Source organism: Salipiger pallidus (genome assembly GCF_014643635.1).
Lineage (GTDB): Bacteria > Pseudomonadota > Alphaproteobacteria > Rhodobacterales > Rhodobacteraceae > Salipiger > Salipiger pallidus.
Genome location: NZ_BMJV01000001.1, coordinates 838,502 through 895,257, shown reverse-complemented (window position 1 = coordinate 895,257; position 56,756 = coordinate 838,502). Strand labels below are relative to the sequence as shown.

53 protein-coding genes (2 of these 53 running past the window's edge) are annotated in these 56,756 nt (G+C 65.4%); 41 read left to right on the top strand and 12 right to left on the bottom strand.

What is annotated here, in order from left to right:
• Together IEX41_RS04375 and IEX41_RS04370 are read left to right on the top strand one after the other, a co-directional pair.
• Positions 1–158: the 3' end of a low molecular weight protein-tyrosine-phosphatase gene (locus IEX41_RS04375; RefSeq protein WP_188789250.1), read on the top strand. 307 nt of this gene lie to the left of the window's left edge; only the last 158 of its 465 coding nucleotides appear in the window; its start codon lies off the left edge, out of view; its stop codon occupies positions 156–158.
• Between the two features lie 633 nt (positions 159–791).
• The gene (locus tag IEX41_RS04370; protein WP_188788976.1) at positions 792–938 is read left to right on the top strand and encodes a hypothetical protein; all 147 of its coding nucleotides are present in this window, start codon (positions 792–794) and stop codon (positions 936–938) included.
• Positions 939–1,218: 280 nt separating this feature from the next.
• On the opposite strand, the gene pyrG is transcribed toward IEX41_RS04370, so the two are convergent.
• A complete protein-coding gene (gene pyrG, locus IEX41_RS04365) occupies positions 1,219–2,862 on the bottom strand; it encodes a CTP synthase (RefSeq protein WP_188788975.1) in 1,644 nt (547 codons plus the stop codon).
• A 187-nt stretch (positions 2,863–3,049) separates the two neighbouring features.
• Positions 3,050–3,439 carry a preprotein translocase subunit SecG gene (gene secG, locus IEX41_RS04360; RefSeq protein ID WP_188788974.1) on the bottom strand — a complete coding sequence of 130 codons (390 nt, stop codon included), beginning with the start codon at positions 3,437–3,439 and terminating at the stop codon, positions 3,050–3,052.
• A gap of 127 nt (positions 3,440–3,566) precedes the next feature.
• Here secG and IEX41_RS04355 point away from each other — a divergent pair, with 127 nt between their 5' ends.
• Positions 3,567–4,493: a DMT family transporter gene (locus IEX41_RS04355; RefSeq protein ID WP_188788973.1), complete on the top strand. Its 927-nt coding sequence runs from the start codon at positions 3,567–3,569 to the stop codon at positions 4,491–4,493.
• Here the strand turns inward: IEX41_RS04355 and IEX41_RS04350 are convergent.
• Complete coding sequence (locus tag IEX41_RS04350) at positions 4,411–5,100, bottom strand: thiamine diphosphokinase (RefSeq protein WP_188788972.1); 690 nt, start codon at positions 5,098–5,100, stop codon at positions 4,411–4,413. The two genes, IEX41_RS04355 and IEX41_RS04350, sit on opposite strands and share 83 nt — an antisense overlap.
• A gap of 139 nt (positions 5,101–5,239) precedes the next feature.
• Here IEX41_RS04350 and IEX41_RS04345 point away from each other — a divergent pair, with 139 nt between their 5' ends.
• Entirely contained in the window at positions 5,240–7,783 is a 2,544-nt protein-coding gene (locus tag IEX41_RS04345; protein WP_188788971.1) for a hypothetical protein, read from the top strand.
• Positions 7,784–8,239: 456 nt separating this feature from the next.
• Here the strand turns inward: IEX41_RS04345 and IEX41_RS04340 are convergent, their stop codons facing one another.
• Positions 8,240–8,698: an Lrp/AsnC family transcriptional regulator gene (locus IEX41_RS04340; RefSeq protein ID WP_188788970.1), complete on the bottom strand. Its 459-nt coding sequence runs from the start codon at positions 8,696–8,698 to the stop codon at positions 8,240–8,242.
• A gap of 85 nt (positions 8,699–8,783) precedes the next feature.
• On the opposite strand from IEX41_RS04340, the gene IEX41_RS04335 reads away from it, so the two are divergent.
• Positions 8,784–9,923 carry a type III PLP-dependent enzyme gene (locus IEX41_RS04335; RefSeq protein WP_373285603.1) on the top strand — a complete coding sequence of 380 codons (1,140 nt, stop codon included), beginning with the start codon at positions 8,784–8,786 and terminating at the stop codon, positions 9,921–9,923.
• 221 nt (positions 9,924–10,144) lie between these two features.
• Positions 10,145–10,612, top strand: coding sequence for a CoA-binding protein (locus tag IEX41_RS04330; RefSeq protein ID WP_188788969.1), 468 nt, complete (start codon positions 10,145–10,147; stop codon positions 10,610–10,612).
• 107 nt (positions 10,613–10,719) lie between these two features.
• Here the strand turns inward: IEX41_RS04330 and dapA are convergent, their stop codons facing one another.
• A complete protein-coding gene (gene dapA / locus IEX41_RS04325; RefSeq protein ID WP_188788968.1) occupies positions 10,720–11,595 on the bottom strand; it encodes a 4-hydroxy-tetrahydrodipicolinate synthase in 876 nt (291 codons plus the stop codon).
• A gap of 136 nt (positions 11,596–11,731) precedes the next feature.
• Here dapA and IEX41_RS04320 point away from each other — a divergent pair, with 136 nt between their 5' ends.
• Complete coding sequence (locus tag IEX41_RS04320) at positions 11,732–13,693, top strand: transglycosylase SLT domain-containing protein (RefSeq protein WP_188788967.1); 1,962 nt, start codon at positions 11,732–11,734, stop codon at positions 13,691–13,693.
• 93 nt (positions 13,694–13,786) lie between these two features.
• Here the strand turns inward: IEX41_RS04320 and IEX41_RS04315 are convergent, their stop codons facing one another.
• Positions 13,787–14,362: an LOG family protein gene (locus IEX41_RS04315; protein ID WP_188788966.1), complete on the bottom strand. Its 576-nt coding sequence runs from the start codon at positions 14,360–14,362 to the stop codon at positions 13,787–13,789.
• A 99-nt stretch (positions 14,363–14,461) separates the two neighbouring features.
• Here IEX41_RS04315 and IEX41_RS21415 point away from each other — a divergent pair, with 99 nt between their 5' ends.
• From IEX41_RS21415 to IEX41_RS04290, 5 genes are all read left to right on the top strand, one after another.
• Positions 14,462–16,114: a LysM peptidoglycan-binding domain-containing protein gene (locus IEX41_RS21415; protein ID WP_229672916.1), complete on the top strand. Its 1,653-nt coding sequence runs from the start codon at positions 14,462–14,464 to the stop codon at positions 16,112–16,114.
• A gap of 104 nt (positions 16,115–16,218) precedes the next feature.
• Complete coding sequence (locus IEX41_RS04305; RefSeq protein WP_188788965.1) at positions 16,219–18,045, top strand: ABCB family ABC transporter ATP-binding protein/permease; 1,827 nt, start codon at positions 16,219–16,221, stop codon at positions 18,043–18,045.
• A 130-nt stretch (positions 18,046–18,175) separates the two neighbouring features.
• Positions 18,176–20,320, top strand: a complete 2,145-nt coding sequence (locus IEX41_RS04300; protein WP_188788964.1) for a malate synthase G — start codon at positions 18,176–18,178, stop codon at positions 20,318–20,320.
• A 74-nt stretch (positions 20,321–20,394) separates the two neighbouring features.
• Complete coding sequence (locus IEX41_RS04295) at positions 20,395–20,823, top strand: GlcG/HbpS family heme-binding protein (protein ID WP_188788963.1); 429 nt, start codon at positions 20,395–20,397, stop codon at positions 20,821–20,823.
• Between the two features lie 64 nt (positions 20,824–20,887).
• A complete protein-coding gene (locus IEX41_RS04290; RefSeq protein ID WP_188788962.1) occupies positions 20,888–21,664 on the top strand; it encodes a gamma-glutamyl-gamma-aminobutyrate hydrolase family protein in 777 nt (258 codons plus the stop codon).
• A 28-nt stretch (positions 21,665–21,692) separates the two neighbouring features.
• Here the strand turns inward: IEX41_RS04290 and kynU are convergent, their stop codons facing one another.
• Complete coding sequence (kynU, locus tag IEX41_RS04285) at positions 21,693–22,886, bottom strand: kynureninase (RefSeq protein WP_188788961.1); 1,194 nt, start codon at positions 22,884–22,886, stop codon at positions 21,693–21,695.
• A gap of 239 nt (positions 22,887–23,125) precedes the next feature.
• On the opposite strand from kynU, the gene IEX41_RS04280 reads away from it, so the two are divergent.
• The 5 genes from IEX41_RS04280 (at position 23,126) to IEX41_RS04260 (ending at position 28,746) form a co-directional block, all read left to right on the top strand.
• Positions 23,126–23,578 (top strand): methyltransferase family protein, encoded by a 453-nt coding sequence (locus IEX41_RS04280; protein ID WP_188788960.1) that lies wholly within the window; start codon positions 23,126–23,128, stop codon positions 23,576–23,578.
• 152 nt (positions 23,579–23,730) lie between these two features.
• Positions 23,731–25,305 (top strand): Re/Si-specific NAD(P)(+) transhydrogenase subunit alpha, encoded by a 1,575-nt coding sequence (locus IEX41_RS04275; RefSeq protein WP_188788959.1) that lies wholly within the window; start codon positions 23,731–23,733, stop codon positions 25,303–25,305.
• Positions 25,306–25,318: 13 nt separating this feature from the next.
• On the top strand, positions 25,319–26,740 hold the full coding sequence (locus tag IEX41_RS04270) for an NAD(P)(+) transhydrogenase (Re/Si-specific) subunit beta (RefSeq protein WP_188788958.1): 1,422 nt from the start codon (positions 25,319–25,321) through the stop codon (positions 26,738–26,740).
• A gap of 382 nt (positions 26,741–27,122) precedes the next feature.
• The gene (locus tag IEX41_RS04265) at positions 27,123–27,464 is read left to right on the top strand and encodes a hypothetical protein (protein WP_188788957.1); all 342 of its coding nucleotides are present in this window, start codon (positions 27,123–27,125) and stop codon (positions 27,462–27,464) included.
• A complete protein-coding gene (locus IEX41_RS04260) occupies positions 27,400–28,746 on the top strand; it encodes a DNA-packaging protein (RefSeq protein ID WP_188788956.1) in 1,347 nt (448 codons plus the stop codon). The genes IEX41_RS04265 and IEX41_RS04260 overlap by 65 nt, the downstream gene beginning before the upstream one ends.
• 3 nt (positions 28,747–28,749) lie before the next feature.
• Here the strand turns inward: IEX41_RS04260 and IEX41_RS04255 are convergent, their stop codons facing one another.
• Positions 28,750–29,232 carry a GNAT family N-acetyltransferase gene (locus IEX41_RS04255; RefSeq protein ID WP_188788955.1) on the bottom strand — a complete coding sequence of 161 codons (483 nt, stop codon included), beginning with the start codon at positions 29,230–29,232 and terminating at the stop codon, positions 28,750–28,752.
• A gap of 248 nt (positions 29,233–29,480) precedes the next feature.
• Between IEX41_RS04255 and IEX41_RS04250 the strand changes: the two genes are divergently transcribed.
• From IEX41_RS04250 to cysE, 17 genes are all read left to right on the top strand, one after another.
• Entirely contained in the window at positions 29,481–30,671 is a 1,191-nt protein-coding gene (locus IEX41_RS04250; RefSeq protein ID WP_188788954.1) for a phage portal protein, read from the top strand.
• Complete coding sequence (locus tag IEX41_RS04245; protein ID WP_188788953.1) at positions 30,658–30,891, top strand: GTA head formation protein, RCAP_rcc01685 family; 234 nt, start codon at positions 30,658–30,660, stop codon at positions 30,889–30,891. The genes IEX41_RS04250 and IEX41_RS04245 overlap by 14 nt, the downstream gene beginning before the upstream one ends.
• Positions 30,892–30,923: 32 nt before the next feature.
• Entirely contained in the window at positions 30,924–31,466 is a 543-nt protein-coding gene (locus IEX41_RS04240) for an HK97 family phage prohead protease (protein ID WP_188788952.1), read from the top strand.
• Between the two features lie 27 nt (positions 31,467–31,493).
• On the top strand, positions 31,494–32,678 hold the full coding sequence (locus tag IEX41_RS04235) for a phage major capsid protein (protein ID WP_188788951.1): 1,185 nt from the start codon (positions 31,494–31,496) through the stop codon (positions 32,676–32,678).
• A 132-nt stretch (positions 32,679–32,810) separates the two neighbouring features.
• Positions 32,811–33,404, top strand: a complete 594-nt coding sequence (locus tag IEX41_RS04230) for a head-tail connector protein (protein WP_188788950.1) — start codon at positions 32,811–32,813, stop codon at positions 33,402–33,404.
• Positions 33,401–33,739 carry a head-tail adaptor protein gene (locus IEX41_RS04225; protein WP_188788949.1) on the top strand — a complete coding sequence of 113 codons (339 nt, stop codon included), beginning with the start codon at positions 33,401–33,403 and terminating at the stop codon, positions 33,737–33,739. Before IEX41_RS04230 ends, IEX41_RS04225 begins: the two co-directional genes overlap by 4 nt.
• Positions 33,736–34,143 (top strand): DUF3168 domain-containing protein, encoded by a 408-nt coding sequence (locus tag IEX41_RS04220; RefSeq protein ID WP_188788948.1) that lies wholly within the window; start codon positions 33,736–33,738, stop codon positions 34,141–34,143. Before IEX41_RS04225 ends, IEX41_RS04220 begins: the two co-directional genes overlap by 4 nt.
• A gap of 25 nt (positions 34,144–34,168) precedes the next feature.
• Positions 34,169–34,591, top strand: coding sequence for a phage major tail protein, TP901-1 family (locus IEX41_RS04215; RefSeq protein ID WP_188788947.1), 423 nt, complete (start codon positions 34,169–34,171; stop codon positions 34,589–34,591).
• 1 nt (position 34,592) lies between these two features.
• Positions 34,593–34,913 (top strand): gene transfer agent family protein, encoded by a 321-nt coding sequence (locus tag IEX41_RS04210; RefSeq protein ID WP_188788946.1) that lies wholly within the window; start codon positions 34,593–34,595, stop codon positions 34,911–34,913.
• The gene (locus IEX41_RS04205) at positions 34,913–35,113 is read left to right on the top strand and encodes a rcc01693 family protein (RefSeq protein WP_188788945.1); all 201 of its coding nucleotides are present in this window, start codon (positions 34,913–34,915) and stop codon (positions 35,111–35,113) included. Before IEX41_RS04210 ends, IEX41_RS04205 begins: the two co-directional genes overlap by 1 nt.
• The gene (locus IEX41_RS04200; RefSeq protein ID WP_188788944.1) at positions 35,110–35,775 is read left to right on the top strand and encodes an RcGTA-type gene transfer agent tail tape measure protein; all 666 of its coding nucleotides are present in this window, start codon (positions 35,110–35,112) and stop codon (positions 35,773–35,775) included. The genes IEX41_RS04205 and IEX41_RS04200 overlap by 4 nt, the downstream gene beginning before the upstream one ends.
• Positions 35,776–35,785: 10 nt before the next feature.
• The gene (locus IEX41_RS04195) at positions 35,786–36,418 is read left to right on the top strand and encodes a DUF2460 domain-containing protein (protein ID WP_188788943.1); all 633 of its coding nucleotides are present in this window, start codon (positions 35,786–35,788) and stop codon (positions 36,416–36,418) included.
• Positions 36,418–37,299 carry a phage/gene transfer agent baseplate hub protein gene (locus IEX41_RS04190; RefSeq protein ID WP_188788942.1) on the top strand — a complete coding sequence of 294 codons (882 nt, stop codon included), beginning with the start codon at positions 36,418–36,420 and terminating at the stop codon, positions 37,297–37,299. The genes IEX41_RS04195 and IEX41_RS04190 overlap by 1 nt, the downstream gene beginning before the upstream one ends.
• Positions 37,296–37,736 carry an NlpC/P60 family protein gene (locus IEX41_RS04185; RefSeq protein WP_188788941.1) on the top strand — a complete coding sequence of 147 codons (441 nt, stop codon included), beginning with the start codon at positions 37,296–37,298 and terminating at the stop codon, positions 37,734–37,736. The genes IEX41_RS04190 and IEX41_RS04185 overlap by 4 nt, the downstream gene beginning before the upstream one ends.
• Positions 37,736–41,638: a baseplate multidomain protein megatron gene (locus IEX41_RS04180; RefSeq protein WP_188788940.1), complete on the top strand. Its 3,903-nt coding sequence runs from the start codon at positions 37,736–37,738 to the stop codon at positions 41,636–41,638. Before IEX41_RS04185 ends, IEX41_RS04180 begins: the two co-directional genes overlap by 1 nt.
• On the top strand, positions 41,635–41,970 hold the full coding sequence (locus tag IEX41_RS04175; protein ID WP_188788939.1) for a DUF7742 family protein: 336 nt from the start codon (positions 41,635–41,637) through the stop codon (positions 41,968–41,970). The genes IEX41_RS04180 and IEX41_RS04175 overlap by 4 nt, the downstream gene beginning before the upstream one ends.
• Positions 41,971–42,133: 163 nt before the next feature.
• A complete protein-coding gene (gene cysE / locus IEX41_RS04170) occupies positions 42,134–42,952 on the top strand; it encodes a serine O-acetyltransferase (protein ID WP_188788938.1) in 819 nt (272 codons plus the stop codon).
• An 88-nt stretch (positions 42,953–43,040) separates the two neighbouring features.
• Here the strand turns inward: cysE and IEX41_RS04165 are convergent, their stop codons facing one another.
• The 4 genes from IEX41_RS04165 to pdhA form a co-directional block, all read right to left on the bottom strand.
• A complete protein-coding gene (locus IEX41_RS04165) occupies positions 43,041–44,231 on the bottom strand; it encodes an MFS transporter (protein ID WP_188788937.1) in 1,191 nt (396 codons plus the stop codon).
• A gap of 365 nt (positions 44,232–44,596) precedes the next feature.
• Positions 44,597–45,934 (bottom strand): pyruvate dehydrogenase complex dihydrolipoamide acetyltransferase, encoded by a 1,338-nt coding sequence (locus tag IEX41_RS04160; RefSeq protein WP_188788936.1) that lies wholly within the window; start codon positions 45,932–45,934, stop codon positions 44,597–44,599.
• A gap of 13 nt (positions 45,935–45,947) precedes the next feature.
• On the bottom strand, positions 45,948–47,333 hold the full coding sequence (locus IEX41_RS04155) for a pyruvate dehydrogenase complex E1 component subunit beta (RefSeq protein ID WP_188788935.1): 1,386 nt from the start codon (positions 47,331–47,333) through the stop codon (positions 45,948–45,950).
• An 18-nt stretch (positions 47,334–47,351) separates the two neighbouring features.
• A complete protein-coding gene (gene pdhA / locus IEX41_RS04150; RefSeq protein WP_188788934.1) occupies positions 47,352–48,374 on the bottom strand; it encodes a pyruvate dehydrogenase (acetyl-transferring) E1 component subunit alpha in 1,023 nt (340 codons plus the stop codon).
• 422 nt (positions 48,375–48,796) lie between these two features.
• On the opposite strand from pdhA, the gene IEX41_RS04145 reads away from it, so the two are divergent.
• From IEX41_RS04145 to IEX41_RS04115, 7 genes are all read left to right on the top strand, one after another.
• Positions 48,797–49,351, top strand: a complete 555-nt coding sequence (locus tag IEX41_RS04145; protein WP_188788933.1) for a helix-turn-helix domain-containing protein — start codon at positions 48,797–48,799, stop codon at positions 49,349–49,351.
• A 203-nt stretch (positions 49,352–49,554) separates the two neighbouring features.
• On the top strand, positions 49,555–50,082 hold the full coding sequence (locus tag IEX41_RS04140) for a GNAT family N-acetyltransferase (protein WP_188788932.1): 528 nt from the start codon (positions 49,555–49,557) through the stop codon (positions 50,080–50,082).
• 203 nt (positions 50,083–50,285) lie between these two features.
• The gene (gene rpiA / locus IEX41_RS04135; RefSeq protein WP_188788931.1) at positions 50,286–51,068 is read left to right on the top strand and encodes a ribose-5-phosphate isomerase RpiA; all 783 of its coding nucleotides are present in this window, start codon (positions 50,286–50,288) and stop codon (positions 51,066–51,068) included.
• A gap of 303 nt (positions 51,069–51,371) precedes the next feature.
• On the top strand, positions 51,372–52,829 hold the full coding sequence (locus IEX41_RS04130; RefSeq protein WP_188788930.1) for an FAD-dependent oxidoreductase: 1,458 nt from the start codon (positions 51,372–51,374) through the stop codon (positions 52,827–52,829).
• A gap of 74 nt (positions 52,830–52,903) precedes the next feature.
• Positions 52,904–54,049, top strand: a complete 1,146-nt coding sequence (hflK, locus tag IEX41_RS04125) for an FtsH protease activity modulator HflK (RefSeq protein WP_188788929.1) — start codon at positions 52,904–52,906, stop codon at positions 54,047–54,049.
• A 3-nt stretch (positions 54,050–54,052) separates the two neighbouring features.
• Positions 54,053–55,141, top strand: a complete 1,089-nt coding sequence (locus IEX41_RS04120; RefSeq protein WP_188788928.1) for an SPFH domain-containing protein — start codon at positions 54,053–54,055, stop codon at positions 55,139–55,141.
• A 565-nt stretch (positions 55,142–55,706) separates the two neighbouring features.
• On the top strand, positions 55,707–56,756 hold the 5' portion of the coding sequence (locus tag IEX41_RS04115) for a DegQ family serine endoprotease (protein WP_188788927.1). 429 nt of this gene lie beyond the right edge of the window; the window shows 1,050 of its 1,479 coding nt (coding positions 1–1,050); the start codon lies at positions 55,707–55,709; its stop codon lies beyond the right edge, outside the window.

Below are 56,756 nucleotides of genomic sequence, written 5' to 3'. Positions count from 1 at the left end.
CGCGGGCCGAGCTGGCGCTGTTCACCGGATATGCCCCGGAAACCGGCGCGTCTGAGATTCCGGACCCCTATTACAACCGCGATTTCGATGGGGCGCTGGACCTTGTCGAGGCCTCTGCACGGGGGCTTCTGGCCAAGCTTGAGGCTGAAAAGGCGTAAGGGAGACACTGCCTCCGTCCAAGCTGAGACGGAGCGCTGCGTTGCGAATGAAAGGCATCCCAAGGCTCCCCAAGGATTTCATCATGTGATGATAGCTTCTGCCAGTCGCCCTTGTTTCGGGCCTGCCGGCCTGTGCGCCGGTGGTGAGGTCCGTGGTCGGAGGCACCATCTGTGCCCCCGTCGGGACGCCTGCAATTACCGGAACACACCCCTGCGACTGCGCGGTGATGTGCGGTGACGATCCCAAGGCGGCCCTACACCTTCTGTCTCATCGTCCGCGCCATGATCTTTACCGACGCATGCCCGCACATAGGAAGTGCCGCAGGGCGGGCTGACCGACGGAGCCCCGATCCCCGAGATATTCGTGTCGCTCGTAGGGCATCCGACATCGCCGGAATAAGTCAACGCGGTCGCGGTGCATGACGCCTATTGCGGCATCGGCAACGAGGTTGGGCGATGTCCCATAAAGCGGCGTGGGAGGAGGTACACCGCATATTCTACGAGGCGCTTGTGGCCTCGGACACGCCGGCCACCAGCGCCACGATGCTGTTCGCGGCGGCGTGACAGGGTGAGCCGCGCTTAGACCTTGGGGTGGTGCCACCGTCGGCCATGCCGCAGCCTTTGAACCGGACCGTGGATTGTATCGACGACCGTGATCCGACGCTGGAGGCACTGCAGCGCTACCTGCTGCAGCAGGAGAGCCATGTCCTCCGTCGCTATCTCCCGGGCATGAACCCCGACGATTACACCGGGGGCGTCATGGCGTCCCCCCGCAGCTGATGATCATAGCGGGCGCTGTAGCGGGTGGGACAGGATCTATCCCGAAGACGTCTATCCGGCCGAAGCCCTGACGGTAGAGCCCAGTGCGGAGATCGGATCCGCTAGTGCCGGTGGTTTGGGCGGCGTCGCGGACTTGTGACGCATCACAGACGCGCCCCTTTAGCCAAGAGGGGGGGCGTCGCTGACATGTGTCAGATGCGCGCCGGTAGAGGACAAAAGAAAAGGCCCTGCGCTTATGGCAGGGCCTTTTCATTGAAGATCTCTTGCAGGGCACAAAGGCTCAGACGAGGCGCGACACATCCTTGGCGGCGCGCACGAAGTCCTTGAACAGGGGGTGCGGATCGAAGGGCTTGGATTTCAGCTCGGGGTGGAACTGCACACCGATGAACCACGGATGATCCGGCCATTCGACGATCTCGGGCAGGCGACCATCAGGGGACATCCCCGAGAAGCACAGGCCGGCGTCTTCCAGCGCCTTGCGGTATTTCACATCCACCTCGTAGCGGTGGCGGTGACGTTCGTCGATGGCCGTGGTGCCGTAGACCTCGGCCACCTTCGACCCTTCGGTCAGTACGGCGTGATAGGCGCCAAGGCGCATGGTGCCGCCCTTGTCATCGGCGACCGTGCGGTTCACCCGCTCGTTGCCCTGCACCCATTCCTTGAGGTGATAGACCACCGGCTCGAAGCGCTTTTCGCCCTTCTCGTGGTCGAATTCCTCGGAGCCGGCCTTGCTGACGCCGGCGACATTGCGGGCCGCCTCGATCACCGCCATCTGCATGCCGAGGCAGATGCCGAGGTAGGGTACCTTGTGTTCGCGGGCGAACTTGGCCGCCTTGATCTTGCCCTCGGTGCCGCGCTCACCAAAGCCGCCGGGCACGAGGATGGCGTCATAGTTCTCGAGGTAGGGGGCCGCGTCCTCGCGGTCGAACAGCTCAGCGTCGACCCAGTTCACGTTTACCTTCACCCGGTTGGCGATGCCGCCGTGGGTGAGCGCTTCGGCGATGGATTTGTACGCGTCCTCGAGCTGAGTGTACTTGCCGACGATGGCCACGTTGACCTCGCCCTCGGGGTTGTGGATGCGCTCGGAGACGTCTTCCCACTTGTCGAGGTTGGGGCGCGGGGCAGGGGTGATCTGGAACGCGTCCAGCACCGCCTGGTCCATGCCTTCTCGGTGGTAGGCCAGCGGGGCGTCGTAGATTGACGACAGGTCCTGCGCGGCGATCACCGCATCGGGACGCACGTTGCAGAACAGCGCCAGCTTCTCGCGCTCCTTCTGGGGAATCGGCCCTTCAGAGCGGCAGACGAGGATGTCGGGTGCAAGGCCGATCGACCGCAGTTCCTTGACGGAGTGCTGGGTCGGCTTGGTCTTGAGCTCGCCGGATGCCTTGATCCACGGCAGCAGGGTGAGGTGCATGAACACGCACTGGCCGCGGGGCTTTTCCTGCGCGAACTGGCGGATCGCCTCGAAAAAGGGCAGGCCCTCGATGTCGCCGACGGTGCCGCCGATCTCGCAGAGCATGAAATCGACCTCGTCGCTGCCGACGTCGATGAAATCCTTGATCTCGTTGGTGACGTGGGGAATCACCTGGATCGTCTTGCCGAGGTAGTCGCCGCGGCGCTCCTTCTCGAGCACGTTGGTGTAGATCCGGCCCGACGAGATGGAATCGGTCTTGCGCGCTGACACGCCGGTGAAGCGCTCGTAATGGCCGAGGTCGAGATCGGTTTCCGCTCCGTCATCGGTGACGAAGACTTCACCATGCTCGAAGGGCGACATCGTGCCCGGATCGACGTTCAGGTAGGGGTCGAGCTTGCGCAGACGGACCGAAAAGCCGCGTGCCTGAAGCAATGCCCCCAGCGCCGCCGAGGCAAGCCCCTTGCCGAGCGAAGAGACCACACCGCCGGTGATGAAGATGTATCGTGCCATGGATACGCAAGACCCCGTGAATTGAAACGTGTTCTGGACCACCGCAGGCCCGTCGGGGGCCGCAGCATCACGGGAGTCCATGGTATAGAGATTCGCGCACAAATGTCCAGACGACCGCAAGATGCTGTTGCGGTTCGGGGCGCGGCCCTCAATCTGTTGTAGAATCCTTTACAGGATGTGATCCGCCTCAGTCGGCGCGCGGCACCAGCGGCGCGTCGGAGGCGCCATCGTCGCCGGATGCGGAGGGCGGCGGCAGCAGGCCGTCGGCGTTGAATTCCCCATCAGGCGCGCTTTGGCCTTCCACAGCCGGGGCGTCGCCGCCGAACCGGTCCATGATCGATCCGCCGGCCGAATCCTGTGCTGCGAGAATCGTCAGCGTCAGGGAGGTGGCGATGAAGCCGGCCGCGAGGATCCAGGTGACCTTGCCCATGGCCGTTGCCGCGGCGCGTGCGCTCATGGCACCGCCACCACCGCCGCCACCCATGCCAAGCCCGCCCCCTTCGGAACGTTGCAGCAGCACCACGCCGATCAGCGACAGCGCGAGGATGAGGTGCACGATGAGGATGACGTTCTGCATGGAGTGTCCCGAAGCCTGCGGTTCTCGGCGCTATCTAGAGAAAGCGGGGCAGCGACGCAACCCGCCGAATGCGTGCAATGTCCCTGTTGTGCTTGATCGGCGGGGCACTGCCGCCTAGCGTGCGCGAATGTCCCATGATCGGCCCCTCCTGGGCATCACCCTCATGCTTGGTTTTTGCGTGCTCGCGCCGCTCTCGGACGCGGTGGCGAAGATGCTGACCGGGCAGGTCCCGGTCCCCGAAATCGTGCTGCTGCGCTTTGCGGTGCAGGTGGTGCTGCTGCTGCCGCTTGCTCTGCGCGAGGGTACAGGCCTGCGGATGAGTGCCCGCGTGTTGCGCATGACGCTTGTGCGCACGGTGCTGCATATCATCGGCATCGCGCTGATGTTCACCGCGCTTTATTACCTGCCTCTGGCGGATGCGGTGGCCATCGCCTTTGTCATGCCGCTCATCCTGTTGCTGCTTGGCCACCTGCTTTTGGGCGAAGAGGTGGGAATCCGCCGCCTTCTGGCTTGTGCGGTGGGCTTCGTGGGCACGCTCATGGTGGTGCAGCCTGCCTTCCGCGACGTGGGCTGGCCGGCGCTCCTGCCGTTGGGGGTGGCGCTGAACTTTGCGCTCTTCATGCTTTGCACCCGCACAATATCGCGAGAGGTGGGGGCGGTGCGGCTTCAGGCGGTGTCGGGGCTCATGGCGATTCCGCTGATCCTGCCTTTCGTGTGGCTGATGCCCGGAGGTGTTCCTCCATTGGCCGAAACACTGATCTGGGTGCAGCTGCTGGCAATCGGGGTGCTGGGCACGCTGGGGCACCTGCTGATGACATGGTCGCTGCGCTTTGCTCCCGGTGCCACGCTTGCGCCCATGCAGTATATCGAGATCCCGGTGGCCACGGTGATGGGCTACATCTTCTTTGCGGATCTGCCCGACGGACTGGCCGCGGTGGGGATCGGCGTCACCATTGCTTGTGGCCTCTATATTATCCTGCGCGAGCGGGCCATTCTGCGGGAGCGGACGCTAGCGCTTGCCGAAGTGCCCAAAGCGCCTCCAGCGGCAGAATAAGAAGCATCCTTGGCCCGTCCATCTCGAGCGTGACCGTCCCGGTCGCCTCGTTCGAGGTGCCCGTGATGTCGTCGGGGGCAAAGTGTAGCCCGTCGATGGGCCAGCGCAGCCCGGTAGACCGCCCGGTCACCGGACCCAGCGGCCAGAGCGACACGCGGCAGCCCTTGGGCAGGGCGAGCGACAGCCGGGGGGGGGCCAACATCACCGCGTCCTCGGCACCGATCAGGATGCAGCGCCGGTCCGGGTGGCGGGCCAGCACCGTCAGCGCACCCAAGCCATGGTCGATGCGCGGATCGAGAAACCCGGTCCCGAGCACCAGCGGCGCGTCGATGCTGCGCAGGCACTTGTCGAAATCGGTGCTGTCCTGTTCGGTAACATGGTGAATCCGATCGGCGGGGATTTGTGCGCGCGCCTCCTCCTCGAGCGAATCCAGGTCGCCGATCACCGCGTCGGGCAGGATGCCTTCCGCCAGAAGCCGCGCCGCCCCGCCATCGGCGGCAACACGCGTGTCGCAAGATTGTGTCAGATCCGTCAGCAATTCAGGGTTGCTGAAGCCGCCACCGACCAGAAGGATGGCAGTTTCCGAGCGTATCACGGTTTGATTCATGGCGAATTAATGGCTTTCCCGGAAACAGATCACAATGCGGACACGAAATGATACGCTGAATACCTAAGATTCGATCAGCTTTGGTCTCGGATGGGGTGGTAAACACATCCTTGCAGTCCGAATTGAGAGTGAGCAGAAAATGGTGAGTTCGAGCAAGATTCTGACGGTCTCCTACGGCACCTTCTCCTGCACGGCAGAAGGGTTCGAGGATCCGCTCGCCGTGGTCAAGGAGTCCACGCATTTCTTCCGCGGGGTGATCCGTGAAGACCGCTTCTTTGGTGCCGAACCGCCGCAGTTCGATCCCGAGCTGGCAGCCGAACTGCTGAAGAACCAGCTGGCCGCCGAGGCGGGGCAGGGCACTTTGACCCTGCGCAGCCCGTTCGGCACAGGCACCGCCTCGACGGGACCGTCTGCCGGGGCCATGGGGGCTGCACTGGCTTCGGCCCGTCCGGCGCCCGGCGCCAGCGATGCATCCGTGTCCAGCGAACCGGAGCAGGCCCGGACCGAACCGGAACCCGAACGCGAAGCGCCGACCGCCGAAGAACTCGAAGAGATCGCCCGCCTCGAGGCGTCCATGGCGGACACCATCGCGGCCGCAGTGGCGGATCACCAGGTTTCTGCAGAGCCGCTTGTCGATGGTCCCGTCGAAACTGACGATGAAGGCTCCCCCGACATGGCGGCCGAAGACAGCGTCGCCAGCCTGCTTGCAGCCCAACCGGTGCAGGATACGGCAACGAAGGCAGCTCCGGAGAGGCAGGTCGTCGCCGACGACGCCTTCATCTACGACATGGCCTCCGAAGATGTTGCGGCAGAACAGGGCGATGACAGCATCGAGGCCGAGGCCGAGTTCTTCGAACACGAGATGATTGCAGCTGACGCCCCGGCCTTCTCTGCCAGTGACAGCGACAACGTGGCCGCCAAGCTGCGCCGCATCCGTGCGGTCGTGGCCCGTGGCGATGTGACGGTCGCCCAAGAGGACACCGATGAAGATCCCGAGCTTGCCGCCGTCGAGCCGATGATCGCGCGGGACAATCTCTTTGCCGACACACCGGCAAGCAGTGACTTCGATGAGACCTTCGAAGACGAAGAGCCGCTGTTCTCCGTCCCGGCCTCGCAAGCCATGCCGGCGGCCGTGCCCGAAACAGCCCCCGCCGAGCCGCGTCGCGTGCGCGCTCGCGTCGTGACGGTCAAGCGTGCGGCGTTCGACGCGGCGGTCGCCCGAGGCACCCTCGAGGAAGTCGAAGAAGCTCCCTCGGGCGATGACACGGTGAGCAGCCTGTCGGATGAGGACGAGGACGACCTCTCTCGCGAGCTGGCAGCCGTGAAGGCCGAGCTTGAAGCTGATTTCAATCGCGCCTTCGCCGATGATGACGAAAGCGATGACGACTGGTCCGAGGCCCTGTCAGTGGAAGAGGACGCACAGCCGGTCATGGCCATGCAGCCGGCAGTCCAAGATCAGGGCGAAGACGACACCACACCCGTTACTGCCGCCGAACAGCCCGCCTTTGCCGACACCGAAGAGGCCGCGTTCGGCGAATCGGAGGGTTCGGATGACCTCGACGATGAGGAAGACGGGGACTGGTATGCGCCCTCCTTGGGCGCAGCCACCGCACACACGTCGTCGTTCGATGATGAGGATGACTGGAATTTCGGTGACGACGATGAGTGGTCCGAGCCGGAGGTTGCGGACACCCGCGAAGAGCCGCTTCGCCCGCGCCGCGAGCCTGAAGTCGCTGCCGAAGACGAGGCCCCCGAAGATGAACTCGATGCCGCGTCGTTCTCGTCCGAGCTGGAGGACGAGTTCGATCGGGCCTTCGATGATGACGAAGACTATGACGACCTCGACGAGGACAGCCTTTCGCTTGCCAGTTGCGCAGACGACAATGAGCAATCCGAAGAGGCCGCCGAGTTCGAGCGGATCTCGGCCCTTGCCCTGGAGGCTGATCGCCTTGCCGGCGAGCAGGTCCGCAAGGCCGTCAAGATGTCGAGCCCGGCTCGCGCCATGCTAACCGAGAACAGTGTCGGTGACACCGACGCCTCGCGCATCCTCGACGAAACCAACTCGCAGCTGAGCGAGCCGGAAGGCAACCGCCGCCGCAGTGCCATCGCGCATCTGCGCGCCGCCGTGGCCGCGACCCGTGCCGACAAGCTTTTGGGTCGTCGCCAGGACAGTGAAGAGGTCATCGAACCCTACCGCGAAGATCTGGCCAACGCGGTGCGCCCGCGTCGCCCGGAAGGTGCCCGCGCCCTCACCGAGCGTCCCAACGAGGCTGCACGCCCTGCACCGCTGAAGCTGGTCGCCGAGCAACGCGTCGACAGCGAAGAGCCCGCGCCGCGGCCCCGCCGGGTCAAGCTGGCCGATCTCGAGGACGATTTCGTGTCGGGCGGCGAAGGAGACGGTGATTTCGCCGCATATGCCGAAAGCGTCGGCGCGCGTGATCTTCCCGAGCTGCTCGAGGCGGCAGCGGCCTACATGTCCTTCGTGGAGCACCGCGAGCAGTTCTCGCGCCCGCAGCTGATGACCAAGGTGCGACAGGCCGAGGTCAGCGAGTCCAGCCGCGAAGACCGGCTGCGGACCTTCGGTCAGCTGCTGCGCGAGGGCAAGATCGAGAAAACCCGTGGCGGTCGGTTCACCGCATCGGACCGCATCAGCTTCAAGCCGGACGCCCGCGCAGCAGGCTGAGGTCTGGCCTACACGAACCGAAACGGCGGGTGCTGTTGCGCCCGCCGTTTTCGTTTTTCCGGTGGCGATGCTCGGGGGCGAGCCATCACGCACTGTCAGGGTCCATGACCAATATATCGCTCGGCTGGCAGATTGCGCCGATCTGCCGGATTGTACCCCGCTGTCCGGGGGATGCGATGGGATTGGCGCCGGCGGGCCGTGAAGCCGTCCAGCACATGATTTGAAACTGCCCGGGCTGGCTGGCGGCTGTATCCGCAATTTTCAAGGTAATTGTGGGGCTCACCACGGTGGCTCTGGCCGCGTGGGCCGGGTGCAGAACATCAGAATGGGGGATGTCCCGCCAGTGTCGTGGCGTTGCCGCCAGTTCGTGGTCGCCTGTTGTCCGGTCACCTACATTGCATAACCTCCCGAGGGCGAGGGCGAGGGCGAGGGCGAGGGTGAGGGCGAGGGTGAGGTCTAGCCTCTCCGGTCGATCTTGGTGGTCAGGTGGATAAGGCTTTCCGAGCTTCTGACCCCGCGCGCCTCCGCAATGCGGTCGAGTGCGGCGTCCAGCGCCTCGGTTGATGCGGCGCAGACGATCACCATCAGGTCCACCCGCCCCGAAGTCGTGTGCACGGTCTCGACCGCGGGCATCTGGCGCAGGCGGGTCAGGACCTCGGCCTGGGTGCGCGGCTCAATGCTGACAAGGACAGTGGCGCGGATCGCTTCCCGAAGGGCCGGGCCGCGCCGGATGGTGAAGCCTGCGATGGCACCGCGCGCCACCAGCCGTTCGATCCGGGCCTGCACCGTGGTGCGCGCCAGCCCCAGCCGTCGCGCGATGTCCGACACTGGCATGCGCGCATCCGACGACAGCAACGCCACAAGCGCGCGGTCAGTTTCGTCTATCTGTAGTGCAGGTTCGTCGATTTGTTTCATGTGTCACTCAGTTTGACAAAGCTGACGGGCGAAATCGAGCATTTACGGTGCCACACTTGTTGGAAAACCAACAGGAGAGACCGTCATGGGCAAAGAGATGGGCAAAGAGCAGGCCCTTCTGCCATCCCCCGAAACCTACCTCGCGCGGGAGCGACCCGACGATCCGGTGTTCTTCTTCTGCCCGATGCGGCTGGGGCAGGTCGCGGCGCGATTCCTTGACGGCTTCCCGGGGCTTGTCACCTATGCGGTGAAGGCCAACCCGTCGCCCGAGATGATCGAGGGGCTGGTGGCGCTGGGGCTGCGCAGCTTCGACGTGGCCTCTCCGGCCGAGATGGCGCTGGTACGTGCGCACTGCCCCGATGCCGTGCTACACTACCATAACCCGGTGCGCTCTGGCGCGGAGGTCGCCGAGGGGCTGACGCAGGGGTGTACCTCTTGGTCGGTGGACCGTTTGAGCGAGCTGGAAAAGCTGTCGGGCCTGCCCGAAGGGACCGAGATCGCCGTTCGACTGAAGCTGCCGGTGCCGGGCGCGGCCTATGATTTCGGTGCCAAGTTCGGGGCTGAGCCTGCCGGGGCGGTGGCGCTGCTCAAAAGGGTGGTGGAGATGGGCCTCACCCCTTCGCTGACCTTCCATCCCGGCACGCAATGCCGCAGCGGCGCGGCGTGGGAGCGATATATCGAAGCGTCGGCCGAGGTTGCGCGGCAGGCGGGCGTGCGGCTGCATCGGCTGAACGTCGGCGGCGGGTTTCCGTCGGATCGGGGGGAGGGGCGTGCCGACCTCGAGGCGATCTTCGCCGCCATCGCCCATGCCGTGGAAGCGCATTTCGACGAGGCGCCGCAGCTGGTCTGTGAGCCGGGCCGGGCGCTGAGCGCGGAGGCCTTCATGCTGGCCCTGAGGGTCAAGGCGGTCGAGCGGGACGCTGTCTTTCTCAATGACGGCATCTACGGCGGCATGGCAGAATGGCGTGACATGGGCTCGATGCAGCGGCTGCGGGTGGTGACCACTGTCGGGTTGCCCCGGGGTGGGGAGATGGCGCCGCGCATCGTGTTCGGGCCGACCTGTGACAGCATCGATCGGCTGCCCGATCCGTTGCCGCTGCCCGTAACGCTGGCCGAGGGCGACTATCTCGTATTCGAGGGCATGGGTGCCTATTCGCGGTCTCTTGTCACCGGGTTCAATGGTTACGGCGCCAAGCGGGTGGTGCAAATGACCGCCGCAGGTTAGGCTTCAATTCAGGAAAAGAGTGGTCGGTCAAGTTTTTTGTTCACGGTTTCTTGAGAGACCTTACAAATGTTGCCGATCTGCCTATCTCTCTATCAGCAACGCGGAGCTGGAACCCCGCGATGCCTTCACTGTCCCTCGTTCCGCACTTGCGCCCAAGGCTTGTCCTTGGGCGCTTTTTCTTTGGGCTGTCGCTTTTTTTCGACCTGCGCTAGCGTCGGCGCATGAGCTATTCCGACGCCTATCTCAAGGACATCCTGAACCGCACCAAGGTGATCGCCGTCATTGGCGTGTCGCTGAACCCGGTGAGGCCAAGCTATTACGTGGCGCGCTACCTGTCGCTGCGGGGCTATCGCGTGATCGGGGTCAATCCCGGCCATTCCGGTGCAATGCTGTTTGGTGAGGAGGTGCGTTCCTCGATCACGGAGCTGCCCGGGGATGTGGACATGGTGGACATCTTCCGCCGCTCCGACGCAGTGCCGGGCATCGTCGAGGAGGCGCTGGCCCATCTTCCGGGGCTGCGCACGGTCTGGATGCAGATCGGGGTGGAAAGCCCCGAGGCGGCGGCGATGGCCGAGGCGCAGGGCGTGGACGTGGTGATGAACCGCTGTCCCAAGATCGAATATCAGCGCCTCAATGGCGAGCTGCGCATGGGCGGCTTCAACACCGGCGTAATCTCGTCGAAGTTGTAAGGGCTGGATGCTAAAAGTGAGGCCGTGACACCGTCCGGCGCTCGTTGCCGCAGGCAACGTCGCCCTGCCCGCCGTCCCCGAAGGAGCGCCGGGCAGGGCGATTTCGCTCAGTTCAGCAGGCCTGCGTGGCGCAGGGCCGCATCGATGCGGTCGCGCACCGGCTGGGTGACGGGCACCAGTGGCAGGCGCATTTCCTCGGAGCAGAGTCCCTGGCGGGCCATGGCGTATTTCACGCCGCACAGGCCCGGCTCGAGGAAGATGGCCTGGTGCAGCGGCATCAGGCGGTCCTGAAGTTCCAGCGCGGTGGCGTAATCGCCGGCCGCGCAGGCATCCTGCATGTCGGCGCAAAGCCGCGGCGCCGCGTTCGCGGTAACCGAGATGCAGCCCACGCCGCCTTGCGCGTTGAAGCCGTGCGCAGTCGCGTCCTCGCCCGAAAGCTGGATGAAGTCTGGCCCGCAGGTGATGCGCTGGGCACAGACCCGCGCGAGGTCGCCGGTGGCGTCCTTGACGCCGACGATGCGCGGCAGCTTGGCAAGCTCGCCCATGGTGGCCGGGGTCATGTCGACCGCCGAACGGCCGGGGATGTTGTAGATGATGATCGGAAGGTCCGACCCGTCATGCAGCGCGGTGAAGTGCGCAATCATCCCGGCCTGGGTGGGCTTGTTATAGTAGGGCGTCACCACGAGGGCGGCATCGGCCCCGGCGCGCTGAGCAAACTGCACGAGGTGGAGCGCCTCTGCGGTGCTGTTGGACCCGGCACCAGCAATCACCGGCACACGGCCCGCGGCGGCTTCGACCACGCAGGCGATGACCTGTTCATGTTCCTCGTGGCTGACCGTGGGGCTTTCACCGGTGGTGCCCACCGGGACAAGCCCGTCAGAGCCTTCGGCAATGTGCCATTCGACCAGACGTTTGAGCGTGTCGAAGTCCACTGCGCCGTCCTTGAACGGCGTGACCAGGGCAGGCATAGAACCTTTCAACATCACACGCTCCTTTATCCTTTTCGCGTTTTCCCGTGGAAATCGTCTCGCCTGAAGGGAATGTGAGTTTGAAAGCTTCCCGCGAGGCGATACCCTCGGCGACGCGTCTATTCCCTGTCACAACCGAAAATGCAAGCTCATGTCGCGCCTCTGGGCCCTCATCCTGATTATCCTACTCCCTCAAGGCGCTGCCGCCCAGGCCGATCGCCCCCTTGCGTCCGCAATGCAGGACATGCGGGGCGGCAACTGGGCCGCGGCGCTGATCGATTCGCGTGGTGACGGCCAGGCGGCGCTTGATGTCATCCTCTGGCATTACCTTCGGTCAAGCTACGGCGATGCATCGCAGATCATGGATTTCATCACCCGCAACCCGAACTGGCCGGGCATGCCATACCTGCGGGAAAAGAGTGAAATCGCCATCTCCGAATCCGGTGACAACGAGATTACCCGCGCCTTCTTTGACGGCTACCGTCCGCAGACCGGCGCCGGGGCGCTGGCGCTGGCCCGTGCCTATGCGGCGAGCGGTGAACGCGGCCAGGCCGAGGCCGAGGTTGTGTTGGCCTGGCGCACCCTCGCGCTGTCGGGGGACGAGCGCCGTGCCTTCGTCGACCAGTGGGGAGATGTGCTGGGGCCGCATCACGAGGCACGGCTCGACATGGCACTGTGGCAGGGCTGGGAAAGCAACGCCCGCGCCATGCTGCCGCTGGTGTCGGACGGCTGGCGCGCGCTGGCCGAGGCGCGTATCGGCCTGCGCGAGATGGTCGCCGGCGTGGATAGCCTGATCGAGGCGGTCCCCGAGGATCTGCGCGATCACCCGGGCCTTGCCTACGAGCGCTATCTGTGGCGCCTGCGCAAGGGACGCGAGAGTGACGCAATCGAACTGCTGAGCGAGTATTCCACCAGCGCCGAGGCCCTGGGCGAGCCCTGGGCGTGGGCCGAGCGGCGTCACGACCTTGCGCACCAGCTGATGCGTGGCGGAGATTACCGCGATGCCTACACGGTGGCCTCGACCCATTACCTGTCGGACGGTGCCGATTACGCGGAGCTTGAATGGCTGTCGGGGTATATCGCGCTGCGCTTCCTTGATGACGCGGAAACTGCGCTTGAACATTTCCGGGGCCATGGCGGAGCGGTGGACTCTCCGATTTCGCTCGGGCGGGCCGGGTATTGGCGGGGCCGAGCGCTCGAAGCACTCGGAGACGAAGAGGGCGCGCAGACCGCCTACCGCGAGGGCGGCCGTTGGCAGACCTCGTTCTACGGCCTGCTTGCCGCCGAAAAGGCCGGCATGGAGGCAGACCCCACTCTTGCCGGGACCGAAGATTTCCCCCCCTGGCGCGAGGCGCCTTTCACCGAAACCAGCGTCTACAAGGCCGCGGTGCTGCTTCTGGCCTCTGGCGAAACTGCCCTTGGCGAGCGGTTCCTGACCCACCTCGCCGAGGGGCTCGAGCGGCAGGAGATCGGTCAGCTGGGGGCCATGCTGGACGAGATGCAGCGCCCGCATGTGCAGGTCATGGTGGGCAAGCGCGCGGCGCGCTACGGCATCCAGGTGCCGGGGCCCTATTACGCGCTGCACCCAGACATCGTGCGCACCGATTTCCCGGTGCCCAAGGAGATGGTGCTGGCAATCGCCCGCCGCGAATCCGAGTTCGACCCGGTGGTGGTGTCGGGCGCGGGGGCGCGGGGCCTCATGCAGCTGATGCCGGGCACCGCGCGCGAAGTGGCGGGCTGGCTCGACATTGCCTACAGCCATGACGATCTGACCGGTGATCCGGCCTACAACGCACGGCTCGGGTCTGAGTATCTCGCGAGCCTGGCGCGGCGGTTCAACGGCAACGTGGTGATGATGTCGGCAGGCTACAATGCAGGCCCCAGCCGCCCCATCCGCTGGATGGAAGAGCGCGGCGATCCCCGCAGTGGCCCCGGTGGTGGCGAGATCGACGTGGTGGACTGGATCGAGATGATTCCGTTCAACGAGACCCGCAACTACGTCATGCGCGTGTCGGAAAGCCTTCCGGTCTATCGCGCACGGCTGGGCCTCGACCCGCTGCCTGTGCCCTTCAGCGAAGAGCTGACCGGCTCGACCCTGGCAGAGGTCAACTGATCGACCAGGCCCGCGCCGCCGTCCGGCGCGGGCCTGGTGCCGGGCTCATGGGCGTGGGGACGCCGCAGAGCAGCCCACTGCGTGGGCGACGCCTCAGGTCAGGGCGCGGCGGAGCGTTTCCATCACGCCTTCGGGGGACGGGGCGGCCTGCACGAAATCAAGCAGGCTGGCATCAGCAAAACCTTCGTCCACCACGTGTTTCATGAGCGCCTGCAGGGGTTTCCAGAATCCGTTCGAATCCAGAAGCACGATGGGTTTGTCATGCAGGCCCAGCTGGCGCCACGTCAGCGCTTCAAAGAACTCGTCGAGGCTGCCAGCGCCGCCGGGCATCAGGACGATGGCGTCGGCGTTCATAACCATGACCTTCTTGCGCTCATGCATCGTCTCAGTGACGATGAAGCGGGTGAGGTCGGTCTTGCCCACCTCGAGGTCGAGCAGGTGGGTGGGGATCACCCCGAAGGTATCGCCCCCCGCCGCCTGCGCCGCCCGTGCCACGGTGCCCATGAGGCCCACGTCGCCTGCGCCGTAGACCAGCCGCCAGTTTTCACCGGCGATGAGCTGTCCGAGCGTTTCTGCTGCCTCCACGTGGGCCGGATCATGGCCGGTACGCGAGCCGCAATAGACGCAGATTGACCGCGCAGGCGGCGTGGGGTTGCATTTTGGTGTCATGGAGGGGCTCCAGCGTATTTGCCGTTTTGACCCGAGATAACGGGATTGTTATACGTTCTCAACCGCGTCGGGGATGGGCGCGGGTTGGGACACTGTCGCATGAATACGTCGAAGCTGCTCGGCTGGGGGATCTTGGGTGTCGTCGCGTTGGTGGCGGGGCTTTACATGGGCGACGTGATCGGCCCGGGGGCGGATGCCTTTGCGGACGACGAAACCGTCGCGTCGCCAGAAACGAGCGAAAGCTCTGGTGGACGCGACACGGGTGAAAGCTCCATGGCGTCCGACCTGGGCGGAAGGTCTGGGGAACCGGGGCCGGGCGGAAGCGTCGAAGGAGCCGGGGCGGACGGAAGCACGGACGCGACCGCAACGGACGAAAACGCCGCCGCGCTTGCGACAGGTGGCAGCCGCGAAACACCCCGGACAGACCGAACCGCAGGCACCCCCGATGCTGGCGAGCCCTCCGCAACCTCCGACGCCGGGGGTGCACCCGAGGCATCCGCCTCCTTGGATGCGGCCTCTGACAGAGCGGGCAACGCAGGGGGCGCAGCTTTGACTGAAGAGAGCAGTCCGGACGTAAATGCCGCTCAAGGCGATGATGTGGCTGACATACGGTTGCCGGAGGACGGCTCCGATGGTGAGGATGACGCGGCGCAGGCTGCCGTCGGCATAACCTCCACCGACAGCATGTCCGCCGGAAGCCCTGCCGCGAATGCGGACACGATCACGCCTTCGCCTGAGGCTGCGGCCGGCAACCCCGTTGAGGAAGGCTCGGCCTCTGCCTCTGAACGCGCCATTGCCGCCGCCCGCGAGCCGCAGGTTGCCGAGGCCACGCCGCAGGCCGAGGCCCCGGCACAGGAACCCCGGTTCGACATCGTGCGTGCCGAGCCAGATGGACAGACCCTTGTGGCAGGGCAGGCTCCGGCAGGGGCAGAGGTCGAGATCCTGGTCGATGGTGAGGCGCAGCCTGCCATGGCCGTCGATGCATCGGGGCGCTTCGTGCAGTTCCTCGACCTGCCCGCCACCGGCAGCCCGCGCCGCCTGTCGCTGCGCATGCAGCTGGATGGCCGCGACGTCAGCGGCACCGACGAGCTGCTGCTTGCACCTCCGCCTCCGCAAGCTGCTGCGCCCGAGGCGCCCTTCGATGTCGCGGATGAAGATCCGACCGTGCCCGAGACCATCGCAAGCGCCCCCGAGCTCCCCGCCACTCCCGAGATCGCCACCGCCCCGGCGGTGATCCTGTCCACCCGTAACGGGGTCGAGATCATGCAGGCGCCCGAGCCGGTGGTCACCGGGCAGGTGGCCATTGACGCGATCACCTACGATGACGAGGGCAATGTCACCCTGTCGGGGCGGGGCAGTGCCGAGGCGGGGCTGCGCATCTACCTCGACAACCGTTCGGTCGCTGCCGCCGAAATCCCTGGCACAGGGCGCTGGCAAAGCCGCCTGCCGCAGGTCGAGCCGGGCACCTACACCCTGCGCGTTGATCAGGTCGAGGAGGGGGCCGTCAGCTCGCGCGCCGAAAGCCCGTTCCTGCGCGAAGACCCCGAAAAACTCGCCGCTGCAGCCGAGAAGGCTGGCGGAGAGGAGCCGCTCAGGGCGGTTACCGTCCAGCCCGGCCACACGCTCTGGGCGCTGGCCCGCGACCGCTATGGCGACGGCTTGGCCTACGTGAAGATCTTCTCGGCCAATTCCACGCAGATCCGCGACCCGGACCTTATCTACCCCGGGCAGGTCTTCGACATGCCCGAATAAGGCGCATCGGGCGCCGGCGCCTCGCGACGTGGCAGGGTGCCCCTCTGGCAACCGGGCGTCCTTGAGGGTATTCGGGGCTGGACCGCATGAGCCCAGGACCGCCAATGCCCCCCCATCTTGCCGCAAACCCGGACACCCAGAACGAGATCGCCCGCGAAGAACGCAGATCGGCGCTGCGTACGATCCGCCGGGTGGGGCCGTATCTGTGGCCCGAGGAGCAGGCATGGGTAAAGCGGCGGGTGGTCATCGCCATGGCCTTCCTGCTCATCGCCAAGCTGATCGCTGTGTCGACGCCGCTGTTCTACAAGCGGGCGGTGGACACGCTGTCCGGCGATCTGCCGGAGCTGGCCATCGGGGCGATCGGACTTACCCTCGCCTATGGCCTTGCGCGGCTGATGAACGTGGGCTTCCAGCAACTGCGGGACGCGACCTTTGCCCGGGTGGGGCAGCGGGCCCTGCGGCAGCTGGCGCTCGAGACCTTTACCCACATGCACCAGCTGAGCCTGCGCTACCACATCACTCGCAAGACCGGCGGGCTGTCCCGGATCATCGAGCGCGGGGTGAAGGGGGTCGAGTTCCTGCTGCGCTTCCTGTTGTTCAGCATCGGGCCGCTGTTCCTCGAGCTGCTGCTGGTGGGTATCGTGCTCGCCGTGCTTTTTGACATCTGGTATCTCGTGGTGGTGGCGGTGACCATCGGCCTTTACATCTGGTTCACCTTCAAGGTCACCGAATGGCGCGTCCGGTTGCGCCGCAAGATGAACGAACAGGACACGGATGCGAACCAGAAGGCCATCGACAGCCTTCTGAACTTTGAAACAGTCAAGTATTTCAACGCTGAAGGCCGTGAGGCGGCACGCTACGACAGCGCCATGAAGGGCTACGAAGCGGCGGCGGTGAAGACTGCCACATCGCTGGCAACGCTGAACTTTGGTCAGTCTCTGATCATCACCTCGGGGTTGGTGATCGTTATGGTGATGGCTGCCATGGGGGTGCAGAGCGGGGCGCTGACCGTGGGCGATTTCGTCATGGTCAATGCCTACATGATCCAGATCACCATGCCTCTGAATTTCCTCGGCACGGTGTATCGCGAGATCCGGCAGAGCCTTGTGGACATGGGGCAGATGTTCGACCTGCTCGACCAGCCCGCCGAAGTCACCGACAAGCCCAACGCCCCGGCCATCGACGTGCGCGGCGGCGTGGTCGAACTGGACGACGTGCGCTTTTCCTACGATCCCACCCGGCCAATCCTGAAGGGCGTGTCCCTCAAGGTGGGGGCAGGGGAAAGCGTGGCGCTTGTGGGACCGTCGGGGTCTGGCAAGTCCACCATCGGACGGCTGCTGTTCCGTTTTTATGACGTGGCTGACGGAGCGATCCGCATCGACGGGCAGGATCTGCGGGACGTCACGCAGGACAGCCTGCACCGGTCCATCGGGGTGGTGCCGCAGGACACGGTGCTGTTCAACGACACCGTCCGCTACAACATCGCCTACGGCCGCGACAACGCTACGGATGACGAGATCGTCGCGGCGGCGAAGGCGGCGCGGATCCACGGCTTCATCGAGGCGTTGCCCGAAGGCTACGACACACAGGTGGGCGAGCGCGGGCTGAAGCTGTCGGGCGGCGAGAAGCAGAGGGTGGGCATCGCACGGACGCTGCTCAAGGACCCGCCGATCCTGCTGCTGGACGAGGCGACCTCGGCCCTCGATACGGAAACCGAGGCGCAGATCCAGGGGGCCTTGAAACGGGCCGGTGAGGGGCGCACCGTGATCACCATCGCGCACCGGCTGTCGACCATCTCGGACGCGGATCGCATCGTAGTGCTGGAAGCCGGCGAGGTGATCGAGGAGGGCACGCATGAGGCGCTCTTGGGGCGGGGTGGGCGCTATGCGCAGCTTTGGGCGCGGCAGCAGGCGGACCCGGACGCAGGCTGAGCCGGGGGCAAATTCCTTGGCAAGAAATTTGCGGTGCAGGCGCGGAATTGGTCAAATCAGGTGACCGGTCTTGTTTCCGATAGGAAACACCCCTACACCTTCGGCACCGACTCCATGAAAGAGGCCCCACATGAGCGACCGCATCCAACGCGCCGGACTTCAGATCGACCCGCTGCTGTTCGACTTCCTCGAAACCCGTGCCCTGCCGGGCAGTGGTGTGGCGGCGGATGCGTTCTGGGAGAGCCTGTCGCAGCTGGCCCACGAGTTCGGACCGCGCAACGCGGCGCTGCTGAAACGTCGCGAGGACCTTCAGGCGCGCATCGACGCTTGGCATCTCGAGCACAAGGGCAGCGCCTTCGATCCCGAGGCCTACCGCGCCTTCCTCGAGGAAATCGGCTATCTCGTGATCGAGGGGGCCGATTTCGAGATCGAGACCACGAACACCGACCCCGAGTTCGCCTCGGTCCCCGGCCCGCAGCTGGTGGTGCCGATCACCAACGCCCGCTACGCGCTGAACGCTGCGAATGCGCGCTGGGGTTCGCTCTATGATGCGTTCTACGGCACCGATGCTCTGGGATCGGTCCCGCCCAAGGGCGACTTCGACGAGGCACGTGGCGCGCAGGTGGTGGCGCGGGCTAAGGCCTTCCTCGACGAAAGCTTCCCTGTCGCAGGCGGCAGCCACGTGGGTGCCGAGAGCTATACCGTCGAAGGCGGCGCGCTTGTGGTGGGGGGCAAGCCTCTTGCGTCGCCCGCTCAGTTCGCGGGCTACCGCGGTGCGCCCGAGGCCCCGGAGGCGGTGCTTCTGGTCAACAATGGCCTGCACGTGGAGCTGGTCTTTGACCGAGACCATTTCATTGGCAGGACCGACAGCGCGGGGCTGGCGGATGTGCTGATGGAATCTGCCGTGTCGGCCATCATGGATTGTGAGGACTCCGTCGCCTGTGTCGATGGCGAGGACAAGACGCTGGCCTACACCAACTGGCTGGGCCTGATGAAGGGCGATCTGGCGGACAGTTTCGAGAAGGGCGGCAAGACCGTCACCCGCGTGCTGGCCGGAGACAAGGTGTTCACCGCGCCGAATGGCTCGGAGGCCACGGTGAAGGGGCGGGCGCTCATGCTGGTGCGCAATGTCGGCCACCTGATGACCAACCCCGCGATCCTGCTCAAGGACGGCTCGGAGATCTACGAGGGGCTCATGGACGCCATGATCACCACGCTGATTGCCAAACATGACCTTGCCAAGACCGATGGTCCTCGCAATTCGGTCGAAGGATCGGTCTATGTGGTGAAGCCCAAGATGCACGGCCCCGAGGAAGTGGCCTTCGCTGACGAGATCTTTGGCTTTGTCGAAGAGGCGCTGGGGCTGCCGCAATACACCGTCAAGCTTGGCATCATGGACGAAGAGCGTCGGACCTCCGCCAACCTCAAGGAGTGCATCCGCGCCGCCAAGCACCGGGTGGCCTTCATCAACACCGGCTTCCTCGACCGCACCGGAGACGAGATGCACACCTCGATGGAGGCGGGTGCCATGGTGCGCAAGGGGGCCATGAAGGGCCTGCCGTGGATCACGTCTTACGAGGATCGCAACGTCGACATCGGTCTTGCCTGCGGGCTGCGCGGCAAGGCGCAGATCGGCAAGGGGATGTGGGCGATGCCGGACCTCATGGCCGACATGCTCGAAGCCAAGATCGGCCACCCCAAAGCGGGTGCCAACTGCGCCTGGGTGCCGTCGCCCACCGCTGCCACGCTGCACGCGCTACACTACCACGCGGTGGACGTTCTGGCGGTGCAGGCAAAGATCGCTGCAGGCGGTCCGCGCGGCACGCTGGAGGATCTGCTGACGATCCCTGTGGCGGATGGCGCCAACTGGTCCGAAGCGGAAATCGCCGAGGAGATCGAGAATAATGCGCAGGGCATCCTTGGTTACGTGGTGCGTTGGGTCGATCAGGGCGTGGGCTGTTCCAAGGTGCCGGACATCCATGACGTGGGCCTGATGGAGGATCGGGCGACCTGCCGGATTTCCTCGCAGCATATGGCGAACTGGCTGCATCATGGCGTGATCTCGGATGCTGAGGCCATGGCCGCCATGAAGAAGATGGCCGAGGTCGTGGACCGTCAGAACGCGGGGGATGCGTCCTACACGCCCATGGCGCCGGGCTTTGACGGGGTGGCCTTCAAGGCGGCCTGCGATCTGGTGTTCAAGGGCCGCATGCAGCCGTCGGGCTACACCGAGCCGGTGCTGCACCGTCGCCGCCTCGAGCTGAAGGCCAGCTGAGGCGGAGAGGGGANCCCCCCCCCCCCCCCCCCCCAGCGTATTTTCATAGAGAAGAAGACAGGAGGCTTCGAGACATGGCAGGCATTTCGCTCAGCCGGGCGCGGACGATGATCCGCAAGACGTTCGACACCGGCAAGGAGATGGGGCTGAACCCGCTTTCGGTCGTGGTTCTGGACGATGGCGGCAACATCATCGCCTTCGAGCGGCAGGACGGCGCAAGCCCCGGCCGGTTCCAGATTGCCCATGGCAAGGCTTATGGTGCGGTGATGCTTGGCATGCCGGGCAGTGCACAGATGAAGCGCGCTGAAGCACAGGCCTATTTCATCGCGGCGGCGAATGGCGCGTTCGGCGGATCGCTCATCCCCGTGCCGGGCGGCATTTTGGTCAAGGATTCCAAGGGCCGGGTGCTGGGCGCCTTGGGCGTTACCGGGGATTCGTCGGACAATGACGCGACTGCCGGAAAAGCAGGCGTCGAGGCTGCCGGGCTGGCTGCCGACATCTGAGAGCCTTTCTTACAGCGCTGCCCTGCACTATGTTTCAGGGCAGCAGCAGAGAGAAGAGGTTCACATGGCCCGCCCTGTCGTCGGCATCATCGGCAATCAGCATCTGATCAACGACACCTACGTGGTTCACGCAGGCGGCGAAATGAACACCGAGGCGGTATCCTGCGTTGCGGGGTGCCTGCCGATGCTGGTTGCTGCCGATCCGCGTTTCGTCTCCGTCGAGGAGTTGATGGAGACCTGCGACGGCTTTCTTCTGACCGGCGGTCGGCCCAACGTCCATCCCGAGGAGTACGGCGAAGAGGCCACCGAGGCGCATGGCGCTTTCGACCGCGCGCGCGATGCCATCGTGTTGCCGCTGGTGCGGGCCTGCGTGGAGCGGGGGCAGCCCTTCCTGGGGATCTGCCGGGGCTTCCAGGAGGTCAATGTCGCTATGGGCGGCACGCTTTATCCCGAGATTCGGGACTTGCCGGGGCGGATGAACCATCGCATGCCGCCGGACGGTACGCTGGAGGAGAAATTCGCACTGCGCCACAAGGTGACTCTGGCCGAGGGCGGGCGGTTCCACAGGATTCTGGGCGCCTCTGAGGTGATGACCAACACGCTGCACGGGCAGGGCATCAAGACCCCTGGAAGCCGCATCGAGATCGAGGGGCACGCCCCCGATGGCACGCCGGAGGCCCTGTATGTCAAGGGTGCGCCGGGGTTCACGATGTCGGTGCAATGGCATCCCGAATGGGATGCCGGCAACGATCCGGTGTCGCGCCCTCTGTTCGAGGCTTTCGGCGAGGCAGTGCGCAGCTATGCCGCGCACCGGCGGGCGCCGCAGCGCATTTCTGCCTGAGAGCGCGCGCCCTTGCCTGTGCTTTGGGTCAGGTGACCGCCTTGCGTAGCTGGTACTTCGGATGATCCCAGAGAGCGCCGCGCAGGATGCGGGCCAGTACCTCGACCGCCTCGCGGATCTCGGTCTCGCCGATATAGAGCGGGGTGATGCCGAAGCGCAGGATGTCGGGCGCGCGAAAGTCCCCGACCACGCCGAGGTCGATCAGCGCCTGCATGATCGGGTAGGCGTTGGGGCTGCGGAAGCTGACCTGGCTGCCGCGCGCGTCGTTGTCGCGGGGGGTGGCCAGCTTGAGCCCGGGGCAATGGGTTTCGACCTCTTCGATCATCAGGCCCGTTAGCTCGAGAGAGCGTTTGCGCAGCTTGCGCATGTCGACCTTGTCCCAGACATCGAGCGCTGCATCGAGCGCGGCCATCTGCATCACCGGGGGCGTGCCGACACGCATGCGTTCGACCCCTTCGGCGGGGCGGTAGCCGTGTTCGAAGGCGAAGGGTCTGGCGTGCCCCAGCCAGCCTGCCAGTGCCGGTTCGCAATGGTCCGCGTGTTCGGGGGACACATAGATGAAGGCGGGCGCGCCGGGGCCTGCGTTGAGATATTTGTAGGTGCAGCCCACGGCGAAATCCGCGCCGCCTGCGGCCACGTCCACCGGCACCGCCCCGGCGGAATGGGCGAGATCCCAGACCACCATGGCCCCCATGTCATGGGCCTTGCGGGTCAGCGCCTTGAGATCGTGGCGGCGGCCGGTGCGGTAATCCACCTCGGTGACCAACAGGACGGCGACCTCTTCGGTGATCGCGTCCTCGAGTTCGTGCGGGTTCACCAGCCGCAGCTCGTGGCCGCGGTCCAGCAGGTCCGCCAGCCCCTGCGCCATGTAGAGATCGGATGGGAAATTGCCACGGTCCGACAGGATGACTCGCCGTTCCGGATTGACCTGAAGCGCGGCGGACACGGCCTGGAAAACCTTGATCGACAGGGTGTCGCCGATGACCACGTGGCCGTCCTCGGCCCCGATGAGCCGTCCGATCCGATTGCCGAGCCGCATGGGCATGTTCATCCATCCGCAGGCGTTCCAGCCGCCGATGAGATGTTCGCTCCATTCCTCGGTGAGCATGCGCTCGATCCGGGCGGGGGTGGCCTTGGGCATGGGGCCAAGTGAGTTGCCGTCGAGGTAGATCAGCCCGAGGGGGATGTGAAACTGCTCTCGGGTCCAGGCGAAGTCGGTCAAGGGGCGCTCCGGCGTTGTGCTTTTTGTGAAGGGCACCGTGGCCCGGATCCGCGGCGCAGGCAAGTCGCCGGTGTGTCGGACGGTGCGTCGCCCTGTCCACTGTCTGGCGTGCCTTCTGTCACGTCCGGGCAACGGCTCAAAGGCATGTAAGAACTGTTAGCGCCAAGCCTTCGATTCCGCTGTTGCAGAGCCGGGGGAGGCGCGAAAAGGTTGGCCGAGCCGCAGAAGGCGGGGAGACCATGAGACAACTGATCGACATACCGCCGGTGTGGCTGGCGGGTTTTCTGTGCGCCGCGTGGTGGCAAGCCTCTTACCACCCCATGGGCCTGAGCTTCGGCCCGATCTGGGCGGACCTGCTGGGTGGGCTGCTGGTCGGAGGCGGGCTGTTAATGGTGCTTTTGTCGATGGTGCAGATGCGGCGCAGGCGTACGACCTTCATGCCGCACCAGGACGCCGACCACCTGGTAACGGACGGAATTTTCGGGATTTCGCGAAATCCGATCTATCTGGGGGATGGCATGATCCTTGCGGGATTCATCCTCTACTGGGATGCGGTGCCGTCGCTGGTGCTGGTTCCGATCTTTGTATGGGTTGTGGAGAAGCGGTTCATCGAGAAAGAAGAAGCTGCACTGCGGCGAAAGTTTCTTGCGCAGTTCGATCGCTACTCGCAACAAACGCGTAGGTGGCTTTGATATCAGGGCCGTTTACCTGTATGCACTGCGGTAATGGCCTTTATGCGATGCGGCAACGTTGTGACCCGCGTCGCGGCCCTGTACACGGGTTCGTGTATGGCGGCCAAGCCGCAAGGAATTGAAACGCCTCGGAAACAAGGGGGACGAGAGACGTGAAGATAGGGACGCCAATGGAGTTGGCGGCAGGCGAGAACCGGGTCGCGATGACACCGGATTCTGCCAAGCAGCTTCAGAAACTGGGCTATGAGTGCCTGGTCGAAACGGGAGCCGGCAAGAAGGCTGGCTTCGCGGACGCCGCCTATGAAGAAGCCGGGGTGACCGTGGTTGCGGATGCAGCCGCGCTTTGGGCGCAGTCGGACATCATCGCCAAGGTGCGCATTCCGACCGACGCCGAGCTGGGGCACATGACCCCGGAAAAGACGCTCATCACCTTCTTCAACCCCGGCGGCAACGCCGAAGGGCTCGAACTGGCGAAGGAAAAGGGCGGCAACGTCATCGCCATGGAAATGGTGCCGCGGATTTCCCGCGCCCAGAAGATGGACGCGCTGTCGTCGATGGCCAACATCGCCGGCTACCGCGCGGTGATCGAGGCGGGCAACAACTTCGGCCGCTTCTTCACCGGTCAGGTGACGGCGGCCGGTAAAGTGCCGCCTGCCAAGGTGCTTGTCGTGGGCGCAGGTGTTGCGGGCCTCGCGGCCATCGGCACGTCCACCTCGCTGGGCGCGATCACCTATGCCTTCGACGTGCGGCCCGAAGTGGCCGAGCAGGTCGAGAGCATGGGCGCCGAGTTCGTCTACCTCGACTTCGAGGAAGAGCAGGCGGACGGTTCTGGGTCGGGTGGTTACGCTTCGGTGTCCTCGCCGGAATTCCGCGAGGCGCAGCTGGCCAAGTTCCGTGAGTTGGCCCCGGAAATGGACATCGTCATCACCACGGCGCTGATCCCCAACCGCGAGGCGCCCGAGCTGTGGACCGAGGACATGGTTGCCTCGATGAAGCGCGGGTCGGTGATCATCGACCTTGCCGCCGAAAAGGGCGGCAACTGCAAGCTGACCGTGGCGGACGAGAAGATCGTGACGGAAAACGGCGTGACCATAGTGGGTTACACCGATTTCCCGAGCCGCATGGCCACGCAGTCCTCGACGCTGTACGCCACCAACATCCGTCACATGATGGCCGACCTGACGCCCGAGAAGGACGGCAAGGTCGTGCACAACATGGACGACGACGTGATCCGTGGGGCCACCGTCGCCTACCAGGGCGAGATCACCTTCCCGCCGCCGCCGCCCAAGACCAAGGCGATCGCCGCGCAGAAACCGAAGGAGAAGGCCCCCGAGCTGACGCCCGAGGAAAAGCGCGCAAACGAGGTTGCCGCGTTCAAGGCGCAGACCAAGCAGCAGGTCACGCTGCTGGGCATCGGTGCCGTGCTGCTGCTGGGCGTGGGCCTTATCGCGCCCGCAAGCTTCATGCAGCACTTCATCGTCTTCGTGCTGTCGGTCTTCGTGGGCTTCCAGGTGATCTGGAACGTCAGCCACAGCCTGCACACGCCGCTGATGGCGGTCACCAACGCGATCTCGTCGATCATCATCCTGGGTGCGCTCATGCAGATCGGCTCGGGTTCGTGGATCGTGATCTTGCTGGCGGCACTGTCGGTGTTCATGACTGGCATCAACATCTTCGGGGGCTTCCTCGTGACACGGCGCATGCTCGCCATGTTCCAGAAGTCGTAAGGGGGCAGAGATCATGGAATTCGGATTCACGACGGCGGCCTATGTGGTCGCAGCCGTTCTGTTCATCCTGTCGCTGGGTGGCCTTTCGGGGCAGGAAAGCGCCAAGCGTGCCGTATGGTACGGCATCGTCGGCATGGCGCTGGCGGTGTTCGCAACGCTCATCGGCCCCGGTGCGGGCCTTTGGTGGCTGTCGATCATCCTGATCGTGGCGGGCGGTGCCATCGGCATGTATGTCGCCAAGAAGGTCGAGATGACCGAGATGCCGCAGCTGGTTGCCGCCATGCACTCGCTGGTGGGTCTCGCGGCGGTCTTCGTCGGCTACAACGCTCATTTCACCATGAAGGCCGTCACCAGCGGTGCCGACTATCACGGTGCCTTTGCCGAGCTGGTCGCCCACAAGGACGGTGTCGAATTGGGCATCCTGTCGGTCGAGCTGTTCCTTGGCATCCTTATCGGGGCCATCACCTTCACCGGGTCGGTCGTTGCCTATGGCAAGCTGGCCGGCAAGGTGACCTCGGCGGCCAAGAAACTGCCGGGCGGGCACATGCTCAACATCGGGGCGGCGGTGATCTCGGTCATCTGCCTGATCTGGTACATGAGCACCGGCGGCTTCTTCCCGCTGTTCCTCATGACGCTGGCGGCGCTGTTCATCGGCTACCACCTGATCATGGGCATCGGCGGCGCCGACATGCCGGTGGTGGTGTCGATGCTCAACAGCTACTCCGGCTGGGCGGCGGCGGCCATCGGCTTCAGCCTTGGCAACGATCTTCTGATCGTGGTTGGCGCACTGGTGGGCTCGTCGGGTGCGATCCTGTCGTACATCATGTGCAAGGCGATGAATCGTAGCTTCATCTCGGTAATCCTGGGCGGCTTCGGCGGTTCGGCGGGCCCGGCGATGGAAGTCGAAGGTGAGCAGGTTGCCATCGATGCGGACGGCGTGTCCACGGCTCTGGACGAGGCGGACAGCATCGTCATCGTTCCGGGCTACGGCATGGCCGTGGCGCAGGCACAGCAGAACGTCGCGGAACTGACCCGCAAGCTGCGCGCCAAGGGCAAGGAGGTTCGCTTTGCGATCCACCCCGTGGCGGGCCGTCTGCCGGGGCACATGAACGTGCTTCTGGCCGAGGCCAAGGTGCCTTATGACATCGTGCTGGAGATGGACGAGATCAACGACGACTTCCCGGAAACGGACGTGGTGATCGTCATCGGCTCGAACGACATCGTGAACCCTGCCGCACAGGAAGATCCGAACAGCCCCATCGCGGGGATGCCGGTTCTCGAAGTGTGGAAGGCCAAGCAGGTCTTCGTGTCCAAGCGCGGCCAGGGGACGGGCTACTCAGGCATCGAGAACCCGCTATTCTACAAGGACAACACCCGCATGTTCTACGGCGATGCCAAGGCGTCCGTCGGAGATCTGCTGACTCGCATCGACTGACCTGGCGGGTTCCTGCGGGATCGGGGCGCTTTTGTTCCGGGGTCGTGGGAACCGCCGAAGATGCGCACGGTCTTCCTGTGGAGAAAGAACCAAGGGCGCGGCACCACATCGGTGCCGCGCCCTTTTTGTGTTGCGTAGACAGTGTCAAACGAGGTCGCGCGCGGCGCCGATAACCATTTATTAATGTGAAATAACAGGGGTTTATATAATGGCGCGCGGTGCTGATTTTTGACAGGAGCCACCGCTCTGGTAGCTTGCAACCCTGCTGGATGAACAGGGCAGACGGCGTGGAACAGGCAAGACCACGCCTTCACATACAAAAAACCCGAAAAAGATCCTGCACCACCGAACGGACCACCCACAGGCAAGAAAGGTATCGAGCATGATCCTTATCCAACTGGAAGAGGAAATGTCGCGACTCGAAAACGAGCGCGAGCAGATTGTCGACGTTCTGAAAGAGCTCGGCGACGAGATCCGGCGCATCAAGACGCAGATCGAAGACGGGGACGCGGTCTCGAAGACGGAGACGGGCAAGCTGATGGCGGACCTGCGGTACTGGATGCGGGCCAGCCATGAAACGGAGGCGCAGATCGCCAATGTCAGGAGAAAGCAGAAAGGCCTCGTCGGGGACTGGGCCCTCGATCTCGAACGCGCGCGCGATGAGATCGGGTGCCGGATGGCTCGCCTCCGCCGGTGCTGCGGTGCGGGAGAGCTTCCTCGATGAGTTGACGGAGGGGGAGTGCCTTGCGCTCCCCTACCTGTTCGAGTTCTGGGCCATGGAGCACCAGTTGCCCCCCGAGCGTGACTGGCGGTCCTGGGTCATCATGGGGGGCCGCGGCGCTGGCAAGACCCGTGCCGGGGCCGAATGGGTGCGCGCCCAAGTCGAGGGCGCGATGCCTCTGTCGAAGGGCCAATGCAGGCGTGTGGCGCTGATCGGCGAGACCATGGACCAAGTGCGCGAGGTGATGATCTTTGGCGAAAGCGGAATCATCGCGTGTTCTCCGCCCGACCGCCGCCCCGAGTGGCAGGCGACGCGGCGCTGCCTTGTCTGGCCCAACGGAGCCGAGACGATGGTGTTCTCGGCCCATGATCCCGAGGGGCTGCGCGGCCCGCAGTTCGATGGTGCGTGGGTCGATGAGCTGGCCAAGTGGAAGAAGGCTCGCGAAACTTGGGATATGTTGCAATTTGCGCTGCGGCTGGGAGAGAATCCGCAGGTCTGCGTGACGACGACCCCGCGAAATGTCGGAATACTGAAAGAGCTTCTGGAGCTGGACAGCACCGTAGTGACCCGTGCCAGGACCGAAGCCAACCGTGCGAACCTTGCCGATAGTTTCCTTGAGGAAGTGCGTGCGCGCTACGGCAACTCGCGGCTGGCGCGACAGGAGCTGGACGGCATCCTCGTGACGGACGTGGACGGCGCGCTCTGGACAGCCGAACTCATGGAGCGGGCGCAGGGGCTGAAGGCCCCCGCTGAGTTTGACCGCATCGTGGTGGCGGTGGATCCGCCCGCGGGCGAGGGCAAGGCGTCGAACGCCTGCGGCATCGTGGTGGCGGGCGTGGTCTGCGACGGGCCGCCCCAGGCGTGGCGGGCCTGGGTGCTCGAGGATGCGACGGTGCAGGGGGTGTCACCCACGGGCTGGGCGCAGGCGGCAGCGCATGCCTATGAGCGTTGGCAGGCGGACCGCGTGGTGGCTGAGGTCAATCAGGGCGGCGCCATGGTCGAGACGGTGCTGCGGCAGGTCGCCCCGCAGATCCCGCTGCGCAAGGTCCATGCCACGCGCGGCAAGGTGGCGCGGGCGGAACCTGTCGCGGCGCTGTATGAGCAGGGCCGCATCGGGCACGCCGGCGTCTTCGTGGCGCTGGAGGAGCAGATGGGTCTGATGACCGCTGCCGGCTACGAAGGGCAGGGGTCGCCCGACCGCGTGGATGCTCTGGTCTGGGCGCTGACCGAGCTGGTGGTCGCGCCCATGGGCAACTGGAAGCGCCCCGGGCTGAGGGTGATCTGAGATTCAGAGATCCTTGCGCATGGCAAAGTTCGGCAGCTCGACGCCGCGGCGGATGCGCACCTGGTCCTTTACGACCTTGAAGCCGTAGCGTTCGAAGAACGGACGCGCGGTGATGCTGACATCGGATGTGATCGCCCGTGCCCCCCCGGCGCGGGCGATCATGGTGAGGGAGCCCAGCAACTGCCCGCCGACGCCGGTGCCGGTCGCCTCGGGGCGCACGAAGGCCATGTCGAGGTGATTGCCCTCCATCAGCGTCATGCAGCCTACCGGCTTGCCGTCACGCTCTGCGATGAGACCCACAGAAATGCCGATGCGGTCGCGCCAGCGCTCGGGATCGAGCTTGGGGCCGGCCCAAGCGATGCGCTGCTCTTCGGTGTAATCCGCGGCGGTGCCGACAAGGATCGCTTCGCGGAAGATTTCGGCGACGGCATCGGCGTCGGAGGGCAGCATCGGGCGAAGGGTGGCTGTGAGGGTGGCAGTGCTCATGAAATTCCGTCGTTTCCAGTCAATCGGTCTGTCGGCCGGGGCGGCGATGGAAGAGCCTAACCTGTCATCAACCTGTCGCGCCAGAGCGTCAAACGCATAGCAGCTTTACGCTTGAACGTTTTAACGCTGTTGCGCTCAACCAGCGCGGTGCCCGCAGAGGCTCTTAATCAACACGTTCTAATGTCCTTCTAGAACGCGATGCGGGTCAGGCGGCCCACGGGCCGGAACGGATGAAGGAGCGTCAGGCGATGGTATTCGATTTTCTGCGGAAAGGCCGTGACGAGGCTCTCGAGCTGGAAGCCAAGGCTTCGGCCACCGGGCCGGTGATGGCCTACGCCTCCGCCGGGCGCGTGGCCTGGACCCCTCGCGACACCGGCTCGCTGACCCGGCAGGGCTTTGCGGGCAACCCGGTGGGCTTTCGGGCGGTGAAGCTGATCTCCGAGGCGGCGGCGGCTCTGCCGCTGGTGCTTCAGGACGAGCGGCAGCGCTATGCGCAGCATCCGCTGCTGAGGCTTGTGACCACGCCGAACTCCGGACAGGGCAAGGCGGATCTGTTCGAGGCGCTTTATGGCAACCTGTTGCTGTCCGGCGACGGCTATGTCGAGGCGGTCAGCGGAGGCACGTCGGTGCCTGCCGAGCTGCATGTGCTGCGCTCGGACCGGATGCGGGTCATTCCGGGGCCGGATGGCTGGCCGGCGGCCTATGATTACATGGTGGACGGGCGCCGCCATCGCTTCGACGTCACCGGAGGCGTCTCGCCGATCTGCCACGTCAAGGCGTTCCATCCGCAGGACGATCACTACGGGCTGTCGCCGATCCAGGCTGCCGCCCAGGCGGTGGACGTGCACAACAGCGCAAGCCGCTGGTCCAAGGGGCTTCTGGACAACGCCGCCCGCCCCTCGGGGGCGATTGTCTGGACCGGCGCGGACGGGCAGGGCGCCATGAGCAACGATCAGTTCGCCCGCCTGCGAGACGAGATGGAAACTATGCATCAGGGCGCGCGCAATGCCGGGCGGCCGATGCTGCTGGAGGGCGGTCTTGACTGGAAACCCATGGGGTTCTCGCCTTCGGACATGGAGTTCCAGAAGACCAAGGAAGCCGCCGCGCGCGAGATCGCCGTGGCCTTCGGGGTGCCGCCTATGCTGCTTGGGATCACCGGGGAGGCCACTTACGCCAACTACCAGGAAGCGCATCGGGCGTTCTATCGCCTGACCGTGCTGCCGCTGGCCTCTCGGGTCACCGCGGCGGTGGGGCGCTGGCTGTCGTCGCATCTGGGCGAGGTGATCGAGCTGAAGCCCGACCTCGACCAGGTGCCGGCACTGGCGCAGGAGCGCGATGCGCAATGGTCCCGCGTGTCGGGGGCCGATTTCCTGACCCCGGCGGAAAAGCGGCGGATGCTCGGGCTGCCCGAGCTGCCGCAGGAGGATGACGGTGAGTGATCGCCAATTGCCATACGAGCCCTTTGCCTGCGCTCCGGCGCTGAAGTTGGAGGCGCATGAGCGGGTCAGTCGGCTGCATGTGGAGGCGCTCAACGCGCGGCTCGACCGGCTTGAGCTGATGCTGGAGCGGCTGGAGAAGCGCCTGTGGCTGGCTGTCTACGGAATTGCGGGGGCGATCCTCGTGCAGGCCTTCCAGGGCCTAATGGCAGTCGGGCCATGAGCCGCGCGGGACAATCGGGAAAGGGAACGGGAATGGATCTGGAACACAAGTTCTGCCGCTTCGATACGGAAATCACGGTGGCCGATGGCACGAAGATTGAAGGCTACGCCTCGCTGTTCGGGGCCTGCGATCAGGGCGGAGACGTGGTCTATGCGGGGGCCTACGGGCTGTCTCTGAAGCGGCTCGCTGGTGAGGGCCGCGCGGTCAAGATGCTCTGGCAGCACGATCCGGCCCAGCCCATCGGTATCTGGGACGAGGTGCGTGAGGACGACCGGGGTCTATATGTCAGGGGCCGCATCCTCGACTGCATCGAGAAGGGCCGTGAGGCCGCCGCGCTGATTGCGGCAGGTGCGATTGACGGGCTGTCCATCGGTTACCGCACGGTAAAGGCGGCAAAGGATGAAAAGGGGCGCAGGCTCCTTACGGAACTGGAGCTTTGGGAGGTGTCGCTGGTGACCTTCCCGATGCTTCCCAGTGCGCGGGTGGCTGCGAAGGGCGAAAGCCTTGATGCCTCCATGCTGCGCGAGTTGGCGCAGGCGCTCGAGGGCGCGCGTCTGGACCTGGCGCGGCACTGACGCGCCACCAACAACGGGATCGAGATCATGACCAACTCCGAGACTGTTTCTCGGACCGGGGAAGATATGCCCCCGGCCGCCCGGGTGAGCGCCGCTGTCGCGGGACTCGTCGGGGACATCAAGGCCCTGCGGGGTGACCTGCAGATGAAGCTTCAAAAACAGGAAGAGCGACTGACCATGCTTGACGCCAAGATGACCACCCCCCGTTCCCGCCCGGCGCTTGCCACCTCGGCCGAGGTGTTCGTGCCTCACCAGAGGGCCTTTGACGCCTACCTGCGCACCGGTGACGACGACGGCCTGCGGGGCCTTGTCCTCGAGGGCAAATCCATGTCGACCGCGGTGGCGGGCGATGGCGGCTACCTTGTCGATCCGGTGACATCCGAAACCGTCAAGTCGGTGCTCGACAGCACCTCGTCGATCCGCGCTATCGCATCGGTGGTGAGCGTCGAGGCTACGTCCTACGACGTGCTCATCGACCAGGGCGAGACCGGCGCGGGCTGGGTGGACGAGGTGACCTCGTCGACCGAGACCGGCACCCCCACCATCGACCGCGTGTCGATCAAGCTGCACGAGCTGTCGGCCCTGCCAAAAGCCTCGCAGCGGCTGCTGGACGATAGCGCCTTCGATATCGAGCTGTGGCTGGCCGGGCGCATCGCCGACAAGTTCAGCCGCGCCGAGGCAGCGGCCTTCGTCAGCGGTGACGGCATCGACAAGCCGCGCGGTTTCCTGAACCACGCGACCGTCGACAATGATGTCTGGACCTGGGGCAACCTTGGGTACGTCCCCACCGGCAGTGATGGCACAGTCGGGGACGGCGACGCGATCATCGACCTCGTCTATGCGCTGGGGGCCGAGTACCGCTCCAAGGGCGCCTTCGTGATGAACTCTAAGACGGCGGGCGCGCTGCGCAAACTCAAGGATGCAGATGGCCGCCACCTGTGGTCCGACGGTTTTGCTGCCGGCGAGCCCGCGCGGCTGCTGGGATACCCGGTGCTGATCGCCGAGGACATGCCCGACATCGGCGCAGGTACTTTCCCGATCGCCTTCGGTGATTTTGGCGCAGGCTACACCATCGCCGAGCGGCCTGACCTGCGCGTCCTGCGCGATCCGTTCAGCGCCAAGCCGCATGTGCTGTTCTACGCCACCAAGCGCGTGGGCGGCGACGTGACCGACTTTGCCGCCATCAAGCTGCTGCGCTGCGCGGAGGCCTGATCCTGATGCGAACATGGTGGGCGGCGCGGACGCCCGCCATGGAACGCCGGCCGAACGTGTCCTGTGGCCCGACCGGGCCCCCGGGGTCGCCGACGCCGGGACGAGGTCGGGAGAGGATTGCGGAGAAAGACCATGATGCTGATCGAAGAAAACCAGTTGTCCGACGCCGATCTTCCGGTGGACGAGCTGAAGACCCACCTGAGGCTCGGGACCGGGTTTTCCCAGAGCGAGGTGCAAGACCCTGTCCTTGTCTCGTTCATAGCGGCGGCGATCGCAGCCATCGAGGCCCGCACCGGTAAGATCCTGATGGAGCGCGGTTTTGTGTGGGCGCTGCACGACTGGCGCGACCCCGCCCGGGCGGTGCTTCCGGTCGCCCCGGTGACAAGCATCGTGCAGGTCACGATCATCGACCGCTTCGGCGCCGCCGAGACGGTGGATGACGGGCGCTACCGTCTTGAGCGTGATCTGCAGGTGCCTACGTTGCGCCCCACCGGTGGGGGCTTGCCCCGCATCCCCGACGGTGGCTCTGCGGAGGTCCGGCTCATCGCCGGCTACGGCCTCAGCTTTTCGGACCTGCCCGGCGATCTGCGCCAGGCGGTGCTGCTGCTGGCGGCGCATTACTACGAATACCGCAACGAAACCGCGCTGGGACAGGGCTGCATGCCCTTCGGCGTGACCTCCCTCATCGCCCGCTACCGGGCCGTGAGACTGGGGTTCGGCGCATGAAAACACCCATTCTCAACCGAAGCCTATCGCTTGAGGCGCCGTCGAATGCGCCGGATGGCGCGGGGGGCTACATGCGCAGCTGGGCGGTGCTTGGCACGCTGTGGGGCGAGATCCGCCCGCGGACCGGCCGGGAAAGCACCGGTGAGACCGGGCCGCTGGCCATCAACATGTTCCGCATCATCGTGCGCGGTGCGCCGGTGGGTGACGACAGCCGTCCGGTACCGGGGCAGCGGTTCCGCGCCGCGGGCCGAGTCTACCACATCCTCGCGGTCACCGAGAGCGAGCCTGACGGCATGTACCTGACCTGCGAAACCCGTGAGGAGATTGCAGCATGAGCTATGCCATGACCGCGGCGCTTCAGAGCGCCGTCTACCAGACACTCGTGGAGGACACGGCGTTGTCGGCCCTTGTCGGAGCGCACATCTACGACGCGCTGCCACAGGGCACCCTGCCAGAGCTTTATGTCACGCTGGGCGCCGAAACCGTGCGGGATGCTTCGGACGCAACCGGCGTTGGCGCCTGGCATGATTTCAACGTGGCGGTGGTCACCGATGCGGCGGGCTTTCAGGTCGCCAAGACCGTGGCCGCCGCCGCCTGCGACGCGCTGAGCGGTGCCGGCCCGGTGCTGGAGCGGGGACGACTGGTGAGCCTGCGTTTCCTCAAGGCAAAGGCCAAGCGCGAAAGTGGCGGTCTGCGGCGGATCGACATGACCTTCCGCGCCCGCGTCGAAGACGATTGACCCCTCTATTCAAGGAGCAAGCAAGATGGGTGCCCAGAACGGCAAGGACCTTCTCATCAAGGTGGATCTGACCGGCGACGGTCAGTTCGAAACCATGGCTGGCTTGCGCGCCACGCGCATCAGCTTCAACGCCGAAAGCGTCGACGTCACGACGCTTGAATCCCAGGGGGGCTGGCGCGAGCTGCTGGCCGGCGCCGGGGTGCGGTCGGCCAGCATCTCCGGTTCGGGGGTGTTCAGGGATGCGGGCACGGATGAACGGGCCCGGCAGATCTTCTTCGACGGCGAGACCCCGGACTTCCAAGTCATCATCCCCGCCTTCGGCACGGTCACCGGTGCCTTCCAGGTGACGTCGATCGAATACGCTGGTAGCCACGATGGAGAGGCCACCTATGAGGTGTCGCTGGCGTCGGCAGGTCCGTTGTCTTTCGTGCCGGTCCCGGTGAGCTGACATGACCAACCCGTGGAGAGGCGAGGTGGCGCTGGTGATCGACGGTGAGCGCCACCTCATGAAGCTGACGCTGGGCGCGCTGGCCGAGCTCGAGGCATCGCTGCAGGAGGGCTCGCTCGTCGAGCTGGTTCAGAGGTTCGAGAGCGGCGGGTGCAGCACCCGCGATGTGCTTGCGCTGATCGTGGCGGGCCTTCGCGGGGGCGGTTGGACCGGCACCGCGCGAGACCTTCTCAGCGCCGAGATCGAGGGCGGGCCCATGGGTGCGGCCCGCGCCGCGGCTGAGCTGCTGGCCCGGGCCTTCATGACGCCGGGAGAGACCTGATGGAGGGTTTCGACTGGCCGAAGCTCATGCGCGCGGGATTTCGCGGGCTGGGGCTGCGGCCGGATGAGTTCTGGGCCCTGACCCCTGTCGAGCTGCGGCTGATGCTGGGTGAGGAAAGCGGCCAGATACCCATGGGGCGCGCGCGGCTCGATGAGCTGCTGGCGGCCTACCCTGACGAGGTGAAAGGAGATGGTTCATGACCGATTTCGAGACGTTTGACGAGCTGGGCGGGGAGGTGGCCGCGCTCGAGCAGAATCTTGGGTCAGCCACCGCGATGGCCGCGGGGTTCGACGCGGAGATGCGGCGTATCAACCAGACATTTTCCGCCACCGGATCGGGGGTGACAAAGCTGGACCGCTCTCTCAGCCGGGGGTTGGGCCGGGCAATCGACGGCGTGATCTTTGATGGCATGAAGCTGTCTGATGCCCTTGAGACGGTGGCGCGTACGATGATGAACGCAGCCTATAAGGCGGCGGTGAAGCCGGTCACCCAGCATCTCGCTGGGATGGTCACGCAAGGGGTCGGGGCAATGTTCGGAGGGGTGATGCCATTCGCGAACGGCGGCTCGTTCAGTCAGGGGCGCGTGATGCCCTTTGCCACGGGCGGCGTCGTGAGCGGTCCGGTTAGCTTTCCCATGCGCGGTGGTACCGGGCTTATGGGCGAGGCCGGCCCCGAGGCAATCATGCCGCTGAGCCGTGGCCCTGACGGCAAACTCGGGGTGCGCGGCCAAGGCGGCGGAGGCGGACCAGTCACCGTAGTGATGAATATCAGCACGCCCGACGCACAGGGTTTCCGGCGCAGCCAGTCCCAGATCGCGGCACAGATGAGCCGCGCGCTGGGACAGGGCGCACGCAACAGGTGAGGGACCGACAATGAGCTTCCATGAGGTAAGATTTCCCGCCGACCTGAGCTTTGGCGCGCTGGGCGGCCCCGAGAGGCGCACCGACGTGGTGCAGCTGACCAGCGGCCACGAAGAGCGCAACAGCCCCTGGGCCCATTCCCGGCGGCGCTTTGATGCCGGCCTCGGGCTGCGCAAGCTGGACGACATCGAGACCATCCTTGCCTTCTTCGAGGCGCGGCGCGGTCAGCTCTACGGGTTTCGCTGGAAGGACTGGTCGGATTACCGGTCTTGCAAGCCGAGCGGAACCGTGTCCGCAGGTGACCAGGTCATCGCCTACGGTGATGGGGTGAGCCGCAGCTTCCAGCTGGTCAAGAACTACCGATCCGGGGGCACCAGCTACCAGCGGCCCATCAAAAAGCCGGTGGCGGGAACGGTCAAGGCGGCGGTGCAGGATGTGGAAATGCTCGAAGGCGTGCACTTCGCGGTCGACGTGACCACGGGGCTGCTGACCTTCGAGAGCGCGCCCATGGTGGGGGCCGAGGTGTCGGCGGGATACGAGTTCGACGTGCCGGTGCGCTTCGATGCCGACCGGATAAACGTCAGCGTTGCCAGCTTCAACGCGGGGCAGGCGCCTGACGTGCCGGTGGTGGAGGTGCGGGTCTGATGGGCGTTGCTGAACTTCATGCACATCTTGCCACAGGACTGACCACTGTGTCTCGGTGCTGGCGTGTCACACGGACTGACGGCCTGCAATACGGGTTTACGGATCACGACCGGGATCTGAGCTTTGACGGCCAGACCTTCCGCGCTGACACGGGCCTCAGCGCGCTTGCACTGCAGCAGGCGACAGGCCTTTCTGTCGACAACACCGAGGCCATGGGTGCCCTGCGTGACGACGCGCTGTCTGAGGCTGATATCGAGGCTGGCCGCTTTGACGGGGCCGAGGTGGTGTGCTGGCTGGTCAACTGGCACGATACGGACCAGCGCAAGGTATTGTTCCGTGGCACCATCGGTGAGATCCGCCGGGGGGATGGCGCATTCCACGCCGAGCTGCGCGGTCTGACCGAGGCGCTCAATCGTCCGGTGGGGCGGGTGTACCAGGCGCCCTGTCCCGCCGTGCTTGGGGATGGCACCTGCCGGGTCGACCTATCGGGCCCGCGCTTCCGCTACGAAGGTCGGTTGCTGTCGGCCACCGACAACCGCAGCTTCACGCTTGGCCCTCTTGAGGCGTTCGAGCCAGGTTGGTTCCTGCGCGGGCGCCTCGAGGTGCTGGACGGTGCGGCGTCGGGACTGGCGCTTGGCATCAAGCGTGACCAGTTGCGCGACGGGGACCGCGTGATCGAACTCTGGGAGCCGTTTGGCGCGCCCATCATCGCGGGGGACACGGTGAGGATCACCGCGGGCTGCGACAAGCGGTTCGACACCTGTCGGCAAAAATTTCACAACGGTCTGAACTTTCAGGGATTTCCCGATATCCCGGAAGAAGACTGGTTGATGGTCTTCCCGTCGCAATCGGGCAGCCGCATGGGCGGGAGCAGACGATGACCGGCCATCTTTTTGTGAAGGCGGCACGGGGCTGGATCGGCACGCCCTATGTACACCAGGCCTCGGTCAGGGGCGCGGGCTGCGATTGCCTGGGCCTCATCCGGGGAGTCTGGCGAGAGGTCATCGGCCCCGAGCCCGAAGAGGTGCCGCCCTACACCATGGACTGGTCCGAGCCGCAAGGGGACGAGGCGCTGATGCGCGCCTCCTTGCGCCACATGCATCGCAAGGCGCTGTCCGATGACGCGCCGGGTGACATTCTGCTGTTCCGCATGCGTGACGGTGCAGTGGCGAAACATCTCGGACTTCAGGCCCGCACCGGGCAGGGCGCGAGCTTTGTGCATGCCTATACCGGGCATGGCGTGATCGAGAGTCCGCTTAGCCTGCCGTGGCGTCGCCGCGTGGCGGCGCGATTTGCATTCCCAAGGGAGATGAACTGATGGCCACGATCCTATTCTCGGCAGTGGGGGCAGCGGTAGGAAGCTCGATCGGCGGATCCGTCCTCGGGCTGTCAATGACCGCCGTGGGCCGGTTCATCGGCGCCAGCCTCGGGCGGGCGCTGGATCAGCGGCTGATGGGCGCCGGCTCGCAGACCATCGAGACCGGCCGCATCGAACGCTTCCGGCTCAGCGGAGCGGGTGAGGGCGCCGCCATCGCGCAGGTCTATGGCCGGATGCGATTGGGCGGCCATACGATCTGGGCATCGGAGTTCACCGAGCACGTGACTGAGGACTCCCAAGGCGGCGGCAAGGGCAGCCCGTCGCAGCCCTCGATGACCACGGTCAGCTATACCTATTCCGTCAACCTCGCGGTCGCGCTCTGCGAGGGGGTGATCACCGGGGTGAACCGGGTCTGGGCCGATGGCGCGGAGCTTCCATTGAGTGATCTCAACATGCGGGTCTACACCGGATCACGCGACCAGGAGCCGGACCCCAAGATGGAGGCCATCGAAGGGGTGGGCATGGTTCCGGCCTACCGAGGCACGGCCTACGTGGTGTTCGAGGATCTCGGTCTGGAGCAGTTTGGCAATCGCCTGCCGCAGTTCTCGTTCGAGGTGACGCGCCCGGAACAAACCGACCTGAAAGATCTGCCCCACGCGATCAGCGGCGTCGCGATGATCCCTGGCACGGGTGAATACGCGCTGGCCACCGAAGAGATCTACTTTGGGCGCAACTGGAACGGCGAGACCGCGATCAACGTCAATACGCCGTCCGAGCAGCCTGATTTCAACACCTCACTCAAGCAGCTGACTGATGAAGTGCCGTCCTGCGGTGCGGTGTCGCTGGTGGTCAGCTGGTTCGGAGACGACCTGCGGTGTGGCCGTTGCAGCATCCGGCCCAAAGTGGAGCAGAAGGACTTCGAGGCGTCGAAGCCCTGGCTGGTCGGCAGCCTCGACCGGGACGCCGCGCAGGCAGTGAACCGTGTCGATGACCGCCCGGTGTATGGCGGCACGCCGTCGGACATCTCCGTTGTCCAGGCGATCCGGCGCATGAAGGACCAGGGACTGAGGGTGATGGTCTACCCGTTCATCCTGATGGACCAGCTTGCAGACAACACGTTGCCGGACCCGTGGAGCGGCGGCGAAGGCCAGCCGGCCCTGCCTTGGCGCGGTCGCATCACCACCAGCCTTGCGCCTGGACAGGACGGATCGCCCGATGGAACGGCAGCCGCCGCGGCCGAGGTGGCGACCTTCTTCGGCAGCGCGACGGCGAGCGATTTCAGCATGGGCAGCATCGGTCCGGAATATAGCGGGCCCGACGAATGGAGCCTGTCGCGGTTCGTGCTGCACCAAGCGGCGCTGTGCAAGTTCGCCGGCGGAGTCGAGAGCTTCTGCATAGGCTCGGAGATGCGGGCGCTGACGCAGATCCGCTCGGACAGCGGGTTCCCGGCGGTCGCGGCCTTCCGCGCGCTGGCCGCCGAGTGCCGTGCGTTGCTGGGGCCGGACACGAAAATCAGCTATGCTGCCGACTGGTCGGAATATTTCGGCTACCATCCACAGGACGGATCGGGCGACGTCTACTTCCACCTCGATCCGCTCTGGGCGGATGAGAACATCGATTTCATCGGTATCGACAACTACATGCCGCTCTCGGACTGGCGTGATGGGAACGATCACGCCGATGCCCACTGGGGGGCAATCCACAATCCCGACTACCTCAAGAGCAACATCGAGGGTGGTGAGGGCTTTGACTGGTACTATACCAGCCCCAACGGCCGCCGTGCCCAGCGGCGCGAGCCGATCACCGATGGTGCATGGGGCGAGCATTGGATCTGGCGTTACAAGGACATCCGGGGTTGGTGGAGCAATTTCCACCACGAGCGCATTGCCGGCGTCCGGCAGGCGGATCCGACCGCCTGGCTGCCCGGCTCCAAGCCCGTGCGTTTCACGGAGCTGGGCTGCGCTGCCATCGACAAGGGCACCAACCAGCCCAACAAGTTCCTCGACGAGAAAAGCTCGGAAAGCCAGCTGCCGCATTTCTCGAACGGCCTGCGCGATGAGCTGATCCAGCGCCAGTACCTGCGTGCCATGCATGCCTACTGGCGAGATCCCGAGCACAACCCGGTTTCCACCGAATACGGCGCACCGATGATCGACATGGATCACGCCTATGTCTGGGCATGGGATGCACGGCCCTACCCATGGTTCCCCGGGCTGGGCGAGCTGTGGACCGACGGACCGAACTACCGCCGTGGGCACTGGATCAACGGGCGCGTCTCGTCGCGTACGCTTGCCTCGGTGGTGTCGGAAATCTGTGAGAGGGTTGGTCTCGAAGACCACGATACCAGTGCGCTCCATGGCTGGGTGCGAGGCTTCATGGTCGATCAGGTCGGTGACGCCCGCCGTACGCTTCAGCCGCTGATGCTGGCGCACGGGTTCGACGCCATCGAGCGGGATGGCAAGCTGGTGTTTCTCATGCGGGACGGGCAGGACGCGACGCCGCTCGAGCCGGCGCGCCTCGCGGTGTCGGACGAGCTCGAGGGCGGGCTGGTCCGCACCCGTGCCAGCGAGGCCGAGATGGCAGGACGGATACGCGTGCGTTTTGTGGAGGCGGATGCAGATCACGCCATCGCCGCCGAGGAAACCGTGCTGCCGGACGATGCCACTCACGCGGTGGCCGAAACCGAGCTCAACATGCTGATGACCCGCCGCGAAGGCCGCCTCACCGCCGAGCGCTGGCTGACCGAGGCCCGCATTGCCCGTGAAACCCTGCGCTTTGCACTGCCACTGTCCCGGCTTGACGTCGGAGCGGGGGATGTCGTTTCTTTGCCGTCCGAGGCGGGGCGGATACTTGCGCGGATCGACAAGATCGAAATCGGTGACCACCAGGTCGTCGAAGCGGTGCGCATCGAGCCCGATACCTACCTGCCCACCGAGTTCCCCGAAAACCCACCGTCCCTGCGCCCGGGGCGCCCCTTGTCAAAGGTGCAGCCGTTCTTCCTAGATCTGCCGCTGATGACAGGGGACGAGGTCGCACATGCCCCGCATGTTGCCATAAGCGCGGAGTTGTGGCCCGGTCTCGTCGCCGTGCGCCATTCGGATACGGACACGGGCTACCGGTTCAAGACCATTATCGGCACGCAATCCCTTGTCGGGGTGACGGAAACCGAACTTGCCCCGGCACCCTCGGGGAGAATCGACAGGGGGGCGCCGCTGAGGGTCAGGATGGCCAATGGCACCCTGTCCTCCATCGACGACGCCGCGTTTCTGCGCGGAGGTAACCTGATCGCCATTGGAGATGGCTCGCCCGGAGGGTGGGAGTTGCTTCAGTTTCGCGATGCCACCCTCGTTTCGCCGGGCACATGGGAGCTTGGCCATCGCCTGCGCGGTCAGCTGGGCACGGACGCGGCCACGTCGGGCCAATGGCCCGCAGGTTCCTGGGTAGTGGTCATGAACGGGACGCCGCGCCAGATCGAACTGCGGTCCCGGCATCTGAGGCAGGAGCGCCATTTCCGGATCGGGCCTGCGCGAAAGCTGGTGGAGGATTCCACCTATGTTCACGAGGTCCATCGCTTCGAGGGCAACGGGCTTCGGCCCTACAGCCCGGTGCATTTGCGCGCCGATGGCAACGGCCCTGTCCGGCAGTTCAGCTGGATCCGGCGCACACGCGTCGACGGGGACAACTGGGACTTGCCCGAGGTCCCGCTGGGCGAGGAAACGGAGGCCTACGAGATCTGTGTCCTGCAGAACGGTGAGACGGTCCGCACCGCGACGCGCGGCTCTGCGAACTGGACCTATAATCCGGAATGGGACGGGCTGTCTGGACAGTACGTCGTCACCGTGGCGCAGGTTTCGGCCCGCTTCGGGGCCGGGCCGGTGGCAAAGCTGGACCTTTTCGCATGAGGCCGGTCCTGCCCGGCGATGTCAGCGCCGCCGCCTGCGCGCTGCTCCTCGAACGGTCGGGGCAGCGCTGGCAGGTGGCCCGGAAGATGGTCTGCGAGGCGGACGCGGCCGATCGGTATCGCCGACGCATTGGGCGAACACACCCGCAATGGGGCAACGGGACGCTGCGCTCGGCGGCGCTGGCGCGTGGGACGGGGCCGGAACGCAGGCTCGACGATCCCGAATACATCGACTGCCTCATCCTCGTGCTCGAAGCGCTGCGGCGTCGGGCGGGACATCTGCGGGACGGACTGGACGGGGTGCGCGTGCTCAACACCCCCGGGGCGGCGTGACTGCAAGGTGCCCCACTTTAGCCTCCGGTCAGGTACAGCTTGGATGATCTGGCGATACCTGATCTTCCGATCCATCACGCAATCCGATCGGATGCATGACGCTTTTGCGTTTCTGGACCTCCGGCCTATCTGCTAGTATGGGCGGAGCGAACGGAGGTATCCCATGGCCGAAACCCGCGCAAAGATCGCAGAACTGGACCCGGTCTGGGCCCGCATCACCCAGGAAGCCGAAGCCGCCGTCGCGGCCGAGCCTCTGCTGGGCGGAATGGTCCATGTCTCTGTGCTGCACCACGCCACCATCGAGGGCGCGCTTGCCTTTCGCATCGCGATGAAACTCGCCAACGGCGAGATGTCCGACCAGATCCTGCGAGAGATCTGCGACAAGGCCTATGCCTCTGATCCGTGGCTGGCCCGCGCCGCCCGCGCCGACATCCGCGCCACCTTTGAACGCGATCCGGCCTGCCACCGGTTTCTCCAGCCGCTGCTCTATTTCAAGGGGTTTCAGGCGATCCAGTGCCAGCGCGTCGCGCATTGGCTCTGGGGGCAGGGGCGTCAGGATCTCGCGTTCTTCATCCAGATGCGCACCTCCGAGGTGTTCGGCGTCGACATCCACCCCGCCGCGAAAATCGGGCAGGGCATCATGCTCGACCATGCCCACTCCATCGTCATCGGTGAAACCGCCGTGGTGGGCAACGACGTGTCGATCCTGCATTCGGTGACCCTTGGCGGCACCGGCAAGGAAGACGAGGACCGCCATCCCAAGATCAGTGATGGCGTGCTCATCGGGGCCGGGGCGAAGATCCTTGGCAATATCCGCATTGGTGCAGGCTCGCGCATTGCGGCGGGCTCTGTGGTCCTCGAAGAGGTGCCGCCCTGCAAGACCGTTGCGGGGGTGCCCGCGAAGATCGTCGGGGATGCGGGCTGCGATCAGCCGTCCCGGGACATGGATCAGAAGCTGACCGGCTGCAATTGCTCAGGCTGAGGCCATCACATCGCCAGACATGAAAAAGGGCCGGTCATCGCGGGATGACCGGCCCTTCTGTTCTATGGCTCTCGCTTCGGTCCGGGGTTCAGCAACCGGCCAAGGCCCGCTTGTCGCGGCGGGGCCTGGCATCAAGCCATGCGATGCCCAGAACGAGGATGCCGCCCAGGGCAAGGGCCGCGGCCACGTGGCCCGTGACGCTCCAACCGTAGCCGGCGCTCAGCGCCATGCCGGCCAGCCACGGACCCAGCGCGTTTGCCGCGTTGAAGGCCGCGTGGTTGAGCGATGCGGCAAGGGTCTGGCCGTCGCCCGCCACGTCCATGAGGCGCATCTGCAGCGGGATCACGAGGCCGGCGGTGAGGCCCAGCACCATGACGGTGATGGACATGGCCACCCAGTGGCCCATGACCGCCGCGTAAACCATCGAGCAGATCACCATGCCGACGAGGATCACGAGCGCGCCGCCGAAATGCGACCAGTTTGCAAGGCGTCCGGCGTAGTAGTTGCCCGCGGTCGCGCCGATGCCGAAGGCCGACAGGGCCAGCGGGATCACCCATTCCGGCGCACCGGCAGAGTTGATGAGCGCGGCAGAGAAGAACGAGTAGATCGCGAAGATTGCGCCAAAGCCCACGGCCCCCACGGCCAGCGTCAGCCAGACGGCACGGTTGGCGAGTGCCGATAGCTCGCGCAGCGGATTGGCGGCAGGGGCGCCCGCCGCCGCCGGGGCGGCACGGGTTATCATAAGCGCCGACAGGGCAGCGATGACTGCCACAATGATGAAGCACCAGCGCCAGCCGAACATCTGCCCGATGGCGCCTGCGGCAGGCACGCCGATGACATTGGCGACGGTGAGACCCATGAGAACCTTGGCCACCCCTGCGGCCTTCTTGCCCGGAGGCGAAAATTCCGCTGCAAAGAGCATCCCGATCCCAAGGAAGGCACCATGCGGCAGGCCAGACAGCACCCGGGCAATGACAAGGGTATCGAGGCTTGTGGCCGCCGCCGAGAACAGGTTCGCCAGCATGAAGAAGACCATGAGCAGGATCAGCAACAGCTTGCGCGGCAGGTAGCTGCCCAGCACCGCCAGCACCGGCGCGCCGACGACGACGCCGATGGCATAGGCGCTGACCGCGGCCCCGGCCTGCGGCTCGGTCACCTCGAGGCCGGCGGCGTAATAGGGCAGAAGGCCCATGGACGCGAATTCGGTGACGCCAATGGCAAAGGCGCCGGTGGCAAGCGACAGGATCGTCAGTCGGGCCTGGCGGTCGGGCTGATCCATGACGGACCTCCGGAAATCTGGGATAGGGGACGGGCAGGCGCAAATCGTCCTGCCGCGCCGCAGCATCTGTTTACGCTATCACAAGGGAAGGGGGGCTGCACAAGACGCCGCTTTTGCAACGGTGCCATGAGCGCCAAACATACATGCCGGGCAAACCAAACCTTCAACTGGCGTGCAAATTCTCTTCGGCCAAAGCGCGAAGGCTAGGAATGAACGGGCGGCCGATGATTTCCGGCTGTGGCATCAGCTTCGCCGAGCGCCCCGAAAGTCCCACCGTCACGCCGAGGCCAATCCCTGTGGCCCCAATGAAGAACGCCCGCCGCAAGGCTGCGACGGGCGTTCTGAGATTCGTTGCGAGGGCCGGATCAGGCCAGCATCACCATCGGGTTTTCGAGGTTCTCGGCAATCGCCTTGAGCAGCTCTGCACCCAGCGCACCGTCGATGACCCGGTGGTCGACCGAAAGGGTCACGGACATGACCGTGGCCACGCCGATCTCGCCATCTTCGGAGACGACGGGCTTCTTGACGCCCGCACCCACGGCGAGAATCGCGCCATGCGGCGGGTTGATCACCGCGTCGAAGTTGTCGATGCCGAACATCCCGAGGTTCGAGATCGCGAAGCTGCCGCCGACGTATTCATGCGGCGCAAGCTTGCGGTCACGGGCTCGCTTGGCGAGGTCTTTCATTTCCGAAGACAGGGCCGAGAGCGACTTCATCTCGGCATCTTTCAGCACCGGGGTGAAGAGGCCGCCATCGACCGCGACGGCAACCGCCACGTCCGAGGGTTTGAGCTTCAGCATCCGGTCCTGCGCCCAGACGGCGTTCGCATCGGGCACCGACTGCAGAGCAAGCGCGGACGCCTTGATGATGAAGTCGTTGACCGACAGCTTCACGCCGCGCCCTTCGAGCTGCTTGTTCAGCTGGCTGCGGAACTTGAGCAGCGCGTCGAGCTTGATGTCCCGGCGCAGGTAGAAGTGCGGGATGGTCTGCTTGGCCTCGGTGAGGCGGGACGCCACGGTGCGGCGCATGCCGTCGAGCTTGACCTCTTCGTATTCGCGACCGTCGTACATCTTCTTGACCGCATCGGCGCTCGGGCCTGCGGGCATGACAGCGGCATCGGCCTTCTTGGCCTCGGGGGCCGCAGAGGCCGCCTTGGGTGCGTCCGCTTTCGGGGCCTCGGCGTTTTCCACGTCAGCCTTGACGATGCGACCGTGAGGGCCGGAGCCCTTCAGCTGCGACAGGTCGAGCCCCTTGTCGGCGGCGATGCGCCGCGCCAGCGGGGTGGCGAAGATGCGCTTGCCGTCCCCGTCCTTGGGCGCTGCCGGAGCAGAGGCCACGGTGGGCGTTGCGGCGGCGGCCTTCTCGGCGTCCCCTTCGGGAGCCGCCTCGGTAGCCGGCGCATCGGACTTGGCCGACGCCTTCGGCGCCTCGGTTGCGCTGTCGATGTCGTCGGCGCTTTCACCTTCCTCGAGGAGGACGGCGATGGGGGTGTTGACCTTCACCCCCTCGGAGCCCTCGTCGATGAGGATCTTGCCGATGGTGCCTTCGTCGACCGCCTCGAACTCCATCGTCGCCTTGTCGGTCTCGATCTCGGCGAGGATGTCGCCGGAGTTCACGGTGTCGCCTTCCTTGACCAGCCACTTGGCCAGCGTTCCCTCTTCCATGGTGGGCGAGAGGGCGGGCATCAGGATTTCGGTGGGCATGTGTGTGGCTCCCTTACCGATACGTGACAGCTTTGACCGCGTCGATCACCTCGGCGGTGGTCACCAGCGCGTGCTTCTCGAGGTTCGCGGCGTAGGGCATGGGAACGTCCTTGCCCGCGCAGTTGATCACCGGCGCATCGAGATAATCGAAGGCGTTCTGCATGATATAGGCCGACAGGTGGTTGCCGATGGAGCCCACCGGGAAGCCTTCCTCAACGGTCACGCAGCGGTTGGTCTTCTTCACGCTCTCGATCAGCGTGCCGTAATCGATCGGACGCAGGGTCCGCAGGTCGATCACCTCGGCGTCGATGCCATCCTCGGCCAGCTGGTCCGCTGCCTGAAGCGCATATTGCATGCCGATGCCGAAGGAGACGATGGTCACGTCCGACCCTTCGCGCCAGATCTTCGCCTTGCCGAAGGGCACGGTGAAATCATCCATCACCGGCACGTCGAAGGACCGGCCGTAGAGGATCTCGTTCTCGAGGAAGATCACCGGGTTGGGATCGCGGATCGCCGACTTGAGCAGACCCTTGGCGTCCGCTGCCGAGTAGGGCATCGCCACCTTCAGACCGGGGATCATCGAATACCAGGCCGCGTAATCCTGGGAATGCTGCGCACCCACGCGGGCGGCGGCACCGTTGGGGCCGCGGAAGACCATGGGGCAGCCCATCTGGCCGCCAGACATGTACAGCGTCTTGGCCGCGGAGTTGATGATCTGGTCGATCGCCTGCATGGCGAAGTTGAAGGTCATGAACTCGACCACCGGCTTCAGACCGCCGAAGGCCGCGCCGACGCCGATCCCGGCAAAGCCGTGTTCGGTGATGGGCGTGTCGATGATGCGCTTCGATCCGAATTCGGCCAGCAGCCCCTGGGTCACCTTGTAGGCGCCCTCGTACTCGGCCACTTCCTCGCCCATGACGAAGACGTTGGCGTCGGACCGCATTTCTTCGGCCATGGCATCCCGCAGCGCTTCGCGCACGGTCTGCTGCTTCATCTCGGTGCCTTCGGGCCAGTCGGCGGATGCCGCGGCGGCGGGCACCTTCGAGGCGATCTCCTGCGGGCCGGGGGCGGCATCGCCCTTGGGCTCGGCGGGGGCCTTGGCGGCGCTGTCGTCGCTGCCGCTGTCCGAAGAGGTCGCAGCGTCATCGACGCTTTCGCCTTCCTCGACCATCACCGCGATGGGGGTGTTGACCTTGACCCCTTCGGTGCCTTCCTCGATCAGCAGCTTGCCGACGATGCCTTCGTCGACCGCTTCGAATTCCATGGTGGCCTTGTCGGTCTCGATCTCGGCGAGGATGTCGCCCGAGGTGACGGTGTCACCTTCCTTGACCAGCCACTTGGCCAGCGTGCCCTCTTCCATGGTGGGGGACAGGGCGGGCATCAGAATTTCAGTTGCCATTGCTTGGTCTCTCCTGCCTCAGGCGTCGATCGCGTCACCCTGGGGCACGTCGTCGGAATAGATGTCGGTCCACAGCTCGTCGAGCGCGGGCTCGGGGCTTTCCTTGGCGAACTCGGCCGAGGCGTTGACCACGTCCTTGGTCTCTTTGTCGATCGCCTTGAGGTCGTCCTCGGTGGCGTGGCCACCCTGAAGCAGCAGATCGCGCACGTTCTGGATCGGATCACGCTCTTCGCGCATCTTCTGCACTTCCTCGCGGGTCCGGTACTTTGCCGGGTCCGACATGGAGTGGCCGCGGTAGCGGTAGGTCTTGATCTCGAGGATGTACGGGCCCTTGCCGGCGCGGCAGTGTGCCACGGCCTTTTCGCCAGCTTCCTTGACCGCCAGCACGTCCATGCCGTCGACCAGCTCACCGGGGATGCCGAAGGGGCCGCCGCGGGTGTAGATGTCCTCGGTCGAGGTGGACCGCTTCTGCGAGGTACCCATGGCGTACTGGTTGTTCTCGATGACGAAGACCACCGGAAGCTTCCAGATCGAGGCCATGTTGAAGGTCTCGTAGACCTGGCCCTGGTTCGCAGCGCCGTCACCGAAGTAGGTGAAGGTCACGCGGCCGTTCTCGAGGTAGTTGTCGGCGAAGGCGAGGCCCGCACCCAGCGGCACCTGCGCGCCCACGATGCCGTGGCCGCCGTAGAAGTGCTTTTCGCGGCTGAACATGTGCATGGAGCCGCCCTTGCCCTTACTGTAGCCGCCTTCGCGGCCCGTAAGTTCGGCCATCACGCCGTTGGGGTCCATACCGCAGGCCAGCATGTGGCCGTGGTCGCGGTAGGAGGTGATGCGCTTGTCCCCTTCCTCCGCTGCGGCCTCAAGGCCGACGACAACGGCTTCCTGGCCGATGTAAAGGTGACAGAAACCACCGATGAGCCCCATGCCATACAGCTGACCCGCCTTCTCTTCGAAGCGGCGGATGAGCAGCATGTCGCGGTAATATTGCTTGAGCTCCTCGGGTGAAACGTTCGGCTTGGCGGCAGATTTCCGGGCGGCCATGCGATCCCTCCCATGATAGTTTAGTGTTAAACTTTCCGGCACCCTACCGAGTGACGCCCCGGGTGTCAAAGGGCAGGGACAGTGCCCGGTCAAAAAACCGGGTCGGCCCTCGGGGCCCAAGTGCAAGGGTAGGGCGGGGCGATGGCGATGCCAGTCTGCGGCAACACCCCGCCACAGCGCGGCGTTCCGACCAGACGCGCTTCCGCTCTTATGCTGCCTGGGCAAGGCAGCAACAGGTCTGCCCGGAGCCTTGCCATCCTGCAGACGCGCTGACAGATGCGTTCGCGCCCCCGGCCCTGAAGCGGTGCCTGTTCCGCAGGCATCCTCCCATGTTTGGCGCGCAGGCCGCGCCAAGGGGCTTGCCAGATCCGGCCTCTATCAGCAAATTATCCCGATATTGAGAAAAATTCTCGGAGCTTCCCATGTCCGACGCGATCACCGACCGCCTGTCCCATCGCCTCGCCCGGCTACGCGCTGACCGGGGCCTGACGCTGGATCAGCTCGCCGCGCTCAGCGGGGTTAGCAGGGCCGCCCTGTCGCGGCTTGAGAAGGCCGAGGTCAGCCCCACCGCCGAGGTACTGGGAAAGCTCTGCACCGCCTACGGCATGACAATCTCGCGACTGCTTGCCATGGTCGAGGACGGCTTCACCCCGCTGTCGCGCCGGGACAGCCAGTCGGTCTTTCGCGACACTGGCTTCGTGCGCCGAGTGGCATCCCCCGCCAGCCCGGCCCTTGCCGGAGAAGTGCTGGACTGCCGCCTCGATCCCGGCATGCGCATCGCCTACGAGGACAGCCCAGTGCCGGACCTTGAACATCACTTGGTGCTGATCTCAGGACGGCTGCGGGTGACGCTTGGGCAGGAGGCCCATGATCTGCGCCCCGGCGATGCCCTGCGCTACCGGCTGGACGGGCCTTCGGTGTTCGAAACGCCGCCCGACAAGTACGCCCAATACATGCTCTTCCTCGTGGCGCCCTGACTGCGTCGCCCCGTAAGCCGCCCTGTGCCAGCGCGGCCCGCCCACCCGATCGCCGACCGGCCTGCCGACCGATCAACAGGCAGGCAAAAACCAAAGGCCCCATCCGCTGAATGTCTGCAGCATCGGCCATCGTTCTGATCCCCCGCCAGTCACAACAGGCCAGTTACAATCGGCCCCGAGCCGGCCACACCCCGAGGTCCATCATGCACCACCCGATCCGCCTCATCCCGCCCCACGCCGCGCCTGATCATCTCGAGGATCTCGCCATCACGCTTCACGCTTGTGTCACGGACGGCGCCAGCGTCGGCTTCGTCATGCCTTTCACCCCTCCCGAGGCCCGCGCCTTTTGGTGCCATGCGGTCTTCCCGGCGCTCGGTCCCGGCCGCCGCCTGCTCTGGGGAGCTTTCGCCGGAGACACCGTGGTCGGCACGGTGCAACTCGATCTCCAGATGATGCCAAACCAGGCGCACCGGGCCGAGGTCTCCAAGATGCTCGTGCGTCCTTCGCACCGCCGCCGGGGCATTGGGCGCGCGCTGATGCAGACGCTGCTCACCCGCGCCGCCGAGGAAGGCCGCAGCCTCGTCACCCTCGACACGCGCAGCGGCGATGCTGCCCAGCCGCTCTATGCGTCCTGCGGCTTCGAGGTGGCGGGCGAGATCCCCGGCTTTGCCGCTGCCCCCGACGGCGGCCCGCGGCGTGACGCCACAACCTACATGTACCGCCACCTGTGATCCGGGGCATGGTGCGGGCAGGGGCGCCCCCCCCCGGCTTCTTCTCTTTCCAAATACGCCCGCCGGAGGCGTCCCCACCGTCCCACGGGCGGAACGCAACCGGTTGCCGCAATGCCTACGCCGCAATAACCTGTCGCCTGACCACCCTGCGTCTCTTATAAGGCCGCGAACCCAAGATTCTGCTCCAACACCGGGGGACACATATGTCCGGAGACCTTTCGCCCATCGACAAGGCCAAATTCGTGGCCGCACGGCGCGCCGCCGAATTCGTTGAGGACGGCATGCGCGTCGGCCTCGGGACCGGCTCCACCGCCGCATGGCTGGTGCGCTGCCTTGGCGAGCGCGTGCGCGAGGAAGGCATCCGCTTCCGCGGCGTGCCCACGTCGACCCGCACCGCCGAGCTTGCTCGCGAGGTGGGTATCGAGGTCGTCAGCCTCGAAGAGGCCGGCTGGCTCGACCTGACCATCGACGGCGCCGACGAGTTCGACGGAGAACTCAGCCTCATCAAGGGCGGCGGCGGGGCGCTGCTGCAGGAAAAGATCGTCGCCACCGCCAGCGACCAGATGGTCGTCATCGCGGACGCCGCGAAAAGCGTCGAGACGCTGGGCGCCTTCCCCCTGCCGGTCGAGGTCATCCCCTTCGGCTGGACCGCAAGCCAGGCGCTGCTCGAAGAGGCTCTGGTGTCCATGGACGTTCTGGGCCGTCAGACCACGCTGCGCATGAACGGCGATCAACCCTACCATACGGACGAGGGCAACTACATCCTCGACCTGCATCTCAGCCGCATCGGCAACCCGCGCCAGATGGCGCTGATCCTCAACCAGATCCCCGGCGTGGTGGAAAACGGCCTGTTCATCGACATCTGTGACAAGGTGGTGATCGGCTACGGCGACGGGAAGGTCGAGGTGCGCGACATCAACGCCGGCACCGTGGATGAGGATCGCGTGGATTTCGTCGAGGACGACAACCTCTTCCGCGACGTCTGAGGCCCCCGCCGCGTGGCCGGTGCGGCCGGGCTTGCGCGGCAGCGGATCGGAGCGGTCACGGTGCCCGCGGCGTGATGGTGTTCTCGTGAAGGCGGCGTGAACATCGCGCCCCGAACACAGTTCTACGGGGCCATCACGTCTTAGGCTCCGAAAGGCTGCAGCGCGGAGCGGCGAAACGGGCCTGCCGCGAAAGCGGTCATGCGGTGCGTGCGTGGCGGCATCCCGCCCCGCGGCGTCTGGTCATTCCGCCGGTGCTGTGGTCTATCCGGGCGCAAGTGAAGAACAGGTGAGCTGAGGTAAGCCATGAGCGATTTCGACTATGATCTCTTTGTCATCGGTGGCGGCTCCGGCGGGGTCCGCGCTGCCCGCGTCGCGGCTGGAGAGGCGGACGCAAAGGTCGCTCTCGCCGAAGAGGGCCGCTACGGCGGCACCTGCGTGATCCGCGGCTGCGTGCCCAAGAAGCTCATGGTATTCGCAAGCGAATACAGTGCCATGACAGAGGATGCGCGCAATTACGGCTGGACCATCGAGGACGGTGAATTCAAGTGGGGCGGCTTCAAGGAAAAGCTGAACGCGGAGCTCGACCGCCTCGAAGGCGTCTACCGCAAGCTGCTGGCCAACTCCGGCGTCGACAGCTTCGACGCCCGCGCCAGCATCGTGGACCCGCACACCGTGAAGCTCTCGACCGGCGAGACGTTCCGGGCCAAGCACATCCTCATCGCCACCGGTGGCCGTCCAGTCCGCCCCGAGATCCCCAATGCCGATCTCGGCCTCGTGTCCGATGACATCTTCCACCTCGCCGAGCTGCCGAAGAAGGTGCTCGTGGTGGGCGGCGGCTACATCGCCTGCGAGTTCGCCTGCATCCTGCACGGCCTTGGCGTCGAGGTGACACAGTACTATCGCGGCGCGCAGATCCTGCGGGGCTTCGACGAAGAGGCGCGGGGCCTTATCTCCGACGCCATGTCCGAGCGCGGCGTCAAGCTGCACCTCGGCACCGACATCGTCGAGATGCGCTGCGCCACCGACGAGGATTACACAGGGGACGATCAGGGCGCCATCTCCATGGGCACCCGCATGCACGAAGATGCAGTCGCGGACGCGGAAGGTGGCGACGCCAACGGTCCGATCTGGGTCAAGGCCACCAACGGCGACACCGAAATCTTCGATCGTGTGTTCTTTGCCACTGGCCGCCGTCCGAACTCGGACGAGCTTGGCCTCGAGGACCTCGGGATCGAGCTTGGCCGCAAGGGCGAGATCGTGGTGGACGAATACAGCCAGACCGCCGTGCCGTCGATCTACGCGATTGGCGACGTCACCGATCGGGTGAACCTCACCCCGGTGGCGATCCGCGAGGGCATGGCCTTCGTGGAAACCGTGTTCAAGGGTAACCCGACCCCGGTGGATCACGATCTGATTCCGTCGGCGGTGTTCACCCAGCCGGAATTCGGCACCGTCGGGCTGTCCGAGGAGGACGCGCGCGAGAAGGGCCCGATCGAGGTCTACTCGACCTCTTTCCGCCCGATGATGACTGCCTTTGCGGGTCGTCCGGACCGTGTTCTGATGAAGCTCGTGGTCTGCCAGGAGACGCGCAAGGTGCTGGGCTGCCACATCGTGGCCCCCGGCGCAGGCGAGATGATCCAGCTGGCCGGCATCGCCGTCAAGATGGGCGCGACCAAGGAAGATTTCGACCGGACCGTGGCGGTGCACCCGACCATGTCCGAAGAGATCGTCACCATGCGGAAACCGACCCGGACCGGTTGAATTCGCGCAACGAATGCACATTTCTGGACCCAAGTACGGGACCACGGAAATTTGAGGGGAAGGGAAGGAACTTCATGGCAGGAAACAGCGGCGGCCCTTGGGGCGGCGGTGGCGGCAACGGGGGCAACAACCGGCCCCCGAGCGGAGGCGGCAGCGGCGGTGGTCGCGGCCCCAATGATCCACAGATCCCCGAGATCGACGAGCTGATGAAGAAGGGCCAGGAGCGCCTGCGCGTTCTCATGGGGGGACGCGGCAATGGCGGTGGCGGCACCGGCAAGCCTTCGGGCGGCAGCGGTGGCCCCGGCCTGTCGCGCGGCACCATCGGCATCGCGGCCCTCGTGGCGCTTGGCCTCTGGGCTTACATGAGCTTCTACACCGTTCGGCCCGAAGAGCAGTCGGTCGAGCTGTTCCTTGGGGAATACAGCTCCACCGGCAATCCGGGCCTCAACTTCGCGCCGTGGCCATTGGTCACCGCCGAGGTGGTGAACGTGACCTCCGAACGCACCGAAACCATTGGCGGCGGACGGCAGGGTGAAAACGGCCTGATGCTGACCACCGATGCCAACATCGTGGACATCGAATTCCAGGTGGTCTGGAATATCGCCGACCCGGCGAAGCTGCTGTTCAACGTGCGCGACCCGCAGCTGACTGTTCAGGCGGTCTCCGAGGCGGTCATGCGCGAGATCATCGCCGCATCCAACCTAGCCCCGATCCTCAACCGGGACCGTGGCATCATCGCCGACACCGCGCTCGAGCAGATCCAGGCTACGCTGGACGAATACGACAGCGGCATCAGCGTGGTGCGTGTGAACCTTGATACCGCCGATCCACCCCAGGAGGTGATCGACGCCTTCCGCGAGGTGCAGGCGGCAGAACAGGAACGCGACCGGCTCGAACGCCAGGCCGACGCCTATGCCAACCGCGTGGTCGCCGAGGCCCGTGGTGAAGCGGCGCAGATCCGCGAGCAAGCCGAAGGCTACCGCTCTCAGGTGGTCAACGACGCCATCGGTGAGGCCTCGCGCTTCTCCGCCGTGCTCGAGGAATACGCCAAGGCCCCCGAGGTCACTCGCCGCCGTCTCTACCTCGAGACCATGGAGCGCGTGCTGGGTGATGTGGACAAGACCATCCTCGACCAGTCGCTGACTGAGGGCGGATCGGGCGTCGTGCCGTATCTTCCGCTCAACGAGCTGAACCGCAACTCAAACGCGGGGGGGAACTGATCCATGCGCAAGACAACCTACATCCTGCCCGCCATCGTCGTGATCGCCGTGCTGGCGCTGTCGTCGATCTTTGTGGTCGACGAACGGGAAAAGGCGCTGGTGCTCCAGTTCGGCCAGATCAAGTCCGTCAAGGAAGAGCCGGGCCTCGCCTTCAAGGTGCCGTTCATCCAGGAAGTGGTCACCTATGACGACCGCATCCTGTCGCTGGACACGGACACCATCGAGGTGACGCCGTCCGACGACCGCCGCCTCGTGGTGGATGCCTTCGCACGCTACCGCATCTCTGACGTGGTGCAGTTCCGTCAGGCCGTGGGCGTGGGCGGTGTGCGCACCGCCGAGGATCGCCTCTCGGGCATCCTCAACGCCCAGATCCGGGAAACGCTGGGTGCCGATCAGGTGACGTCCGACACCATCCTGTCGGCGGATCGGCGCGAGCTGACCAACCGCATTCGCGACAACGCCCGTGCCTCGGCCCGGTCGCTGGGTCTCGACGTGGTGGACGTGCGGCTGAAGCAGACTAACCTGCCGATGCAGAACCTCGAGGCGACCTTCGCCCGGATGCGCGCCGAGCGTGAACGGGAAGCCGCTGACGAGATCGCGCGCGGTAACGAAGCGGCGCAGCGTGTTCGCGCCCTTGCCGATCGTACCGTTGTCGAGACCGAGTCCGAAGCCAACCGCGATGCCAACGTGACCCGCGGTGAAGCCGACGCAGAGCGCAACGCGATCTTCGCCGAATCCTATGGTGCGGATCCCGAGTTCTTTGCCTTCTACCGGTCGCTCTCGGCTTACGAGCAGGCACTGGGCGGCGACAACTCCACGCTGGTGATGACACCCGAGGGCGAGTTCTTCGAGTACTTCCGCGCGCAGGGTGGGGATTCTCCGGTGGCACTGCCGTCGGCGTCCAATGAGGCGCAAACGCCCGGCGGGGACGAACAGCAGGCGGCGACGGAGACCGACGCCGAAGAGGCGCAGGCCGAGACCGATGCTGAAGATCAGCAGGCGTCGCCTGAGACCGACGACGAAGAGCCTGACACGGGCAACTCGGCGCCGGCAGTGCAAACCCCGGCACCTGCGGCCCCGGCAACCGAATGACACCGCGCCCTCGCGGCAAGACGTCACACTGACCAGAGGGCCGTCCCACCGGGGCGGCCCTTTTTCCTGCCGCTCGCCCGCCATGGCTCCGCGCCAGCAGGTGGCTCCATTGCGGGGGCGCTTGTTCCCGTGGCTGAGACACCCGCGGCAGGGGGCGGTGAGGGCGTGGTCGATATGTCATGCGCTGAAGAGGCTTTGAGCCTGTCGCAAGCTGGCGCACCGCTTGCCCGCTTGGTCAGGCGAACCTCGCTTGTCCGCTATAGCGCACGAAGACTGTCTTTCTTATCGCGTTGCCTGTGCCTGAAGACGTCTGTCTTCCCAGCCACGCGGAACGGTCCCGCTTCCGCATCACCTATGTTCCGATCGGACGTTGCAGCTGACCCCTGCCAGCCCCCACTTCCAGGGATACGCTGACGGCGCTGATGCTCAACGGCGTTTCACATGCGCTTGAAGCCTTGCAACCTTTTCTTCCGTGCTGCCGCAACGGTCCTATGTTAGCCTCATCGTGAGGAGGCAGGCGCGCCGGCGCGCCGTCGGGAAACCTGCCGCAGAGAAGGAGTTCCAGGTGAAACCCCAAGCACTTGCCGTGACACAAGATGGCACCCGGCCACTTAGGCTGTTCTGGCTTGCCACGTTGTCGATGTTTCTGATCGTCTCGCAGGCGCTCATGGCGTCGGCGCAATCCGCGCCCGAGAGCTTTTCCGGCCTTGCCGAGCGCGTGAGCCCCTCCGTGGTGAACATTACCACGTCGACCACCGTGGCTGGGCGTACCGGCCCGCAGGGCATCGTCCCCGAAGGCTCGCCTTTCGAGGATTTCTTCCGTGAATTCAACGAACGCAACGGCGGGCCGGGCGAACAGCAGCCGCGCCGCTCCTCGGCCCTCGGGTCAGGCTTCGTGATCTCGGAAGACGGCTACATCGTTACCAACAACCACGTCATCGAAGGCGCCGACGAGATCGAGATCGAGTTCTTCGAAGGCTTCACGATGCCCGCGACCCTCGTGGGCACCGACCCTAACACCGACATCGCGCTGCTGAAGGTCGAGGCAGACGATCCGCTGAAGTTCGTCTCCTTCGGCAACTCCGACGGAGCCCGCGTGGGTGACTGGGTCATGGCCATGGGCAACCCGCTCGGACAGGGCTTCTCGGTGTCCGCGGGCATCGTTTCGGCACGCAACCGCGCGCTGTCGGGCACTTACGACGATTACATCCAGACCGACGCCGCCATCAACCGTGGCAACTCGGGCGGCCCGCTGTTCAACATGGACGGCGAGGTGATCGGCGTGAACACCGCGATCCTGTCGCCCAACGGCGGCTCCATCGGCATCGGCTTCTCGATGGCGTCGAACGTGGTCGGCAAGGTGGTTGATCAGCTCAAGGAATATGGCGAGACCCGTCGTGGCTGGCTGGGCGTGCGCATTCAGGACGTGACCGACGACATGGCCGAGGCGCTTGGCCTTGCCTCGACCGAAGGCGCGATGGTTTCGGACGTGCCGGAAGGCCCGTCGATGGAGGCAGGCATGCAGGCCGGTGATGTCATCACCAGCTTTGACGGCAAGCCGGTGTCGGACACGCGACAGCTGGTGCGCATCGTCGGCAACACCGAGGTCGGCAAG

Coding starts and splice junctions, on each gene's coding strand:
- pyrG (WP_188788975.1), bottom strand. CDS start 2,862: ATGGCACGATACATCTTCATCACCGGCGGTGTGGTCTCTTCGCTCGGC.
- secG (WP_188788974.1), bottom strand. CDS start 3,439: ATGCAGAACGTCATCCTCATCGTGCACCTCATCCTCGCGCTGTCGCTG.
- IEX41_RS04355 (WP_188788973.1), top strand. CDS start 3,567: ATGTCCCATGATCGGCCCCTCCTGGGCATCACCCTCATGCTTGGTTTT.
- IEX41_RS04350 (WP_188788972.1), bottom strand. CDS start 5,100: ATGAATCAAACCGTGATACGCTCGGAAACTGCCATCCTTCTGGTCGGT.
- IEX41_RS04345 (WP_188788971.1), top strand. CDS start 5,240: ATGGTGAGTTCGAGCAAGATTCTGACGGTCTCCTACGGCACCTTCTCC.
- IEX41_RS04340 (WP_188788970.1), bottom strand. CDS start 8,698: ATGAAACAAATCGACGAACCTGCACTACAGATAGACGAAACTGACCGC.
- IEX41_RS04335 (WP_373285603.1), top strand. CDS start 8,784: ATGGGCAAAGAGATGGGCAAAGAGCAGGCCCTTCTGCCATCCCCCGAA.
- IEX41_RS04330 (WP_188788969.1), top strand. CDS start 10,145: ATGAGCTATTCCGACGCCTATCTCAAGGACATCCTGAACCGCACCAAG.
- dapA (WP_188788968.1), bottom strand. CDS start 11,595: ATGTTGAAAGGTTCTATGCCTGCCCTGGTCACGCCGTTCAAGGACGGC.
- IEX41_RS04320 (WP_188788967.1), top strand. CDS start 11,732: ATGTCGCGCCTCTGGGCCCTCATCCTGATTATCCTACTCCCTCAAGGC.
- IEX41_RS04315 (WP_188788966.1), bottom strand. CDS start 14,362: ATGACACCAAAATGCAACCCCACGCCGCCTGCGCGGTCAATCTGCGTC.
- IEX41_RS21415 (WP_229672916.1), top strand. CDS start 14,462: ATGAATACGTCGAAGCTGCTCGGCTGGGGGATCTTGGGTGTCGTCGCG.
- IEX41_RS04305 (WP_188788965.1), top strand. CDS start 16,219: ATGCCCCCCCATCTTGCCGCAAACCCGGACACCCAGAACGAGATCGCC.
- IEX41_RS04300 (WP_188788964.1), top strand. CDS start 18,176: ATGAGCGACCGCATCCAACGCGCCGGACTTCAGATCGACCCGCTGCTG.
- IEX41_RS04295 (WP_188788963.1), top strand. CDS start 20,395: ATGGCAGGCATTTCGCTCAGCCGGGCGCGGACGATGATCCGCAAGACG.
- IEX41_RS04290 (WP_188788962.1), top strand. CDS start 20,888: ATGGCCCGCCCTGTCGTCGGCATCATCGGCAATCAGCATCTGATCAAC.
- IEX41_RS04280 (WP_188788960.1), top strand. CDS start 23,126: ATGAGACAACTGATCGACATACCGCCGGTGTGGCTGGCGGGTTTTCTG.
- IEX41_RS04270 (WP_188788958.1), top strand. CDS start 25,319: ATGGAATTCGGATTCACGACGGCGGCCTATGTGGTCGCAGCCGTTCTG.
- IEX41_RS04265 (WP_188788957.1), top strand. CDS start 27,123: ATGATCCTTATCCAACTGGAAGAGGAAATGTCGCGACTCGAAAACGAG.
- IEX41_RS04260 (WP_188788956.1), top strand. CDS start 27,400: ATGAGATCGGGTGCCGGATGGCTCGCCTCCGCCGGTGCTGCGGTGCGG.
- IEX41_RS04255 (WP_188788955.1), bottom strand. CDS start 29,232: ATGAGCACTGCCACCCTCACAGCCACCCTTCGCCCGATGCTGCCCTCC.
- IEX41_RS04250 (WP_188788954.1), top strand. CDS start 29,481: ATGGTATTCGATTTTCTGCGGAAAGGCCGTGACGAGGCTCTCGAGCTG.
- IEX41_RS04245 (WP_188788953.1), top strand. CDS start 30,658: ATGACGGTGAGTGATCGCCAATTGCCATACGAGCCCTTTGCCTGCGCT.
- IEX41_RS04240 (WP_188788952.1), top strand. CDS start 30,924: ATGGATCTGGAACACAAGTTCTGCCGCTTCGATACGGAAATCACGGTG.
- IEX41_RS04235 (WP_188788951.1), top strand. CDS start 31,494: ATGACCAACTCCGAGACTGTTTCTCGGACCGGGGAAGATATGCCCCCG.
- IEX41_RS04230 (WP_188788950.1), top strand. CDS start 32,811: ATGATGCTGATCGAAGAAAACCAGTTGTCCGACGCCGATCTTCCGGTG.
- IEX41_RS04225 (WP_188788949.1), top strand. CDS start 33,401: ATGAAAACACCCATTCTCAACCGAAGCCTATCGCTTGAGGCGCCGTCG.
- IEX41_RS04220 (WP_188788948.1), top strand. CDS start 33,736: ATGAGCTATGCCATGACCGCGGCGCTTCAGAGCGCCGTCTACCAGACA.
- IEX41_RS04215 (WP_188788947.1), top strand. CDS start 34,169: ATGGGTGCCCAGAACGGCAAGGACCTTCTCATCAAGGTGGATCTGACC.
- IEX41_RS04210 (WP_188788946.1), top strand. CDS start 34,593: ATGACCAACCCGTGGAGAGGCGAGGTGGCGCTGGTGATCGACGGTGAG.
- IEX41_RS04205 (WP_188788945.1), top strand. CDS start 34,913: ATGGAGGGTTTCGACTGGCCGAAGCTCATGCGCGCGGGATTTCGCGGG.
- IEX41_RS04200 (WP_188788944.1), top strand. CDS start 35,110: ATGACCGATTTCGAGACGTTTGACGAGCTGGGCGGGGAGGTGGCCGCG.
- IEX41_RS04195 (WP_188788943.1), top strand. CDS start 35,786: ATGAGCTTCCATGAGGTAAGATTTCCCGCCGACCTGAGCTTTGGCGCG.
- IEX41_RS04190 (WP_188788942.1), top strand. CDS start 36,418: ATGGGCGTTGCTGAACTTCATGCACATCTTGCCACAGGACTGACCACT.
- IEX41_RS04185 (WP_188788941.1), top strand. CDS start 37,296: ATGACCGGCCATCTTTTTGTGAAGGCGGCACGGGGCTGGATCGGCACG.
- IEX41_RS04180 (WP_188788940.1), top strand. CDS start 37,736: ATGGCCACGATCCTATTCTCGGCAGTGGGGGCAGCGGTAGGAAGCTCG.
- IEX41_RS04175 (WP_188788939.1), top strand. CDS start 41,635: ATGAGGCCGGTCCTGCCCGGCGATGTCAGCGCCGCCGCCTGCGCGCTG.
- cysE (WP_188788938.1), top strand. CDS start 42,134: ATGGCCGAAACCCGCGCAAAGATCGCAGAACTGGACCCGGTCTGGGCC.
- IEX41_RS04165 (WP_188788937.1), bottom strand. CDS start 44,231: ATGGATCAGCCCGACCGCCAGGCCCGACTGACGATCCTGTCGCTTGCC.
- IEX41_RS04160 (WP_188788936.1), bottom strand. CDS start 45,934: ATGCCCACCGAAATCCTGATGCCCGCCCTCTCGCCCACCATGGAAGAG.
- IEX41_RS04155 (WP_188788935.1), bottom strand. CDS start 47,333: ATGGCAACTGAAATTCTGATGCCCGCCCTGTCCCCCACCATGGAAGAG.
- pdhA (WP_188788934.1), bottom strand. CDS start 48,374: ATGGCCGCCCGGAAATCTGCCGCCAAGCCGAACGTTTCACCCGAGGAG.
- IEX41_RS04145 (WP_188788933.1), top strand. CDS start 48,797: ATGTCCGACGCGATCACCGACCGCCTGTCCCATCGCCTCGCCCGGCTA.
- IEX41_RS04140 (WP_188788932.1), top strand. CDS start 49,555: ATGCACCACCCGATCCGCCTCATCCCGCCCCACGCCGCGCCTGATCAT.
- rpiA (WP_188788931.1), top strand. CDS start 50,286: ATGTCCGGAGACCTTTCGCCCATCGACAAGGCCAAATTCGTGGCCGCA.
- IEX41_RS04130 (WP_188788930.1), top strand. CDS start 51,372: ATGAGCGATTTCGACTATGATCTCTTTGTCATCGGTGGCGGCTCCGGC.
- hflK (WP_188788929.1), top strand. CDS start 52,904: ATGGCAGGAAACAGCGGCGGCCCTTGGGGCGGCGGTGGCGGCAACGGG.
- IEX41_RS04120 (WP_188788928.1), top strand. CDS start 54,053: ATGCGCAAGACAACCTACATCCTGCCCGCCATCGTCGTGATCGCCGTG.